The organism is Mycobacterium sp. 852014-52144_SCH5372336, assembly GCF_001665615.1.
Taxonomy (GTDB): Bacteria; Actinomycetota; Actinomycetes; order Mycobacteriales; family Mycobacteriaceae; genus Mycobacterium; species Mycobacterium neumannii_A.
In genome coordinates this window covers 57275-114945 of the sequence record NZ_LZSW01000053.1, presented here as the reverse complement: position 1 = coordinate 114945, position 57671 = coordinate 57275, and the positions used below count along the sequence as shown (strand labels likewise).

56 protein-coding genes and 1 tRNA gene (2 of these 57 running past the window's edge) are annotated in these 57671 nt (G+C 67.1%); 30 read left to right on the top strand and 27 right to left on the bottom strand.

Annotated elements, in window-relative coordinates:
- From A5759_RS16725 to A5759_RS16665, 13 genes are all read left to right on the top strand, one after another.
- On the top strand, window positions 1-365 hold the 3' portion of the coding sequence (locus tag A5759_RS16725) for an SRPBCC family protein (protein WP_068199539.1). It extends 1006 nt beyond the left edge of the window; only the last 365 of its 1371 coding nucleotides appear in the window; its start codon lies beyond the left edge, outside the window; it ends in the stop codon at window positions 363-365.
- A 3-nt stretch (window positions 366-368) separates the two neighbouring features.
- Window positions 369-2213, top strand: a complete 1845-nt coding sequence (locus tag A5759_RS16720; protein ID WP_068199538.1) for an NAD(P)/FAD-dependent oxidoreductase — start codon at window positions 369-371, stop codon at window positions 2211-2213.
- Window positions 2214-2275: 62 nt separating this feature from the next.
- Entirely contained in the window at window positions 2276-3223 is a 948-nt protein-coding gene (locus A5759_RS16715; RefSeq protein WP_068199537.1) for an SDR family NAD(P)-dependent oxidoreductase, read from the top strand.
- Window positions 3216-4442: a CaiB/BaiF CoA-transferase family protein gene (locus tag A5759_RS16710; protein ID WP_068199536.1), complete on the top strand. Its 1227-nt coding sequence runs from the start codon at window positions 3216-3218 to the stop codon at window positions 4440-4442. The genes A5759_RS16715 and A5759_RS16710 overlap by 8 nt, the downstream gene beginning before the upstream one ends.
- A 14-nt stretch (window positions 4443-4456) precedes the next feature.
- Complete coding sequence (locus tag A5759_RS16705) at window positions 4457-5596, top strand: acyl-CoA dehydrogenase family protein (protein WP_197506079.1); 1140 nt, start codon at window positions 4457-4459, stop codon at window positions 5594-5596.
- Window positions 5593-6510, top strand: coding sequence for an acyl-CoA dehydrogenase family protein (locus A5759_RS16700; RefSeq protein ID WP_068199534.1), 918 nt, complete (start codon window positions 5593-5595; stop codon window positions 6508-6510). Before A5759_RS16705 ends, A5759_RS16700 begins: the two co-directional genes overlap by 4 nt.
- On the top strand, window positions 6507-7433 hold the full coding sequence (locus A5759_RS16695; RefSeq protein ID WP_068199533.1) for a Gfo/Idh/MocA family protein: 927 nt from the start codon (window positions 6507-6509) through the stop codon (window positions 7431-7433). The genes A5759_RS16700 and A5759_RS16695 overlap by 4 nt, the downstream gene beginning before the upstream one ends.
- On the top strand, window positions 7430-8635 hold the full coding sequence (locus A5759_RS16690) for an acyl-CoA dehydrogenase family protein (protein WP_082962162.1): 1206 nt from the start codon (window positions 7430-7432) through the stop codon (window positions 8633-8635). The genes A5759_RS16695 and A5759_RS16690 overlap by 4 nt, the downstream gene beginning before the upstream one ends.
- Window positions 8635-9588: an acyl-CoA dehydrogenase family protein gene (locus tag A5759_RS16685; protein WP_068199529.1), complete on the top strand. Its 954-nt coding sequence runs from the start codon at window positions 8635-8637 to the stop codon at window positions 9586-9588. The genes A5759_RS16690 and A5759_RS16685 overlap by 1 nt, the downstream gene beginning before the upstream one ends.
- A 19-nt stretch (window positions 9589-9607) precedes the next feature.
- A complete protein-coding gene (locus tag A5759_RS16680) occupies window positions 9608-11323 on the top strand; it encodes a thiamine pyrophosphate-binding protein (RefSeq protein WP_068199527.1) in 1716 nt (571 codons plus the stop codon).
- A gap of 51 nt (window positions 11324-11374) precedes the next feature.
- Entirely contained in the window at window positions 11375-12811 is a 1437-nt protein-coding gene (locus A5759_RS16675) for an aldehyde dehydrogenase family protein (protein ID WP_068199524.1), read from the top strand.
- A 167-nt stretch (window positions 12812-12978) separates the two neighbouring features.
- Complete coding sequence (locus A5759_RS16670) at window positions 12979-13881, top strand: amidohydrolase family protein (RefSeq protein ID WP_068199522.1); 903 nt, start codon at window positions 12979-12981, stop codon at window positions 13879-13881.
- 71 nt (window positions 13882-13952) lie between these two features.
- Window positions 13953-14726, top strand: coding sequence for a VOC family protein (locus tag A5759_RS16665; RefSeq protein WP_068199520.1), 774 nt, complete (start codon window positions 13953-13955; stop codon window positions 14724-14726).
- Window positions 14727-14733: 7 nt separating this feature from the next.
- Here A5759_RS16665 and A5759_RS16660 read toward each other — a convergent pair whose 3' ends face one another.
- A complete protein-coding gene (locus A5759_RS16660) occupies window positions 14734-15312 on the bottom strand; it encodes an SDR family oxidoreductase (protein ID WP_068199518.1) in 579 nt (192 codons plus the stop codon).
- 119 nt (window positions 15313-15431) lie between these two features.
- On the opposite strand from A5759_RS16660, the gene A5759_RS16655 reads away from it, so the two are divergent.
- Window positions 15432-15797, top strand: coding sequence for an RNA-binding S4 domain-containing protein (locus A5759_RS16655; RefSeq protein ID WP_068199517.1), 366 nt, complete (start codon window positions 15432-15434; stop codon window positions 15795-15797).
- 2 nt (window positions 15798-15799) lie between these two features.
- Here the strand turns inward: A5759_RS16655 and A5759_RS16650 are convergent, their stop codons facing one another.
- A complete protein-coding gene (locus tag A5759_RS16650) occupies window positions 15800-16246 on the bottom strand; it encodes a cupin domain-containing protein (RefSeq protein WP_064418962.1) in 447 nt (148 codons plus the stop codon).
- Window positions 16247-16324: 78 nt separating this feature from the next.
- Here A5759_RS16650 and A5759_RS16645 point away from each other — a divergent pair, with 78 nt between their 5' ends.
- Together A5759_RS16645 and A5759_RS16640 are read left to right on the top strand one after the other, a co-directional pair.
- The gene (locus A5759_RS16645) at window positions 16325-16741 is read left to right on the top strand and encodes a hypothetical protein (protein WP_068199515.1); all 417 of its coding nucleotides are present in this window, start codon (window positions 16325-16327) and stop codon (window positions 16739-16741) included.
- Window positions 16742-16791: 50 nt separating this feature from the next.
- On the top strand, window positions 16792-17343 hold the full coding sequence (locus tag A5759_RS16640) for a GNAT family N-acetyltransferase (protein WP_231984673.1): 552 nt from the start codon (window positions 16792-16794) through the stop codon (window positions 17341-17343).
- A 67-nt stretch (window positions 17344-17410) separates the two neighbouring features.
- Here the strand turns inward: A5759_RS16640 and A5759_RS16635 are convergent, their stop codons facing one another.
- The 4 genes from A5759_RS16635 to A5759_RS16620 all read right to left on the bottom strand — a co-directional run bounded on the left by A5759_RS16635 (window position 17411) and on the right by A5759_RS16620 (window position 21690).
- Window positions 17411-17860, bottom strand: coding sequence for an Hsp20/alpha crystallin family protein (locus tag A5759_RS16635; RefSeq protein WP_064399443.1), 450 nt, complete (start codon window positions 17858-17860; stop codon window positions 17411-17413).
- A 109-nt stretch (window positions 17861-17969) separates the two neighbouring features.
- Entirely contained in the window at window positions 17970-18836 is an 867-nt protein-coding gene (locus A5759_RS16630) for a helix-turn-helix domain-containing protein (RefSeq protein ID WP_068199592.1), read from the bottom strand.
- 45 nt (window positions 18837-18881) lie between these two features.
- The gene (locus tag A5759_RS16625; protein WP_068199512.1) at window positions 18882-20489 is read right to left on the bottom strand and encodes a carotenoid oxygenase family protein; all 1608 of its coding nucleotides are present in this window, start codon (window positions 20487-20489) and stop codon (window positions 18882-18884) included.
- Between the two features lies 1 nt (window position 20490).
- Window positions 20491-21690, bottom strand: coding sequence for an acetyl-CoA acetyltransferase (locus tag A5759_RS16620; protein ID WP_068199591.1), 1200 nt, complete (start codon window positions 21688-21690; stop codon window positions 20491-20493).
- Window positions 21691-21905: 215 nt separating this feature from the next.
- On the opposite strand from A5759_RS16620, the gene A5759_RS16615 reads away from it, so the two are divergent.
- The 5 genes from A5759_RS16615 (at window position 21906) to A5759_RS16595 (ending at window position 27982) form a co-directional block, all read left to right on the top strand.
- The gene (locus A5759_RS16615; protein ID WP_068199511.1) at window positions 21906-22598 is read left to right on the top strand and encodes a GAF and ANTAR domain-containing protein; all 693 of its coding nucleotides are present in this window, start codon (window positions 21906-21908) and stop codon (window positions 22596-22598) included.
- A gap of 121 nt (window positions 22599-22719) precedes the next feature.
- Window positions 22720-23601, top strand: coding sequence for a universal stress protein (locus tag A5759_RS16610; RefSeq protein ID WP_068199509.1), 882 nt, complete (start codon window positions 22720-22722; stop codon window positions 23599-23601).
- Between the two features lie 78 nt (window positions 23602-23679).
- Entirely contained in the window at window positions 23680-24579 is a 900-nt protein-coding gene (locus tag A5759_RS16605) for a universal stress protein (protein ID WP_068199506.1), read from the top strand.
- 67 nt (window positions 24580-24646) lie between these two features.
- Entirely contained in the window at window positions 24647-26167 is a 1521-nt protein-coding gene (locus tag A5759_RS16600; RefSeq protein ID WP_068199588.1) for an AAA family ATPase, read from the top strand.
- Window positions 26168-26305: 138 nt separating this feature from the next.
- Entirely contained in the window at window positions 26306-27982 is a 1677-nt protein-coding gene (locus tag A5759_RS16595) for a GAF domain-containing sensor histidine kinase (protein WP_197506071.1), read from the top strand.
- 33 nt (window positions 27983-28015) lie between these two features.
- On the opposite strand, the gene A5759_RS16590 is transcribed toward A5759_RS16595, so the two are convergent.
- Window positions 28016-28091, bottom strand: a tRNA-Arg gene (locus tag A5759_RS16590).
- Between the two features lie 126 nt (window positions 28092-28217).
- On the opposite strand from A5759_RS16590, the gene A5759_RS16585 reads away from it, so the two are divergent.
- Window positions 28218-30185, top strand: coding sequence for an NAD(P)/FAD-dependent oxidoreductase (locus A5759_RS16585; protein ID WP_068199583.1), 1968 nt, complete (start codon window positions 28218-28220; stop codon window positions 30183-30185).
- Here the strand turns inward: A5759_RS16585 and A5759_RS16580 are convergent.
- Window positions 30182-31000, bottom strand: coding sequence for an LLM class F420-dependent oxidoreductase (locus A5759_RS16580; protein WP_068199504.1), 819 nt, complete (start codon window positions 30998-31000; stop codon window positions 30182-30184). The genes A5759_RS16585 and A5759_RS16580 overlap by 4 nt on opposite strands.
- Window positions 31001-31183: 183 nt before the next feature.
- On the opposite strand from A5759_RS16580, the gene A5759_RS16575 reads away from it, so the two are divergent.
- A complete protein-coding gene (locus A5759_RS16575) occupies window positions 31184-32284 on the top strand; it encodes a glutamate--cysteine ligase (protein ID WP_068199502.1) in 1101 nt (366 codons plus the stop codon).
- Window positions 32285-32372: 88 nt separating this feature from the next.
- Here the strand turns inward: A5759_RS16575 and A5759_RS16570 are convergent, their stop codons facing one another.
- From A5759_RS16570 to A5759_RS16505, 14 genes are all read right to left on the bottom strand, one after another.
- A complete protein-coding gene (locus A5759_RS16570) occupies window positions 32373-33095 on the bottom strand; it encodes an anti-sigma factor (RefSeq protein ID WP_068199501.1) in 723 nt (240 codons plus the stop codon).
- Window positions 33092-33673, bottom strand: a complete 582-nt coding sequence (locus tag A5759_RS16565; RefSeq protein ID WP_068199500.1) for a sigma-70 family RNA polymerase sigma factor — start codon at window positions 33671-33673, stop codon at window positions 33092-33094. The genes A5759_RS16570 and A5759_RS16565 overlap by 4 nt, the downstream gene beginning before the upstream one ends.
- Window positions 33670-34443: a DUF1365 domain-containing protein gene (locus A5759_RS16560; RefSeq protein WP_068199499.1), complete on the bottom strand. Its 774-nt coding sequence runs from the start codon at window positions 34441-34443 to the stop codon at window positions 33670-33672. The genes A5759_RS16565 and A5759_RS16560 overlap by 4 nt, the downstream gene beginning before the upstream one ends.
- Before the next feature lie 44 nt (window positions 34444-34487).
- The gene (locus A5759_RS16555; RefSeq protein ID WP_231984671.1) at window positions 34488-35573 is read right to left on the bottom strand and encodes a serine hydrolase; all 1086 of its coding nucleotides are present in this window, start codon (window positions 35571-35573) and stop codon (window positions 34488-34490) included.
- Window positions 35573-36634 (bottom strand): poly-gamma-glutamate hydrolase family protein, encoded by a 1062-nt coding sequence (locus A5759_RS16550; RefSeq protein WP_068199497.1) that lies wholly within the window; start codon window positions 36632-36634, stop codon window positions 35573-35575. The genes A5759_RS16555 and A5759_RS16550 overlap by 1 nt, the downstream gene beginning before the upstream one ends.
- Window positions 36634-37860: an Nramp family divalent metal transporter gene (locus tag A5759_RS16545; RefSeq protein ID WP_068199495.1), complete on the bottom strand. Its 1227-nt coding sequence runs from the start codon at window positions 37858-37860 to the stop codon at window positions 36634-36636. Before A5759_RS16545 ends, A5759_RS16550 begins: the two co-directional genes overlap by 1 nt.
- 76 nt (window positions 37861-37936) lie before the next feature.
- Complete coding sequence (locus A5759_RS16540; RefSeq protein WP_068199493.1) at window positions 37937-38170, bottom strand: hypothetical protein; 234 nt, start codon at window positions 38168-38170, stop codon at window positions 37937-37939.
- Between the two features lie 89 nt (window positions 38171-38259).
- Entirely contained in the window at window positions 38260-38535 is a 276-nt protein-coding gene (locus A5759_RS16535) for a hypothetical protein (protein ID WP_068199491.1), read from the bottom strand.
- Window positions 38536-38568: 33 nt separating this feature from the next.
- Window positions 38569-39645: a diacylglycerol kinase gene (locus A5759_RS16530; RefSeq protein WP_068199489.1), complete on the bottom strand. Its 1077-nt coding sequence runs from the start codon at window positions 39643-39645 to the stop codon at window positions 38569-38571.
- A gap of 10 nt (window positions 39646-39655) precedes the next feature.
- Entirely contained in the window at window positions 39656-40447 is a 792-nt protein-coding gene (locus tag A5759_RS16525; RefSeq protein WP_066840848.1) for an SDR family oxidoreductase, read from the bottom strand.
- A 185-nt stretch (window positions 40448-40632) separates the two neighbouring features.
- Window positions 40633-41595, bottom strand: coding sequence for a Ku protein (locus tag A5759_RS16520; protein ID WP_068199487.1), 963 nt, complete (start codon window positions 41593-41595; stop codon window positions 40633-40635).
- Window positions 41595-42536, bottom strand: a complete 942-nt coding sequence (locus A5759_RS16515; protein ID WP_068199484.1) for a carbohydrate kinase — start codon at window positions 42534-42536, stop codon at window positions 41595-41597. Before A5759_RS16515 ends, A5759_RS16520 begins: the two co-directional genes overlap by 1 nt.
- Window positions 42533-43954: a mannitol dehydrogenase family protein gene (locus A5759_RS16510; protein ID WP_068199482.1), complete on the bottom strand. Its 1422-nt coding sequence runs from the start codon at window positions 43952-43954 to the stop codon at window positions 42533-42535. Before A5759_RS16510 ends, A5759_RS16515 begins: the two co-directional genes overlap by 4 nt.
- A complete protein-coding gene (locus A5759_RS16505) occupies window positions 43951-44952 on the bottom strand; it encodes an NAD(P)-dependent alcohol dehydrogenase (RefSeq protein WP_068199480.1) in 1002 nt (333 codons plus the stop codon). The genes A5759_RS16510 and A5759_RS16505 overlap by 4 nt, the downstream gene beginning before the upstream one ends.
- Before the next feature lie 106 nt (window positions 44953-45058).
- Here A5759_RS16505 and A5759_RS16500 point away from each other — a divergent pair, with 106 nt between their 5' ends.
- Genes A5759_RS16500 through A5759_RS16480 form a run of 5 tightly spaced genes read left to right on the top strand, consistent with a single transcriptional unit; the run spans window position 45059 to window position 50404 of the window.
- Complete coding sequence (locus A5759_RS16500; protein WP_082962159.1) at window positions 45059-46063, top strand: sugar-binding transcriptional regulator; 1005 nt, start codon at window positions 45059-45061, stop codon at window positions 46061-46063.
- Window positions 46064-46088: 25 nt separating this feature from the next.
- Window positions 46089-47441, top strand: a complete 1353-nt coding sequence (locus A5759_RS16495) for a sugar ABC transporter substrate-binding protein (RefSeq protein WP_156616955.1) — start codon at window positions 46089-46091, stop codon at window positions 47439-47441.
- Window positions 47441-48415, top strand: a complete 975-nt coding sequence (locus A5759_RS16490) for a carbohydrate ABC transporter permease (protein WP_068199478.1) — start codon at window positions 47441-47443, stop codon at window positions 48413-48415. The genes A5759_RS16495 and A5759_RS16490 overlap by 1 nt, the downstream gene beginning before the upstream one ends.
- 1 nt (window position 48416) lies before the next feature.
- Complete coding sequence (locus A5759_RS16485; protein WP_068199476.1) at window positions 48417-49286, top strand: carbohydrate ABC transporter permease; 870 nt, start codon at window positions 48417-48419, stop codon at window positions 49284-49286.
- A gap of 38 nt (window positions 49287-49324) precedes the next feature.
- The gene (locus tag A5759_RS16480) at window positions 49325-50404 is read left to right on the top strand and encodes an ABC transporter ATP-binding protein (protein WP_064418986.1); all 1080 of its coding nucleotides are present in this window, start codon (window positions 49325-49327) and stop codon (window positions 50402-50404) included.
- A 50-nt stretch (window positions 50405-50454) separates the two neighbouring features.
- On the opposite strand, the gene A5759_RS16475 is transcribed toward A5759_RS16480, so the two are convergent.
- Both A5759_RS16475 and A5759_RS16470 read right to left on the bottom strand, forming a co-directional pair.
- Complete coding sequence (locus A5759_RS16475; protein ID WP_068199474.1) at window positions 50455-51321, bottom strand: hypothetical protein; 867 nt, start codon at window positions 51319-51321, stop codon at window positions 50455-50457.
- A gap of 115 nt (window positions 51322-51436) precedes the next feature.
- Window positions 51437-51664 (bottom strand): hypothetical protein, encoded by a 228-nt coding sequence (locus tag A5759_RS16470; protein WP_068199472.1) that lies wholly within the window; start codon window positions 51662-51664, stop codon window positions 51437-51439.
- 34 nt (window positions 51665-51698) lie between these two features.
- Between A5759_RS16470 and A5759_RS16465 the strand changes: the two genes are divergently transcribed.
- Window positions 51699-53975 carry an ATP-dependent DNA ligase gene (locus tag A5759_RS16465; protein ID WP_068199471.1) on the top strand — a complete coding sequence of 759 codons (2277 nt, stop codon included), beginning with the start codon at window positions 51699-51701 and terminating at the stop codon, window positions 53973-53975.
- 9 nt (window positions 53976-53984) lie between these two features.
- On the opposite strand, the gene A5759_RS16460 is transcribed toward A5759_RS16465, so the two are convergent.
- The 3 genes from A5759_RS16460 to A5759_RS16450 all read right to left on the bottom strand — a co-directional run bounded on the left by A5759_RS16460 (window position 53985) and on the right by A5759_RS16450 (window position 55932).
- Window positions 53985-54677 (bottom strand): DUF1326 domain-containing protein, encoded by a 693-nt coding sequence (locus A5759_RS16460; RefSeq protein WP_068199470.1) that lies wholly within the window; start codon window positions 54675-54677, stop codon window positions 53985-53987.
- A 119-nt stretch (window positions 54678-54796) separates the two neighbouring features.
- Complete coding sequence (gene rnhA, locus A5759_RS16455; RefSeq protein ID WP_068199469.1) at window positions 54797-55249, bottom strand: ribonuclease HI; 453 nt, start codon at window positions 55247-55249, stop codon at window positions 54797-54799.
- A 35-nt stretch (window positions 55250-55284) separates the two neighbouring features.
- Window positions 55285-55932, bottom strand: a complete 648-nt coding sequence (locus A5759_RS16450; protein WP_068199467.1) for a glyoxalase — start codon at window positions 55930-55932, stop codon at window positions 55285-55287.
- Between the two features lie 196 nt (window positions 55933-56128).
- On the opposite strand from A5759_RS16450, the gene A5759_RS16445 reads away from it, so the two are divergent.
- Window positions 56129-57671, top strand: the 5' portion of a protein-coding gene (locus A5759_RS16445; RefSeq protein ID WP_068199466.1) for a serine/threonine-protein kinase. It continues 1457 nt past the right edge of the window; only the first 1543 of its 3000 coding nucleotides appear in the window; it begins with the start codon at window positions 56129-56131; its stop codon lies off the right edge, out of view.

Sequence of the window (57671 nt, the reverse complement as noted above, 5' to 3'; positions counted from 1 at the left end):
CGGGCACGGCGTGGCAGATCTTCCCCAACTTCCAGGTCGGCCAGGGCCTGACGACCGCGCTGTGCTACGGCGCCCGGCCGCATCCGAGCTACGACCCGAACAAGTGCATCTTCGAGGTGGCGACGTTGGAGCTGTTCCCGAAGGGTCAAGAGCCGCAGACGCATTGGGAGTACACGCCAAAGGACAGCCCGAACTGGCTGTCGGTGCTTCCCCAGGATTTCTCGAACATGGCCGCGGTGCAGCAGGGCATGAAGTCGCTGGGCTTCCCCGGCACCAGGCCCAACCCGTACCGCGAACGCAGCACCGTGAACCTGCACTATCAGTTGTCCAAGTACATGGGCACCGGCGAACCGAAAGAGCTCTGAACTATGACAATGTCCGACACCTGCGGACCCACGGAGACCCCCGACGACATCGACATCGATGCGCTGCGGGAGAAGTATGCCCAGGAGCGGGCGAAAAGGCTTCGGCCCGAGGGCTCCAAGCAGTACGTGGAGTTGACCGACGACTTCGCCGGCTACTACGAGACCGACCCGTACACCCCGGTCGCGCCGCGCGACCCAATCGTCGAGGACATCGACGTCGCGGTGCTGGGCGGCGGATTCGGCGGGCTGCTGTCGGCGGCGCATCTGAAGAAGGCCGGGGTCGAGGACGTCCGGATCATCGAGTTGGGCGGCGACTTCGGTGGGGTCTGGTACTGGAACCGGTATCCGGGCATCCAGTGCGACAACGAGTCTTATTGCTACATCCCGCTTCTGGAAGAGCTCGACTACATCCCGAGCAAGAAGTTCGCCGACGGACCCGAGATCTACGAGCACTGCAGGCGCATCGGTAAGCACTTCGGCCTCTACGACTCGGCGATCTTCTCCACCCAGGTGCGCGATATGCGCTGGGACGAGGAGATCAACAGGTGGCGCATCGCCACCAACCGCGGCGACGACATCCGCGCGCGGTTCGTGGTGCTGGCGTCCGGGCCGTTCCACCGGCCGAAGCTGCCGGGCATCCCGGGCATGAAGGATTTCAAGGGACACAGCTTCCACTCGTCGCGTTGGGATTATGACTACACCGGCGGCGACTACACCGGCGGCATGGACAAGCTCGCCGACAAGCGTGTCGCGATCATCGGCACCGGCGCCACCAGCATTCAGGTGGTGCCGTTCCTGGCCCGAGATGCCAAGCACCTGTATGTCGTTCAGCGCACCCCGTCGACGGTCGACGCGCGCAACAACACCCCGACCAACCCCGACTGGGTGAAGACGCTGCAGCCCGGCTGGCAGAAGGAACGCCAGCGCAACTTCCACTCGTGGACGTTCGAGGGGATGGCGCCCGGGCAGCCGGATCTGGTGTGCGACTTCTGGACCGAACTCGGCCGCAACACCGCCGCGCGGGTGCTCTCGCTCGAGGACCCGTCGACGCTGACGCCCGAGCAGTTCATGGCGATCCGCGAGGAAGAGGACTACAAGATCATGGAGCGGCTGCGCCGCCGGATCGCCGAGACCGTCGACGACCCCGACACGGCCGAGGCGCTCAAGCCGTACTACCGCTTCCTGTGCAAGCGTCCGCTGTCCAACGACGACTACCTGCCCACCTTCAACCGGCCCAACGTGACGCTGATCGATGTGTCCGACACCAAGGGGGTCGAGCGGATCACCGAGAAGGGCTTCGTCGCCAACGGCCAGGAGTACGAGGTCGACTGCATCATCTACGCCAGCGGCTTCGAGATCACCACAGAGATCAGCAGGCGCTACTCGATCGACGCGATCGAAGGCCGCGACGGGCTGTCGCTTTACGACTATTGGCACGACGGCTACAAGACGCTGCACGGCATGACCAGCCGCGGCTTCCCGAACCAGTTCTTCACCGGCTTCACCCAGGTCGGCATCTCGGCCAACATCGCGGCCAACTACGAACTGCAGGGTGAGCACATCGCCTACATCGTCGCCGAGGCGTTGAAGCGGGGCGCAACGGTCGTCGAGCCGACCGACCACGCGCAGGAGCAGTGGTGCCAGACCATCCGCGAATCCGCGGTGGACAACTCGGCTTTCGACGCATCCTGCACTCCGGGTTACTACAACAACGAGGGCGGCGGTGGCGGTGAGGGCATCCGCTCACACCTCGGCGAGCCCTACGGCCCGGGCTTCTACGCGTTCGGCGATCTGCTCAAAGAGTGGCGCGACAAGGGCGACCTCGATGGCCTGGTACTCGAGAACTAGCGATTTGTGTGCGTTCGGGAGCGGTGAGCGCTCCTCATCGCACACAGATCGCAGGTACGCCGATGGGTGAGTTGCGCTACGACGGTCAGGTGGCCGTCGTGACCGGCGGCGGCAGGGGGCTGGGCCGCGAGTACGCCATGCTGCTCGCCCAGCGCGGCGCCAAGGTCGTCGTCAACGATCCGGGCGGCAGCCTGACCGGTGACGACTACGATCCCGTCCACCCGCCGTCTGAGGCGCCCGGCCCCGCCGAAGAGGTAGTGCGCGAGATCACCGCTGCCGGAGGCGAAGCCATCGCGAACACCGATTCGGTGGCCACCCCGGCCGGCGGCAAGGCGATCGTGCAATCGGCTCTCGAGCGCTACGGGCGCCTCGACGTCCTGATCCACAACGCGGGCATCGTGCGCCGAGCCCCACTCGCAGAGATGACGTACGACGACTTCGAGGCGGTGCTCGACGTCCACCTCCGCGGCGCGTTTCACGTGGTGCGCCCGGCGTTCCCGTCGATGTGCGACGCCGGCTACGGCCGCATCGTGCTGACGTCCTCGATCGGTGGCCTGTACGGCAATCACGGCGTCGCCAACTACGCGGTGGCCAAGGCGGGCGTGATCGGACTGTCCAACGTGGCGGCCATGGAGGGCGCCGCGCACGGCGTCAAGAGCAACGTGATCGTGCCCGCCGCGGTGACACGGATGGCCGAGGGCATCGACACGTCGGCGTACCCGCCGATGGGCGCGGAGTTGGTCGCACCGGCGGTGGGATGGCTGGCACACGAATCATGTTCGATCACCGGCGAAGCGCTGATCGCGCTGGCCGGCCGGATCGCGCGGGCGATGCTCGCGGAGACCCCCGGTGTCTACCGGCCGTCGTGGTCGATCGAGGAGGTCGGCGCGCAGATCGCCGCGATCCGCGACATGTCCGAACCCGTGGTGTTCCCCGTGGTGCCCGACGGGCACAACGACCACATCAAGTACAGCTTCGCCATGGCGCAGAAGGGCGGTGTCCATGCCTAGCGGGCCGCTGACCGGCGTGCGCGTCGTCGACCTCACCGCGATGGTGATGGGGCCGTATTGCACCCAGATCATGGCGGATATGGGCGCCGACGTCATCAAAATCGAACCGCCGCAGGGTGATAACACCCGCTTCATCTCGGTGGGCCCCTCACCGGGGATGAGTGGGGTGTTCGTCAACGTCAACCGCGGTAAGCGCAGCGTGGTGCTGGACCTGCAGACCGAGCCCGGGAAGGCGGCGATGCGGGCGCTCATCGAGCGCTCCGACGTGTTCATCCACTCCATGCGCGCCAAGGCGGTCGCCAAGCTGGGCTTCGGCTACGACGACGTCGCGGCCGTCAACCCCGCGATCATCTACACCAACTGCTACGGCTACGGCCGCCGGGGGCCTGACCGCGACCGTCCCGCCTACGACGACACCATCCAGGCCGAGGCCGGATTGCCCGCGGTACAACAGCAATTGACCGGTGAGGCCGACTTCGTCGGCACGATCATGGCCGACAAGGTCGGCGGCCTGACGGCCCTCTACGCGACGATGATGGCGTTGTTTCATCGTGAGCGGACCGGGGAGGGGCAAGAGGTCGAGGTCGCCATGTTCGAGACGATGGCGTCGTTCATGCTGGTCGAACATGCCAACGGCGCCATGTTCGACCCCCCACTGGGGCCCGCGGTGTATCCGCGCACGGTCGCGCCCAACCGCAGGCCGTACCGCACCAGCGACGGCTACATCGCCGCGTTGATCTACAACGACAAACACTGGAACGCGTTCATCAGCGCGGTGAGTCCGGCGTGGAACGACGAGTCTTACGCCACCCTCGAGAAGCGTGCCCACAACATCGATGTCGTCTACGGGCTGCTCGCCGAGACCATGAAGGAGCGCACCACGGCCGAATGGCTGGACCTGTTCCGGAAGCTCGAGATTCCCGCCGCGCCGCTGAACACCCCCGACGCGCTGTTCGACAACGAACACCTGAACGCGGTCGGGCTCTTCGAGACCGTCGAGACCGCGGACGGACCGGTGCGCTTTCCTGGTGTGCCGACGTGGTTCTCGCGCACACCCGGCAAGGTCGCGGGCCCCGCCCCGACGCTGGGCGCCGACACCGACGCGGTGTTAGACGAGTTGGGTCTCACCGCGCTCGGCTCCGTCGAGACTGCGGTTTCTGACGGAAACGGCGCGGATCTCGTCAAAAACCGTAGTGTCGGCGCAGCGGAGCGGGGGTAGGCGTGGATTTCGCGATGGGCGCCAAGGCCGCCGAGTTACGCGGCGAACTGCGTGCGTTGGTCAAAGAGCATGTGCCCGAGGACTATCTGGGTGCGTTCACCGACGACCCCGCCGATCTCGAGGTCGCTCAACGGTTCTGCCGCATGCTGGCCGAACGCGAACTGCTCTGCCTGTCCTGGCCGAAGGAGTTCGGCGGTGGTGGGGCGTCGGTCTGGGAACAGACAGTTGTCCGCGAGGAGATGTGGGCGCATCACGAACCGCGCGGCGCCCAGTACATGGGGGTCAACTGGGTCGGCCCGATCATCATGCGCCACGGCACCGAGGAGCAGCAGCGCAAACACCTACCGCCGATCGCGCGCGGTGAGGTGATCTGGTGCCAGGGCTTCTCCGAACCGGAGGCCGGCTCCGATCTCGCGTCGCTGCGCACGACCGCCCGTCCCGACGGTGATGGCTGGCTGGTCAGCGGGCAGAAGATCTGGACGTCGTACGCGACGATGGCGCAGTGGTGCTTCCTGCTGGCCAGGACGTCACGCGGTGAGAAGAAGCAGCAGGGCCTCACGATTTTCCTTGTCCCGATGGATGATCCGGCGATCCAGGTCCGGCCGATCCGCTGCATGATGGGTCCGCACCACCTCAACGAGGTGTTCTTCGACGACTTGCGTGTCACCGAGGCCGACGTGCTCGGGACGGTCGATGCCGGCTGGTCGGTGGTGCAGGACGTGATGGCCTTCGAACGCGTCGGCATTGCCCGCTACGCACGCTGCGAACGACTGCTCGCCGCCGCGCCGACGGTGCTCGGCGACCGGTGGGACGACCTTCCGGGAGAGTTGCGCGGCCGCTGGATCCGCATGCTGACCCACTGCCGGCGGGCCCGGCTGATGGCCTACCGCGTGGTGTCCCTGCAGAGCAGCGGACGCATTCAACCGGGTGACGCCGCGGCCTACCGGATCGCGGTCACCAAGCTCGACCAGGACAGCGCCGAGGTGCTGATGGACATCGCGGCCGAGGTATCCCACGACGACCCGCGGGCCGCCTGGTTCCTCGGCGAGGTCGAGGATCACTGGAAGTACTCGCAGGCCTCGACGGTGTCGTCGGGAAGCATTGAGATGCAACGGATCCTGCTGTCGCGCGCAATGCTGGCGGTGGCGCGGTGAATCTCGACCTGTCCGAGGATGCCCAGGAGTACGGCCGCCAAGCGCTGCGCGCATTCGAGGCCGCCGGGGGCGATGAACTGGTCCAGCAGGCCGAAGCCAAACCCGAGGCGCGGGAGTCGTTGGTCGGGCCGAGCCTCGCGGGGATCGGCGCATGGGACCTCGACGCCCGCACCGACGCCGACGGCCTGGAGGCGGCCGCGGCGCTGTGCCGCAGCGCGGGATACTGGGCGCTGCCGTATCCGGTCGTCGAACGACTGGCCGCCCCGACCGACCTCGACACCGACGGCCTGATCGTGGTGGCCGGCAACCGGCCCGCCGCAGCCATGGGTGGACTCGAGAGTCGTTGGACCACAGTCACCTTGGATGGCACCCGCAGCATCGTGACCGGGATGGGGCCCGTCGGGCCGGGCTTCGTCTCCGAACTGCAGACGACTGTCATAGACGACCAAGGCGCCGCCGATGTCGCGCTCGGGCTGGTGCTGGGGTGCTGGACACTGCTCGGCATGCTCGACCGGGCGATCGAACTGACCGTCGCGCACATCACCCTGCGCAAGCAGTTCGGGCAGACGCTGTCGTCGTTCCAGGGCGTGCAGTTCCAGCTGACCGACGCAGAAGTCGAGCGCAGCGGACTGGACATTCTCGCCAAGTACGCGCTGTGGAGCATCGCCGCTGACCGTCCTGAGGCGCTCACCGACGCACTCGCGTTGCGGTTGTCGGCGCTCGAGGCGGCCGAGGTGGTGTTCCGCGTCTGCCACCAGCTGCACGGCGCGGTCGGCTTCTGCGACGAGACCACCCTGTCGTGGCTGTCGCGCTACAGCCAACCGCTGCGGCGGCTTCCGCTCGGGCTGTCCGCAACCCGGGATGCCTTGACCCGCACCGCAGGCCGCGGGGGACTGACGGGGCTGTACGCATGAGGGTCGCGGTGATCGGCACCGGTTTCGGCAAGCACGCGGCGGCTCCCGCGTACACCGAAGCCGGCTTCGACGTCGAGGTCGTAAGCCCCCGCGACGACGCCGCGGTCAAGGCCGCGCTGGCTTCGGATGTCGACCTGATCTCCGTGCACTCCCCGCCGTTCCTGCACATCGAGCACGTCACCGGCGCGCTCGAGCACGGGCATGCGGTGGTATGCGACAAGCCGTTCGGCCGCAACGCCGACGAGGCGGCCCAGATGCGCGACATGGCCCACGATGCAGGTGTGCTGCACTTCCTCAACTTCGAATTCCGGTTCAACGAGTCGTGGGCGCGGCTCAAGGAACTGGCCGACAGCGGGGCGATCGGCGCGCCCCGGCACCTGCACTGGACGTTCTTCGGAAGCGGGCTGCGCGGCCGCAAGTTCGGCTGGATCAACGACCGCGACCTCGGCGGCGGCTGGATCGGTGCCTACGGCTCGCATCTGATCGACTTCACTCAGTGGCTCTTCGGCAGCGAGATCACCGACTGCGGCGGCGTCACCCGCATCGACGGATCGGCCGAACAGGCCACCGCCGAGGACGCGTACGCGGCGTGGTTCGCAATGGCCAACGGCTGCACCGCTACTCACGACACCGGCTTCGCGGCCGCCGTCCCTTCACCGCCGTCGGTCACGCTGCTGGGCAGCGAGGCCACCATCGAACTGGCGGCCGACACCACGCTTGTCGTTCGTCGACAAGGCGCCGATCCCGAGACCACGGATTTCGCACCGCCGCCGCGGCGCTCACCCCCGCCCGCGCTGTCGACGTTCTTCGGACACGTCGCCGATGCGCTGCGCACCGGTACGCAGATCACCCCGTCTTTCGACGACGGTCTGGCCGTCGCGCGCGCCATGGACCACCTGCGGGCCAGGGCGGTGCGGCTATGAGCGCCGAATCTGAAGGTATGCGTCAAGAATCGTCCGCAAGTCGAGCATTAGTTCAGTTTCGGCACCAGGTGCGGCAATGGTGTGTCGAGCACATCCCCACGGATTGGCGCGAAACCCAGACCGGCGCAAGCGATGAGCAGTTCGTGGCCTTCCAGAAGCAGTGGTTCGCCGAACTGCACAGCGCCGGCTACGCCGTCCCGCACTGGCCCGCCGAGTGGGGCGGTGGCATGTCGGTGGCCGAGCAGGTGGTGCTGTACCAGGAACTGGCTGCCCACGACGCGCCGCGGCTGGTTCTCGCGTTCGTCGGCATCCACCATGCCGCGTCGACGCTGCTGGTCGCCGGCACCGAGGAGCAGAGGCGACGGCACCTGCCAGCGATCCTCGACGGCGAGATCTGGGTGCAGGGCTTCTCCGAACCCGAGGCAGGATCCGACCTGGCCAGCCTGCGCACCACCGCGCGCAAAGACGGCGACTCCTACATCGCCAACGGACAGAAGCTGTGGGCCAGCGGAGGCAAACACGCCGACTGGTGCCTGCTGCTGGCCCGCACCGACCCGGATGCGCCGAAACGCAAGGGCATCTCGTACTTCCTGCTCGACATGACGACACCCGGCATCGAGGTCCGGCCCGTCCGCAATGCGATCGGCGACTCCCACTTCTGTGAGATCTTCCTCAACGACGTGTCGATCCCCGCGACCAACCTGATCGGTGTGGAGAACGATGGCTGGAGGGTCGCGCAGGCGACCCTCGGCGCCGAGCGCGGCATGACGATGCTGGAACTCGCCGAGCGCCTCGGCAACGCCGGCTTCCGATGGCTGGTGCGCAGCGCGCCGACCGACGATCCGACCGTCGCCGACCGGCTGGCGCAGTTCGAAACCGAGATCGCGGGGCTGCGGGCACTGTGCCGAAAGGTGGTCGAGGATAACGAGAACGGTACCGCCGGCCCGGCCGACGCCTCGATCGTCAAGCTGTTCTACAGCGAGCTTCTGCAGCGCATGACCGACTTCGGTGCCGAGATCGGTGGGTTGGCCGCCCACACCGAGCTCGCCAAGCCGGCCTCCAGCGGCTGGGAGTCCGGTGCGTGGGTGCTCGACTTCATCGGATCGTGGGAATGGACGATCCCCGGCGGCGCGAGCGAGATTCAGCGCACGATCATCGGCGAACGCGGTCTGGGCCTGCCGCGAGAACCGAGTGCCGTCTGATGACCGACTTCACCGAATTCCACGACGAACTACGCTCCGTGGCAGGCGATCTGCTCGCGAAGGACCGCAGCGTCGAATGGTCCACGTTGGTCGAAGCCGGTTGGGTCGGGCTCGAGGTGCCCGAACAGCTCGGCGGGGCGGGTGCGTCGTTCGCCGAAGTCGCGGTCATCTGCGAAGAGATCGGCCGCACCGCCAGCGCCACCGACTTCCTCGGCAGCGCGGTGCTGGCCGTCGGAGCGCTGAACGCGGTGCAGCCCAGCGATGCCCGCGACACGTTGCTCACCGAACTGGCCAGCGGTGCGACGCGGGTCGTCGTCGCGCTGGAACCGTACGACTTCGTGCCCGACGCCGAAGGCGCGGACCGCATCCTGATCGTCACCGACCGCGGCATCGCCGTGTCCGAGCAGCGGGCCACGCCTCGGCCCGTCGTCGACGAGACGCGCAACCTCGCCGCGATCGACCCGGACGCTGCGATCGCCGAAACCCTGCCGTTCACCGACGATCCCGCGGTCGCGGTGCAGCGGTTACACGACCGGGCCGCGGCGGCGATCGCCTGCGACAGCCTCGGCCTGAGCGAGGCCATGCTCGCCGCGACCGTCGGATATGTGAAGGTGCGTCACCAATTCGGCAGGGCGATCGGCTCGTTCCAGGCCGTCAAACACGCCTGCGCCGACATGCTCGTCAGCATCTCCGTGTCGCGCCAACTCGTCGATGCCGCGGTCCGCGCCGTCGCCGAGGACGCGCCGGATGCCGGGGTCGCCGTCTCGATGGCCAAGTCGTACACGTGCGCGGCGGCCGTCGACATCGCCGGCAAGGCCATGCAATTGCACGGCGGCATCGGATACACGTGGGAGAGCGGTATCCACGTCTACCTGAAGCGCGCCACCCTCAACCGATCACTGTTCGGCTCTCCGTCAGCACACCGAAAACGACTAGCGCAACGCTATCTGTAGAGAAATCAAGGAGTTTCCCGTGGGTGTACCCGTATACAAGCGCATACTCGACCTCTTCGAGGCCGAGGGCGTCAACACGCTGTTCGGCATTCCCGATCCCAATTTCGTGCACATGTTCACCGAGGCCGACGCGCGCGGCTGGTCGGTGGTCGCGCCGCACCACGAGCTGAGCGCCGGGTTCATGGCCGAGGCGGCGTCGCGGATGACGGGCACGCCGGGGCTGTGCATCGGAACCCTCGGACCGGGCATGGCCAACATCGCGGGTGCGATCCAGTGCGCGCTTGTCGAGAACTCACCGGTCATCTTCCTCGGCGGCCAGCGGGCCCGCATCACCGAACGGCGGGTGCGGCGCGGGCGCATCCAGTTCGTCCAGCAGGAGGACCTGTTCAAGAACTCGGTCAAGTTCAGCAGCTCGATCGAGTACGCCGACCAGACCGACGAGATCATCCGCGAAGCCATCCGCCAGTCCATGTCGGGCACCCCCGGCCCCTGCTACATCGAGTATCCGTCCCACGTCATCCTCGAAGAGCTCGACGTGCCGGATCCGTTGCCGCCGCACCGTTATCGGCTCGTCAACCAAGGTGCGGGTGAACGTGAGGTCGCCGAGGCGGTCAGACTGATCCGCGAGGCGAAGAGCCCAGTCCTGTTGGTGGGTCACGGAGTTCACACCTCGCGCACCCAGGAGCAGGTCAGGGAGTTGGCCGAGCTGATGGCCTGCCCGGTAATCCAGACGTCGGGCGGGACCTCGTTTATCCCCGGCCTCCAGGACCGCACCTTCCCGTACCTGTTCTCTCCTGCGGCGAACGAGGCCGTCGAGACGTCCGATCTATGCGTGGCGCTGGGAACCGAGCTCGGCGAACCCATGCACTACGGCAGGACCCAGCACTGGGCGGGCAACGATGCCAACCGCAAATGGGTTCTCGTGGAACAGGATCCGACCGCAATCGGGGTGAACCGGCCGATCGATGTGCCGCTGGTGGGCGATCTTCGCGGCGTGGTGCCGCAACTGGTCGCGGCGCTGCGCGACACCCCGCGTACCCCGTCGGCCGACTTCGAGGCCCTGATCAAGGCCGACGCCGCCGAGATCGCCCGAGTGGCCGCCGAAGCGCCGAGTGGTCGCGCGCCGATCCACCCGGCCCGCTACGTCGTCGAGGCCACTAAGGCCTTCGACGAATGCACCGAGGACGGCATCCTGGTCCGCGACGGTGGCGCCACGGTGATCTTCCAGTGGACGTACTCGCAGACCAAGCCGCGAGACGTGATCTGGAATCAGAACTTCGGTCATCTGGGCACCGGTCTGCCGTATGCGGTCGGCGCGTCGGTCGCCGAGGGCCGCAAGCGTCCAGTCATGCTGCTCACCAGCGATTCGGCGTTCCTGTTCCACATCGCCGAGCTCGAGACCGCGGTCCGGGAGAACGTGCCGCTGGTCTGTGTCGTCGGTGTGGACCACCAATGGGGCCTGGAGGTGGGCGTCTACAAGCGCACGTTCGAGCAGCCGTCCCCGCAGCCGGGTGTGCACTGGAGCAAGGACGTCCGGCTCGACAAGGTCGCCGAGGGTTTCGGGTGCCACGGCGAGTACGTCGAAAAGGACGACGAGATCGGCCCGGCGATCAAGCGGGCGTTCGCCAGCGGCAAGACCGCCGTCGTCCACGTCTGCATCGACCCGAAAGCCAACTCCGAGGAGATGCCGAAGTACGACCGATTCCGCACCTGGTATGCAGAAGGCACCCAGTAGCGCCCGCGGTCGAACCGCGAATAGGGTCAAGTTCTAGGGAAGAGTGGAGACATGCGCGAGTATCTCAAGTTCTACATCGACGGCCAGTGGGTCGACCCGATCCGGCCCAACACCCTCGAGGTCGACAACCCGACCACCGAGGAGGCCTCCGGCAAGATCGCGATTGGTTCCGCTGCCGACGTCGACGTGGCCGTGCAGGCCGCCCGCCGAGCCTTCGCCACCTGGTCGCAGACCAGCCGCGACGAGCGCCTCGAGTTGCTGCAGGCGATCATGGGCGAGTACCAGAAGCGAGCCGGTGACCTCGCCGACGCGGTCAACGAGGAGATGGGCGCCCCGGCGTCGCTGGCGGCAGGCCCCCAGGTCAATCTCGGACTCGGTCACCTCGCCACGGCGATCGACGTGCTGAAGAACTTCGAGTTCGAGGAGCAGCACGGGGCCACGCTGGTGGTCAAGGAGCCGATCGGGGTGTGCGGGTTGATCACCCCGTGGAACTGGCCGATCAACCAGATCGCCTGCAAGGTGTTCCCCGCGCTGGCGACGGGCTGCACGATGGTGCTCAAACCGTCGGAGGTCGCACCGTATTCGGGCCAGATCTTCACCGAGATCCTCGACTCGGCAGGCGTTCCCGCCGGGGTGTACAACATGGTGTTCGGCGACGGGCCGGGCGTCGGGGCGGCGTTGTCGGCCCATCCCGACATCGACATGGTGTCGTTCACCGGGTCGACGCGGGCCGGCGTCGACGTCGCCAAGAACGCCGCGCTGACCGTCAAACGCGTCACCCAGGAACTCGGCGGCAAGAGCCCGAACATCGTGCTCGACGACGACGACTTCGCCAAGAGCGTGACCGCGGGTGTCTCGGTGATGATGATGAACAGCGGTCAGAGCTGCAACGCGCCGTCGCGCATGTTGGTGCCGAACTCCCGCATGGACGAGGCGATCGAGATCGCCCGCGAGGTCGCCGGCGGAGTCAAGGTCGGCGATCCCGACGAGAAGACCGCGATCGGGCCCGTCGCGTCTAAGGCGCAGTTCGACAAGATCCAGGGCCTGATCCAGACGGGCATCGACGAGGGCGCGACCGTCGCCATCGGCGGCACCGGTCGACCGGAGGGTCTGAGCAAGGGCTACTACGTGAAGCCGACGGTGTTCGCCAACGTCACCAATGACATGACGATCGCCCGCGAGGAGATCTTCGGTCCGGTGCTGTGCATCCTCGGCTACGACGACCTCGACCAGGCGCTCGAGATCGCCAACGACACCGAATACGGTCTGGCGGGCTATGTTTCGGGTGCCGACCTGGACAAGGCCCGCGCGGTGGCGCGGCGGATCCGGGCCGGCTCGGTCGCGATCAACCACGGCTTCGACATGGCCGCTCCGTTCGGTGGTTACAAACGCAGCGGTAACGGACGCGAGTGGGGACACTTCGCGTTCGACGAGTTCCTGGAGATCAAGGCCGCGCTGGGCTACGCGCCGGAGGCGGCAGCCGGATAACCGTCCGGTCCACCTTCGCCGATTGTGCGGTTCGCGACGGATTTCGCCCGATTTCCGTCGTCAACCGCACTATCGGCGCAGATCATGGCTTGAGCAGCGACCGCCGTGCCTGGTGACCTCCGCGGGCGAACGTTTCGAAGAGGTTCAGCGCATATATCGTCACGTGGGTGACGGTACGCGGCGAGAAGTACGAATACGGCGTCGATTTCGACCGCATCGCGGCGATCGACATCCACACCCACGTCGAGATCGACTGCCACGGCCACAAGGCCTACGTCGAAGAGCTCGTGGAGGCGACCGAGAAGTACTTCAAGATGCCACCGGGCGCGACGGCAGGCGTCGACGCGGTCGCCGACCTGTACCGGCAGCACAACACCGCCGCCGTCGTGTTCACCATCGACGCGCGCACGGCGATGCGCCACGTACCGAACTCGATCGAGGACCTCGTCGCCGGTGCTACGCGCAACAACGACGTGCTGATCCCGTTCGGCAGCGTCGACCCGTGGCACGAGCGCCGGGCGGTGCACCGGGTCCACGAACTCGTCCGCGACTACGGGGTCAAGGGCTTCAAGTTCCATCCGAGCATGCAGGCGTTCGAGCCCAACGATCGTCGCTTCTATCCGATCTACGAGGCGATCACCGAGGCCGGGCTGCCCGCGTTGTTCCACACCGGGCAGACGGGGATGGGGTCGGGGCTGCCGGGTGGGCACCGCATCAAGCTGCGCTACTCCGATCCGATGCTGCTCGATGACGTCGCCGCCGACTTCCCGGATCTGACGATCGTGATGGCCCACCCCGCGGTGCCGTGGGTCGACTCGCAGATCGCGATCGCCACACACAAGGCCAACGTGTACGTCGACCTGTCCGGGTGGAGCCCGAAGTACTTCCCGCCGCAGCTGGTCCGCGCCATGAGCAGACAGCTGCGCACCAAAGTCCTGTTCGGCACCGACTTCCCCTACATCCAGATCGACCGGTGGCGCGCCGACTTCGACACCCTCGACATCGACCCGGCGGTGCAGGCGCTGATCTACAAGGAGAACGCGCTGCGCGTCCTGGGTATCGCGCGCTGACGGCGCGATGAGTTTTCGCGGGGGCGGCGGTCTGCATCGGTGACTGACCACTCACCCAGAAGGAGACCGCCGTGCCCGTCCGCAATTCCGCCCCCGTTGGCGCCCCGACCTGGATCGACCTGGCGTCCTCGGACGTCGAACGCTCGCAGTCCTTCTACGGCGAGGTGTTCGGCTGGACGTTCGAGTCATCGGGCCCCGACTACGGCGGCTACGTGACCGCCTCCCGCGACGGCAGGCCGGTCGCCGGCCTGATGTTCAACGACCCGCAGTGGAACAGCCCGGACGGATGGACCACCTACTTCCACACCACCGACGCCAAAGCCACCCTCGACGCCGCGGTCGCCGCGGGTGCGAACTCATGCGGAGCACCCGTGATGGAGATCAAGGACAAGGGCTGGATGGGCATGCTGTCCGACCCCAGCGGCGCGTTCGTCGGGCTGTGGCAGCCGGACGGACACCGAGGATTCGAGGTCGTCAACGAACACGGCGCGCCGGTGTACTTCCAGTGGACCGGGCGCGACTACGCCACGTCGCAGCAGTTCTACCGCGACCTGTTCGGCTGGCAGATCGAGACCGTGTCCGACACCGACGAATTCCGCTACAGCACGGCCAACTTCGACGGTGAGGCGCTGCTCGGACTGATGGACGGCAGCGCCTTCCTTCCGGAAGGGGAGCCGTCGAACTGGAACTTCTTCCTGGGCGCCGACGACGTCGACAAGACCGTGCAGTTGGTCCTCGACAACGGCGGCAGCGTGATCCGCGGCGCCGAAGACACGCCCTACGGGCGGTTGGCCGCGGTGGCCGACTGCACCGGGGCGGCCTTCAACCTGTCGTCGCTGCAGTAGGCGATCGTCAGGCCGTCATCAGGTAGTCGGTCCTGCCAACGAAGACGATGCTCGCCGGGTTCGGCGTGGTGGCCGCGTCGACGACAGCGTCGGCGAAGGTCATGTGGCTCATGTCGCCGGACACCACCGTGAGTTGCACGCCGGCCTGGCGGAACTCCGAACGCCTTGTCAGCAGGGCTGTTTCGCCGGCCCGCATGCTCGCCGCGACGGCCGTGTAACCCTTGGGCACCGCCTTGTCGGGGAAGAAGTGGGCCTGGTGACTGGTGACGAAGACGATCCGTCCGCCGACGGGCATCAGCGGCAGGGCCGCCAGGGCGAGCCGGCGTTGGGCGTCGCGGTTGAGGCGCATCGCGCACTCGGGATCAGCGCCGGTGTCCAGCGCATCCGACGAGTTGAGGATCAAGGTGTCCAACCGACCGAAACGCGACGCGATGCCGTCGATCACCTCCGCGGATTCGACCTCGTCGGAGATGTCGCGCGTCACGACGACGTGGGTGTCCACGCTGCCGAGCTGGCGCGCGACCCGCGCGCCGAGGCCCCTCGAGCCTCCGGTGACCAGGACGATTCGTTCGGGTTGGCGATCCATGTCGGGCTCCTTCCGTCGCTGCGCGCCCGCGTGGCCCCAACCGTACACCTATTTCTAAGAAAAATAAGGTCTATCTAAGGTCACAATAAGGTAGCCGTCGGAGGGTTCATGATGGTGGCGTGGAGTCGACCCGCATAGACAGGTGGTTGTGGTCGGTCCGGTTGGCCAAGACCAGGCCCGATGCCGCCGAGGCATGCCGGGGCGGGCACGTTCGGATCAACGGGCGGCCCGCCAAGCCGGCCACCCCGGTATCGCCCGGCGACGAGGTGCGGGCCCGCATCGGGCAGACCACTCGAGTCGTCGAGGTGCTGCGGGTGATCCAGAAGCGGGTCGGCGCGGCCGACGCGTCGACGTGTTATCTCGACCGGACACCCAAGCCTGCGGTCACCGAAACGGTGCAGTTCGCCGCCCGCGACCGCGGTGCGGGCAGACCGACCAAGCGGGACCGCCGGATGCTGGACAGGCTGCGTGCGGGCCGGCTGTGACTTCAGGCCGTCGGCGCTGCCAGTTCGAAGTCGGCAAAGTCGAATCCCGGCACCACCACACAGCTGACCAGGCTCGGCTCGTCGTCGCGGGGTCGGGCGCGCTGCCAGTGGCCCGGCGGCACGACGAACTGGGGCTGCTCGCCTGCGAGAATGTCGACACCCAGAAGATGCGTTGTGGCACTGCTTTGTTCGGGCCCGGCCTCGAGCAGTAGCGGGCTGCCCGCGTGGAACAGCCACAGCTCGGCACTGCGCACGGTGTGCCAGGCGGACTGCTGACCGGGCATCAGCAGGAAGAGGATCGCCGTACCCGCGCTGCGCGGGCCGGTGTAGTCGGGCGGCAGCGCGGACTGCGGCACGGTCAGGTCGCTGCGCCACGTCTCCCTGTACCAGCCGCCCTCCGGATGCGGGGACAGGTCGAGGCGCTGGGCCCATTCCGGAAGATCGGTCATTCCAGTACCTGCCTTTTCGGTGTCGGACACTCCAGACTAGAGACCGGTGCCCTGCGATCCAGCCGATAGGCTCGTGTCATGTCGCGAGTGCGCCCCGGATGGCTGGTCGCCTTGTGCGGGGCGATCGTCTCGGTGAGCGCCTGGCTGCCGTGGCTGACCGCCAACGGCGGCCGGGTCAGCGCGATCGGCGGCATCTTCGGCGACCTGCCCGCGCCGAAGCCCGGATTCGGGGTGGGCCAGTTGATCGTGCTGCTGGCGTCGTTGCTGATCGTCGCCGGTGCGATGTCGGCCAGGGGGTTCTCGGCTCGCATCGCATCGACTGCGGCGTTGGCGATTTCGGTGCTTCTGGTGGTCCTGTCCCTCTGGTACTACCGGCTATACGTGTACTCACCGGTGTCCGCCGGCTACGGGCTCTACCTCGGCGCCGGCATCGCCGTGGTCGCGGTGGTCTTGTCGGTGTGGGCGATGGTGGCCTCGTGGGCAACGGTCTCGTAGGCGGCGCGCCCGGGTTCGTCGAACCTGTTGTTCTGACCGGGGACCGATGGGTGACGTTGGAACCGCTGCGCCATGAACACATTTCGGAGATCGTGGCCGTCGCGTCCGACGGTGAACTCGGGCGGCTGTGGTTCACCGCGGCGCCCGCACCCGACGCCGTCGAGCGGTGGGTGGACGCCAGGCTGGCGGTGCAGGCGCCCGAGAGCGGGTTGACCTTCGTGGTGCGCCGCCACGACGGAACACTGGTCGGGTCGTCGAGCTACATGAATGTCGACGGCGTCAACCGGCGACTCGAGATCGGCAACACCTGGTACGTGGCGGCCGCACGGCGCAGCGGCGTCAACTCCGAGACCAAGCTGTTGCTGCTCGGCCACGCATTCGACGAGTTGGGTTGCATCGCAGTCGAGTTCCGCACACACTTCTTCAACGCGGCCAGCCGAGAAGCGATCGAGCGCCTCGGCGCCAAGCTGGACGGGATCCTGCGCAGCCACCAGGTGCTGCCCGACGGGTCGCGCCGCGACACCGTGGTCTATTCGATCCTCGACATCGAATGGCCCGCCGTGCGCAACAACCTGCGGTACCGGTTGAGCCGTCACGCGTGACGCGCGTAGGCACGCCGAACTGCGGCCAGATCGCAGTCGATCTGACCGCAGTTGCGGCTAGGCGCGGTTACCCGGCTTCGACGGTCGTGGTTTCGATCGACTTCTGACCGCCGCCGTGGGCGACGTCGATCTTGCGCGGCTTGGCGCGTTCGGCCATCGGGATGGTCACGGACAGCACGCCGTTCTCGTAGGTTGCCGAAATCTTCGACGCGTCAACACCTTCGCCGAGGGACAGCTGCCTGCGGTAAGTGCCGAAGAACCGCTCGTTGGCCAGCCACTGCACACCGTCGTCCGACCGTGCGGTGCGGTGTGCCGAGATTGTCAACGTGCCGTTGTCGACGTTGACATCCACTGAGCCGGGATCCACGCCGGGCAGATCGGCGGTCAGCAGATAGTGGTCGTCGACCTTGCACAGGTCCATCGGCATGAACCGGGGGGAACGATTTGATCCGGTCTGGTTCGTCAGAAGACCCCGGGTCAGAGCATCAAGTTCGGTGAACGGATCAAAGCGAAGCACAGCAATTCACCTCCTATGTCACTCAGGGCCCGCCACCCTGGCGGGCAGCCAAATCACTGTGCGCACCTGCGATGTTAGCACTCGCCACCAGAGAGTGCTAGAAGTTTTTTTACGAGATTTCGACGGCTGATACCTGCGCGCCGGCCAGCGGCCGACGGCATCGGTCGCATGCGAAGACGGCGGTGAATCGCTGCCCGCAGGCGGTGTGCGTCAGCAGGACCGCGGGGCCGTCGGGGTCGGTGAACCAGCGCTGGGCCCACTGCAGAGCGGAGATCAGGATCGGGAACAGGGCGCGGCCCTTGTCGGTCAGTTCGTACCGGTCGCCGACGTCGGCGAGCACCCCGTTGGCGGTGAACGTGGTCAGCCGGTCGGCAATCGATCCGGGGGGCGCTCCGAGTTGAGCCTGGAAGTCGGTGAACCGCCGGACGCCGACGAATGCTGCCACCAGCAGCGCGAAGCCCCAGCGGTTTCCCATGATGCTCATTGTCTGCGGGAACAGACCCGCGGCCGTGTGCTGATCGGCCTCCGAGCGCCTGCGCGTCGCGGTGGCCGAGGGCACCGACCGCTCCCACGACCCACTCGGACCCCATTGGGGGACAACGTCTTTGTCGCCAGCACTCTCGCCGCACGAACGGCACGTCACCATCGGTGTGAAATCGGCGCCGCATGCGGCATGGCGCATGGCGGGCAGCGGCTCGGCGTGGTCGGGGACCCAGCGGCGCTCCCACTCCCAAATCGACAGCAGCACCGGCCACAGTGACCGGCCGCGCGGCGTGCCGATGTACTGGAAACGCTGTGGCCCTTCCTGGTATTGGCGACGCTCGAGCAGTCCCGCGGCGGTCAGCGTTCGGAGTCGGGTTGTCAGCACATTGTTGGAGATCGGCAGGCGGGACTTGAAGTCACCGAAACGGGTCGCCCCCAGCAGCGACTGCTGCATGACGAGCAGAGTCCACTCGTCGCCGAGCAAGCCGAGCATGCGGGCGACGGCGTTCGGCTCGGGCACGGACTCGGTCGGGGCCACCTACAGGCCGACGGCCTCGGCCGCCGAATCGGTTTCCCGCCAGCTCCGCAGTTCCGATCCCGGAGCCCACGTCGAGTGTGTCCCGCTGGAGATGCGTTCCGGTAGAGCCAGTTTGCACACCGGGCCGTCGTCGACCCGGGCCGCGTCGAACACCAGGCAGTAGGAGGCGTCGGCGTTCATGTCGGTGGTGAGCGTGACGAGGTAGCCGTCGTCTTCGGCGGTGCCGTCGATTCTCGGAGCCGGGACGGCGACATTCGACCTCGGAGCCGGGACGGCGACATTCGACCTCGGAGCCGGGACGGCGACATTCGACCTGGGTGCCATCGCGGTCTCGCTGCCGTACACACCGTCGGGGAGGCTGAACCGCTGTTCGGTGCCGGTGCGCAGATCGTGTTTGACCAAGCCGTCGAACAGGAACCAGCCCGGCTTACCGGTGGCCGCGTACGTGTAGCGGTAGGGGAGCCCGGCGTAACCGCTGTTGATCGTGCCGAATTCGGTGATGGAGTCGGTCAGCTGCTCCTCGGTGGTCTGCCCGGTGACGAGGTTGAATCGCCAGCGGTGCAGCCGGGTCTGCAGCCGGTCCAACGCCAGGAACCGAAACGCCCGCTGCCACTTGTCACCTGCCCTCGTGTCGACCGGGGACGGGTCGCCTTCGAAGAAGCCGTCGAGGACGATTTCATCACCGTCCTCGTAGGCGTTGGTGAAGTGCAGCACAAACGTCGGGTCGGCCTCGAACCATCGGATGTCGGCGGGTCCGCCGCGGCGGGGGACCACGGCGAACCGCGACGGCATGTCGGGGTGAAAGCCCGGCAAGTGGATCCCGGCTTCGAGCAGCGTGGGATCCCAGAACATCGGAAAGTCGTTGAGGATCGCGTAGTTCTCGGTGAACGCCATGTCGTGCGGCAGGCGCGGGCCGGGAAGCGGGACATCGGTGAGGTGGACGAGGTTGCCTCCGTCGTCGACGACGCCGTAGCGCAGGTACGGGTCCTGCTTGCTGTAGGAGAAGAACAGCAGCTCGCCGGTGCGGTCGTCGACCTTCGGGTGTGCCGAAACGCCCCAGTCCGCGGGGAACCTCCCGTGCCAGTCCTCCTTGCCGAGGGTGTCGCCGGAGAACGGGTCGACGCGGTACAGGTCGCCGCACTGATAGTGGCTGGTGAGCGCGACACCGCGATGGACGATGACGTCGGTGCTCGACGCGTCCTTCATCAAAGTCCGTGCACCCCAGCCGTGATCACGCTTAGCCAGTTCGATCGGCTCGGCCAGCCCAGGCCACAGCGGACCACCGGCATCGTATTCGGCGAGCAGGCCGTCGGTGCGGACAAAGCGGTTGCGGTAGAACGCCTTTCCGTCGCGGAACCCGACGACGTGCACCATTCCGTCACCGTCGAAGGGGTGGTAGAACTTCAGCGCCGGGTGCAGCGGATTCTCGGTGTTGCGCAGGTAGACGCCGTCCAGGTCGGACGGGATCTCGCCCTCGACCACCGCGAGATCGTCGGCGTCCCATTCGGTGTTCTGGGGACGCCACGGTCCGGTGCGGTACGGGTGGTCGTCGTCGTCCGGCAGCGTCGACAGGTACTTGCCGACGATCTCCACGTTCGCGCTACCCATGTCAGGCCTTTCCGACGATGAAGCTGACGGTGGTGGCGGTGCTACCGCCGAAGTTCAAGGTGCCGAACGTCATTGCGCCCTCGACCTGGTAGTCGCCGGCGCCGCCGCTGACCTGCTTGGCCGCATCGAGCAGCATCCGCACCCCGGAGGCGCCGACTGGATGGCCGCCACCGATCAAGCCGCCGCTGGGGTTGATCGGCAGCCGTCCGCCGATCTCGATCTCGCCGTTCTCGATGGCCTTCCACGATTCGCCCGGCCCGGTGATACCGAGGTGATCGATCGCGAGGTACTCGCTGGGGGTGAAACAGTCGTGGACCTCGAACCCGTCGACGTCGTCGAGCGTGACGCCTGCGCGATCGAAGGCGTCGAGCACCACACCTCGGACATGCGGCAGCACGTACGGATCGTCGGCGGCACGGTCGAGTTTCTGCTGCAGGCCCAACCCCACCGTCCGGTGGCCCCAGCCGGCGATCCGGCCGAGCGGACGCAAGCCCGGATGGTCGCGAAGGAACTCGCCGGTGGCCAGGACGACGCCGGCGCCGCCGTCGGTCATCTGGCTGCAATCGAATCGGCGCAACCGTCCCTCCACGACGGGGTTGGTGGCGTCGTCGTCGGTCAGCGGATCCGGCACGTTCCATCCGCGAGTCTGCGCTTTCGGGTTCGCGCGCGCGTTGGTGAAGTTCAGTGCCGCGATGGCGCGCAGGTGCGATTCGTCGATGCCGTAGCGCCGGTCGTATTCGGCGGCCACCTGGTCGAACATGTGAGGCCACATGAACGTCGCATCAGCGCCCTCGTGACCGGTCCACGCGGCGGCGCCGAGGTGCCGGGCGCCGGCATCCCCTGTGACCGTTTTCTCCAGCTCGACACCGAGCACCAGCGCCGACCGGTAGGCCCCCGACCGCAGATCCGCGATGGCAGACAGTGCTGCGACGCTGCCCGACGCACAGGCGGCTTCGTGCCGTGTCGCCGGTTTGCCCCACAACCCGTCGTGCACCGATGCGGGCATCGCCCCCAGATGCCCCTGGAACGCGAAGAGTTCGCCGAACGCGTTGCCGACGTGCACCACCTCGACATCGCGGGCGTCGACCTTGGCCGCCGCCAGCGTCGACTCGACAACTTCGCTGCTCAAGTCCGCGAAATCCCTGCCCTCACGCGTGAGATTTCTCGCGAAGTCGCTCTGATAGCCGCCGAGGATCCACACATCGGGTGCGCGCACAACCGGACACGTTACTACAGCTAAGAGAGCGACTCTGCGCGAACGGCCACAGAGGTCGGCCCCGTCGGCTGCTGTCTTAACCGACGAGACCTCAGCGCGAGAAACGGTCGACCGTCACCCGAGCTTGTCCAGGACATGCCCAATGACCCGAGCCGCAAACAATCGTGTAGCCAGGCGGCCGATAGGGAAGACTTCTCAGCATGACCCCGTCCTCCCGCACCCAGGACCTGGCCGAGCGAATGGCCGAGTTGGCGCGGGCTTCCGCCCCGCCGAGCACGGTCGACGACGTGCTGAAAGACGTCACCGAGACCGCGCGTGAGCTGATTCCGGGCGCGGACACCGTAGGTGTGCTCTTGATCGGCAGGGGAGGAAAGTTCGAATCGCTCGCGGGGACGTCGGAGCTGCCTCACACGCTGGACGAAATCCAGATGCAGTTCAGCGAGGGTCCCTGCGTGGAGGCCGCGCTGGACGAGTCGATTCTTCGGACCGATGACTTCCGCGTAGAGGACCGCTGGCCGCTGTATTCGGCCGCCGCGGTAGAGCACGGTGTGCTCAGCGGACTGTCGATCAAGCTGTACACGGCCGATCGCACCGCCGGAGCGCTGAACATGTTCAGCTTCAAAGCGCGCGCTTTCGACGCTGACGACGAGATGATCGGCACAGTTCTGGCCGCGCACGCCGCCGCAGCGCTCCTCGCCAGTCGGGAGGGCGAGCAGCTGAAGTCGGCGATGGCCACCAGGGATCGCATCGGCCAGGCCAAGGGCATCATCATGGAGCGATACGGCGTGGACGAGGTGCGTGCGTTCGAGATGCTCAAACAGCTCTCCCAGGACAGCAACGTCAAACTCGCGGACGTCGCGCAGCGCGTCATCGAAACGCGCAGCGGTATCTGAACCTGCTAGCGGCCCTACAGGATCTTTCGTCGACGGCTGGTGACTTTCGACTCTTCGGTTCGCGCGCCGCACCGCCGAGCATTGTGGGCGGGGCGTAATCAACGCCGACCAGGAGGGTCAGATGAGCGCAACCGCAGCGACGCCGGGCGCGCGTGGCGTCGTGGTCGGGGTGGACGGATCGCCGGCCTCCCGAGTGGCGACTGACTGGGCGGCCCGCGACGCAGCGTTGCGCGGTGTGCCCTTGACCGTCGTCCATGTACTGCCCTCGAACACGAACGGCGCGTTGATGGACCTGCCGATGTCGGGTCAGTTCGCCGCCGAGCGGGAACGCCGTGGGAAGGCCGTGATCGAGGACGCTCTCGGGCTCGTTCGTGATGCCATCGGCGCCACACCCGACATCGACGTCGACCCTCGCATTCTCACTGGCGCCACCGTTTCCGAGCTGATCGATATGTCCGAAGGCGCCGAGCTAATGGTCATCGGCTGCCGCGGCCTGGGAGGTGTCAAAGGTCTGCTTCTCGGCTCGGTCAGCTCGGGGCTTGTGCACCACGCGCACTGCCCGGTCGCGGTGATCCACGACGAGGACCCGTTGATGGATCATCCGGCGACGGCCCCCGTGGCGGTCGGCATCGACGGCTCACCCGCCTCGGAGTTGGCGACCGAGATCGCCTTCGACGAGGCCGATCGTCGCAGGGTGGGGCTGCTCGCCGTTCACACATGGACGGGCACCGGAGATTTCGGCGTCCGAGACGGCGGTGCACGGGCGGATGAGGAGCTCGCGCAGCGCCTTGCCGGCTGGACCGAGCGCTATCCCGATGTCGTTGTTCAGCGCATCGTCGGCCCCGGCAATCCGGCGCGCCGGTTGCTCGAGGAATCCGAACGGGCCCAGCTTCTCGTGGTGGGCAGCCGGGGCCTCGGCGGGTTCGCCGGCATGTTGCTCGGATCGGTGAGCTCGGCCGTCGCGCAGGCTTCACGTATGCCGGTCATCATCGCCCGGCGCTGAAGTCAGGGACTTTCGCCTCTACGCCGGGCACGCGACACCGGTCATCATCACTTCAGGAGCGAACGAACCTCGAAGGTGATGACAGGAGTCACGATGCGCACCGGTGCGGTTGTGGTCGGCGTGGATGGCAGCGATGGCGCGATCAACGCGGCGCGATGGGCGGCAGCGGTCGCAGCGAGGTACGAGACGTCGTTGCACATCGTGCATGCGCTACCGGACGCCGGGCACAACCTGACGGACGCTGTCGCCGCGATGCGAGCGGCCGTCCTCGAGCACCAGCGCGAGAGTGCCGATGCCATACTGCGCCGAGCAGAGGAGACCGTGCGCTCACAGAACCACGAACTCGAGGTGTCGACTCTGTCGACCGATGTTCCGGTCGCCGACGTTCTGGTGCAACTGGGCAAGACCGCACGGATGATCGTGGTGGGAAACGATGAAGTCACCGCTGCGGGCGCGCTTTTGCTGGGCTCGACGACACTGGCGGTGGCGACGCGCGCGGACTGCCCCGTTGTCGCTTGGCGAGGATCGAACGTCGTGCCGACGGATGATCCGGTAGTCGTCGGGGTGGACGGGACACCGTCGTCTCTGGCCGCTCTGGAGAACGCGTTCGAGTTCGCCGAACGGTTCAACGCGAAGTTGGCGGCCGTACGGTCGTGGTCGTCGCCGCTGCGCGCGGTGGCCGCGCGACTGCCTCTGCTGATCGACTGGGATGCACTCGAGACGGCGGAGTGGGCGCACCTGACGAATGATGTCGACCGATACAACCGGCGCTACACACAGGTGTCCGCTCCGTGCTACGTCGAGAACGCGAAACCCGCTGTAGCACTGATGGATCGGTGTAACGCCGACGGCGCGCAGCTGCTAGTGGTGGGAAGCTACGGGAAGACTGTGCTCACCAGCGCCATCCTGGGCTCGACCGCGTTGAATCTGTTGCAACACGCCACCGTTCCGGTCATGGTCTGCCGACCGCGTCGATGATGCGCCAGCTGCGGTGAAGGGCCTTCCGACCCTGTTGCCGAGAGCGTGGCTGAGAGAGGATGTGGGTATGACGACCGCATCGGTTACCGCCAGCATTTGCCGAGACCCGTTCATTTTCAACGGGAATCTCCACGCCGAGATCCATGAGACCCATACGGGTCTGGTTGCTCTCATCGCGGACCGGGCGTATAAGACGAAGAAGGCGATCGTCACGGACTTCCTGGACTTCAGCACCCGCGAGCGTCGCGAGCAGACGTGTCAACGCGAAGTGGAACTGAATCGCAGGTTGGCGCCGGACAGCTATTTCGGCGTGGGTCACTTCGCCTCCCCGGGTGAACCTCCCGAACCGGTCATCGTGATGCGTCGCTACCCGGAATCGGCGCGGCTTGCCGCGCTGGTACGCAACGGTGATCCCGTCGACGGATGCCTCACCGCCATCGCAGACCGGTTGGCGCGGTTCCACCGAAACGCGCTACGCGGCCCACAGATTGACGAACAGGCGACGGCTGCCGTGATTTCCGAGCGGTGGCACCAGAATCTCGGTGAACTGGAGCGATATGTCGACAGCGTCCTCCCCGGGGCGACGCTGCGCGAGGTCACACGCCTGGCCGACCGGTACCTGGCCGGCCGTGACCAGTTGTTCACGCAGCGGGTCGCTTCGGGGCGCGTCGTCGACGGTCACGGGGATCTGCAGACACAGGACATCTTCTGCATGCCTGACGGTCCGGTGCTGCTGGACTGCCTCGAGTTCGACGATCGACTGCGCTGCGTCGACGGTGTCGACGACGCCGCCTTCCTCGCGATGGACCTGGAGTTCCTCGGACGAAAGGACCTCGCTGATCGCTTCTTCGACGAGTACCTCCGGCGGGCCGACGATCCCGCACCGCGGTCCTTGAGGGATTTCAGCGTCGCGTACCGCGCCGTGGTCCGGGCGAAGGTGGACTGCATCCGCGTCGATCAAGGGCACCCGGAAGCGGTGGCTGACGCGATACGCCATCTCGACATCGCCCTGACCCACCTGCGGTCGTGCACCGTCGGGTTGGTCATCGTCGGCGGCGGCCCGGGGACCGGCAAGACCACCGTCGCGCACGGATTGGCCGAACGGGTGAACGCCCGGGTCATTTCTACCGATGAGGTGCGGCGCGAGCTACAACGGTCGGGAGTCATCGCGGGCCGGGCGGGAGAATTGGGTGTGGGACTGTATGCACCCGAGAACGTGCGCGCGGTCTACGACGAGGTGCTGCGTCGAGCCCGCGCTCTGCTGTCCGCAGGTGAGACCGTCGTGCTCGACGGCACCTGGCGCGATACGCAGGAGCAGGAGAGAGCGTATCGACTGGCTGCCGAAACCTTTTCGGCCGTGGTCAATTTCGTCTGTTCGCTGTCGTCAGCGGAAGCCGCTGAACGAGTGGTGGCCAGAGGGCCGTCGAGTTCGGACGCGACACCACAGATCGCCGTTGTTCTCGGTGGCGACGCGGTCCCCGATGGAGCCCACCGACTCGACACCGCCCGTCCGCTCGCGGACTCGGTGGACGAGGCGCACCGGGTACTTCGTCAGGTTGTCGATGACGGTCTCGCTGACGCCGCGTGACGCCCAGAATCGGCCGGCCGATCCCTTCTACGGACCGGGGCGACGCGTAACATCGGCCCCGACGGTTGGTGGTGAGTCGATGAGGATCGGGACGGCAGAGCGGTGACGGACAGAGCGCGATCCGGGGACGACGCAAGGATGCGATCGCTTCGGGACACGTTGTCGCAGTTGCGGCTTCGCGAGCTGCTGTTTGAGGTCCAGGATCGCATCGAAGAGATCGTCGAGGGACGGGACCGGTTCGACGGACTGCTCGAGGCGATGCTCGTCGTCACCTCAGGACTCGAACTAGACGAAACCCTTCGCACCATCGTGCGAACGGCCATCGATCTGGTCGATGCGCAGTACGGGGCGTTGGGCGTCCGCGGTCGAGGCCACGAACTCGTCGAATTCGTCTACGACGGAATCGACGACGCGGCGGCCCGAGCGATCGGCCATCTGCCGGAAGGGCGGGGGGTCCTCGGCCTGCTCCTCGACGACCCGAAGCCGATCAGGGTCGACAACATCGCGTATCACACTGCGTCCGTTGGGTTTCCACCGAACCATCCGCCGATGGTCACCTTCCTCGGCGTACCGGTCCGAATCCGCGACGAGGTGTTCGGCAACCTCTATCTGACCGAGAAGGCCGGTGGTCAGCCGTTCAGCGAGGACGACGAGGTCCTCGTGCAGGCGCTCGCGGCGGCCGCGGGCATCGCGATCGATAACGCGCGGCTCTACCAACAGGCCAAGCACCGGCAGTCGTGGATCGAGGCCACCCGCGACATCGGCACCGAACTCCTGTCGGGAACCGAACCGGTGAAGGTGTTCCGGCAGGTCGCCGACAAGTCACGTCAGCTCAGCGGGGCCGGCCTCACCGCGGTGTTCGTTCCGACCGACCGCGACGTGCTGCCCTCGGAGGCGACCGAACTCGTCGTCGCCGCCACCGCGGGCGACGTTCCCGCATTGGGTGTGGACGCGGTTCCCGTCGCGGACAGCCCGATCGGCCAGGCGTTCACGCAACGTACGCCGATGCGGTTCGACGGACTCGGGCTCGGCGTGGATGGGGGCCAGACGGGTCCCGCGCTGTTGCTACCGCTACGCGCGGGCGACGCCGTCGCCGGTGTGCTGGTTGCGCTTCGACCGGTCGGCGCGTCGCCGTTCACCGACGAGAACATGGACATGATGGCGGCTTTCGCCGACCAGGCGGCGCTGGCGTGGCAGTTGGCCAGCACCCAGCGCCGGATGCGAGAGCTCGATGTCCTGACCGATCGCGATCGCATCGCCCGCGACTTGCACGATCACGTCATCCAGCGGTTGTTCGCTGTCGGCCTGGCATTGCAGGGGACGATCCCACGGGCGCGCACGCCGGAGGTGCAGGAGCGGCTCACCGGATGCGTCGACGACCTTCAAGAGGTCATCCAGGAGATCCGCACCGCGATCTTCGACCTGCACCATGCGCAGCCGGGCGTCACGCTGAGGCAGCGGCTCGACGAGGCGATCGATCAGTTCGCCGATCCGGATATGCGCACCACAACGAGATTCTCGGGTCCGCTGTCGGTCGTCAGCGACAAACTGGCCGAGCACGCGGAAGCGGTGGTGCGCGAGGCGGTCAGCAACGCCGTGCGGCACGCGAACGCCAGTTCGTTGCAGATCGGCGTGACCGTCGGAGACGACCTGCGTATCGAGGTCGTCGACAACGGGTGTGGCATCCCCGCCGACGTGACACCGAGCGGGTTGGCCAACCTCCGCGCCCGCGCCGACGAAGTGGGTGGCCAGTTCTCCGTCGAGGGTGCCCCGCACGGCGGAACCACCCTGACGTGGTGCGCCCCGCTCACCTGAAGCTGAAAACACCGCCTGAGCTGCGAAAACACGTGGTGCCCCCGGCAGGATTCGAACCTGCGACACCGGCTTTAGGAGAGCCGTGCTCTATCCCCTGAGCTACGAGGGCGGACCGCTGGGAGCTTACCGGTTGGCCGGCCGCTGCGAATCAAACGTCACTGCCGGAGGCCCCCGTCGATTACGCTACTTTAAGTTCCGTAATTGGATGCGGCCGTCGCGGTCAGGAGGAGATGTCGTGCGCAGTCGCTACGCCGGCACGCCGTTCACAACGCCCACCGACGAAATCCAGCGGGCGCTCGAGGACGTCAGCGTCCCGACGCTGTTACTCAGCCTCGTGCACATCACTGGCGACACCCGCTTCATCCGCGACTACGCCCAGGCCGGGTTGTTCCTCAACGAGGTGCAGGGCTTCATGTCCGAAGAGGACAAGGCTCGGGCCAGGGCCGAGGCGCTGGAGGTGATCACGGCCTACCGTGACCGCGGCTGCCCCGAACCCGCACCGCTGGACGCGTCCGTCGTCAAGCAGATGATGGATTGGGCCGCATGCGAACCCGTCGGCGAGGAGTATTTGCCGCTGCTGACCGAGGAACTCGACCTCGACGGCGTTGACCCCCGCAAGCCCGAATCCATCGATCCAGACGCGGCGGCAACGCTTCCCGTACTCGTCATCGGCTGTGGCGAGTCCGGGCTGCTCGCCGCCATCCGGCTCAAGCAGGCCGGTCTGCCGTTCACGGTGGTGGAGAAGAACGCAGGCCCCGGCGGAACCTGGTGGGAGAACAGCTATCCGGGCGCCCGCGTCGACGTGGCCAACCACTTCTACTGCTACAGCTTCGAACCCAGCAACAAGTGGAGCCACTACTTCGCCGAGCAGCCCGAGCTGCGTCAGTACTTCGTCGACGTGATGGACAAACACGGCATCGGCGAGCACGTGCGGTGGGAGACCGAGGTGGTCTCGGCCGAATGGGATGACGACTCGGGGACCTGGTCGGTCGCGGTGCGCGCGAAGAACGGCCGGGTTTCCAGAATCTCCGTGCGTGCGATCATCAGCGCGGTCGGCCAACTCAACCGGCCTCAGATCCCCGATATCGAAGGGGCTGACACGTTCGCCGGACCGGCCTTTCACTCCGCGGCGTGGAACCACGGCGTCGATGTCACCGGCCGCCGTGTCGCGCTGATCGGCGCGGGCGCGAGCGGTTTCCAGATCGCGCCCGCGATCGCCGACCGGGTCGAGCATCTCGACGTCTACCAGCGCACCGCCCAGTGGATGTTCCCGAACCCGATGTACCACAACGAAGTTGGCGACGGCACCCGCTGGGCGATGGAACACCTGCCGTTCTACAGCCGCTGGTACCGGTTCCTGCTGCTGTGGCCGGGCGCCGACAAGGGCTTGGACGCCGCACGTGTGGATCCCGCCTACGAGCAAGGCGATTACGCGGTCAGCGACATGAACGCCGCCGCGCGGATGATGTTCACCGACTGGATCACCACCCAGGTCGAGGGTGACGAAGAACTGCTCGCCAAGGTTCTGCCCGACTATCCCGCGACGGGTAAGCGCACGCTGCAGGATGACGGCACCTGGTTGCGAACTCTTCGCCGGGACAACGTCGACTTGGTCCGCACGCCGATCGAGCGGATCACGCCGACGGGTGTGGTGACCGCCGACGGCCAGGAACGGCACGCCGATATCATCGTGTACGCCACCGGTTTTCGCGCCACCGAGGTGCTGTGGCCGCTGCGGATCACCGGCCGCGACGGCGACGGCAATCCGATCGACCTGCGCGACGTCTGGGGCGACCGGCCGTACGCGTACCGAGGGATCATGGTTCCGGGCTTCCCGAACTTCTTCCTCACCTACGGCCCCGGCACGCATCTGGCACACGGCGGCAGCCTCATCTTCAACTCCGAATTGCAGATGCGCTATATCGGCCAGTGTCTGCGCGCCCTGGCCGACGGGCTGCACTCGATCGAGCCGAAGGCCGACGCCACCGACGACTGGCGTCGCCGGTCACAGGAGGCGATCAAGATGACGGTCTGGTCGCACCCGTCGATCGAGCATTCCTACTTCAAGAACGCCCGCGGTGAGATCCACACCGTCAGCCCGTGGAAGCTCTACGAATACCACGACGCGGTGCGCGAACCGGAGTGGTCGGACTTCGTGCTGCGGTCGGTTGAATCCGTTGTCGCACAAGCGCGAAACTCTTAAAGCTCGGCGATCACCTTCGCGAACGGCTCGGCGTGCAGCTGCTGGACGGTGATGTAGCTGATGCCGTACGTCTCGCGGTAGCCGCGCAGCGTGTCGGCGATCTCGCTCGTCGACCCCGACAACACCGCGGGCGTAGCCAGCAGCTCCTCTTCTGACAAGTGGGGGAGGAACCGGCTCGTGATCGACAGGTCGGGCCTGCCGGAATCGTCGGTCGGCATGGCGGTGACGGCGATGTTGAGCTCGAGGTCGTCGAACCGGTCACCGGCCGCTTGGCGCAGGAACGCGATGCGGTCGGCGAGCGGATCGGACGTCGCGGTGATCGGGGCGCCGCCGGTCAGCCCGATGATGTCGGCGCGCTGAGCAGCCAGCGTCAGCAGCTTGTCGCCGTTGCCCGCGATGAGGATCGGCACATCGGGCGCGTGCTCGTTCATGTGCTCGGTCACGTGGCGCAGCCAGTCCACTCGTTGACCGGCCGAGGGATACGGCAGCTCGGCCTGTTCGAACTCCACCTTGACATAGCCGGCGCCGAGCCCGAGGTCGAACCGCCCGCCGCTGAGGTCCCGCAGCGTGGTCACCTCCCGCGCGAGCAGCGCGGGCCGGTAGAAGCCGGCATTGAGCACGAACGTGCCCACGCGGAGCCGTTCGGTCGCCATCGCCATCGCCGTCATCATCGGGAACGGCGCGGTCGTGTAGAGGTGGTCGGCGACGTGGACGATGTCGTAGCCCATGTCCTCGGCGCGGCGCGCCCAGTCCTGCACCGACTTCTGACGGCGCGCGGCCTGCAGACCGACGCCGAACCGGAAGGGTTTGGTCACGGATCGATCGTAGGAGGGTCGCAGGTCGACAAAGGATGTTTGGCGCGCAGAAGCTTCGGGCAATACATCTGCCGCCGACTTCGAATCATCGGAGTCCCCGGACCTGAAGGATTTATTGCCCCGATCCGGCCCGTCGTGAATCATCCGACGGGCCGGATCAATATTTCGGCAACGAGTTGACCCATGGCCACGCATCCCACGATCGGCGTCGAAGAAGAGTTCCTGCTCGTTGACCCCGCGAGCGGGGAACCTGTCGCGCTCAACGAGGCCGTCGCCCGCGAGGCGGTAAAGCGCGGTGTGAAGCTGCAACTCGAACTGACCACCTGCCAGGTCGAAACCACCAGCGAGGTGGTCTCCTCTTCCCGCGAACTACGCGACCAGCTGCTGCGGCTGCGCCGACTCTCCGCCGAGGCCGCGGACGCGGCCGGGGCGCAACTGCTGGCGGTCGGGCTGCCGCCCACGCTTCCGCAGGAGTTCCCGATCACCGACACTCCGCGGTACCGGGAGATCGGCGAGAAGTTCGGGATGATCGCGCACGAGCAGGGCATCTGCGGCTGCCACGTGCACGTGGCGGTGCCCAGCCGCGAAGCCGCGATCCGGGTCAGCAACCGGCTGCGGCCCTGGTTGCCCAGCCTGCTGGCGCTGAGCGCGAACTCCGCGATCTACCGCAACTCCGACACCGGCTACGCCAGCTGGCGCAGTGTGCTGTGGGCGCGGTGGCCCAGCGCGGGCCCGCCGCCGCACTTCGACTCCGTCGACGAGTACGACGCCGTCGTGCAGATGATGCAACAGGCGGGCGCGATGCGCGATGACGGCATGGTCTATTGGGATGTGCGGCCGTCGAAGAACTTCCCGACGATCGAAGTGCGCGTCGCCGACGTGCCCGCGACGGCGGCCGAGACCGTCCTGCTGGCCGCGTTGACCCGGGCCGCGGTGATGACGGCGTTGGAGGACGAGCGGCGCGGCGAGCCGACACCGCCGCTCGCCGCGCATGCGCTCAAGGCGGCGTACTGGAAGTCCGCGCGCGACGGCCTCGACGGCGATGCGGTCGACCTGCTGGAAAGCCATCAGCGGGTGCCCGCGCGAGAGCTGCTGGACCGGCTCGTCGAGCATGTACGGCCCGCGCTCGAAGCCGTGGGCGACTACGACCTGGTGTTCGACGAGTTGCGCCGCGTCGCCGAACAGGGCAACGGCGCCATCCGGCAGCGGCGGGCGTGGCAGCGCCGCCGGGACGTGGGCGACGTCGTGGCCGAGGCGGCCGAGGCGACGCTGGCGGGAGCGTAGGCCGACGGGCCTTGGCTACGCCGAAATCTGCACCAGGGCTGTGCTTCCGCGGAAATCACGACCGTCTCGCAGAAATCGGTACAGATATCTAGGCCAGAGGTAGCTCGGCGAACGGTGCGCTGGTCGGCTCCGCCGAACCGCCGGGCGGTTCGATGGTGAAGGCCAGAGTGCTCGAGTCGCCGATGTCGGGCAGCACGGCCGTCGTCGACGGCGCCACCGACTGCGGGTCCATGGTGCCCGCGGGATGCGGACCCTCCGCGTCGACCAGCCACATCTGGTAGACAGTGCCGGGTTGCGGCGGGGTGACGTTGTTCATCACCAGCACCCCGGCATCCTTCTCGCGCGAGAACACCACCGTCGCGGTGCCCCCGCCCGGAATCTCCCCCGAGACGGTGCGCACGTCGGGCGCGGCGAACACCTGCTCGGCGGTAGAGGGTTTGTCGGCCGGTCGCAGCGCCAAACCGACGCCCAGGGCGCCCGCGCCGACCACGACAACAGCGGCAGCGGCCAGCGCGGTCTTCTGCCAACGCGTCGGCCGCGGCCGCAACTGGCGTACCGGTTCCGCTCGCTCGCCGCCGATCTCGGCCAGCAGACGCTCGCGCAGATGCGGAGGCGGTTCGGCGGCGGTGGCGGCCGACACGACCGCCATGGCCTCCCGGACATTGCGCACTTCGTCGGCGAAGGCCTGCGCGACGGCGGGGGGTGCGGCCGCGACGCGGCGGTCGACTTCCTCGCGTTCGGAATCCGAGATCGCGTTCAGGGCGTAGGGCGCCGCGAGTGCGCCGAGGTCGCTATCCATGGGCTCGGTCATGCCATCCCCAAGCACTTGCGGAGACCGCGGAGGCCGTCGCGCATCCGCGATTTGATGGTGGCGAGGTTCGCCGACAACCGTTCGGAGACCTGGGCGTAGGTCAGCCCGTCGTAGTAGGCCAGCTGGATGCACTCCCGCTGTACATCCGTCAGCGATCCCAGGCAGTTGGCGACCTGGCGGCGCTCGTCGCGCATGATCACCGAGTCGGCGACGTGATCGGAGGGCAGTTCGACGGTGGCCGCGCCGTAGCGGTCCTCCCGCTGCGTCGCGGCCTGTTCGGACCGCACCCGGTCGACCGCCCGGCGGTGCGCGAGGGTCATCAGCCACGCGAGCGGGGAACCCGCCGAAGGGTCGTAGGTTCGCGCGGTGCGCCACACCTGCAGGTAGACGTCCTGCGTGGTCTCCTCGCTGTACCCCGGGTCGCGCAGTACCCGGGTCACCAGGCCGAACACCCGCGCACGGGTGCGGTCGTAGAAGGTGGCGAAGGCCTCGACGTTCTCCTCGGCAACCTGGCGAAGCAGCTCGTCGAGGTCCGTGGTCACCAGCGGTAGCCTAGCCACCCGCGTGTGCACCGTCATGAATATCGCGATCTGGCCGTGTTACCGACGAAAGCCGCTGTCGGAGCGACAGTTTCGCCGACCGCTTCGGCGCCGCGCACCAGAGGGACACGCCGCAGCCACAGCGTGAGGTGCTGGAGCCGATACTCCAGCGCCGTCATCAACGGCGCCAGCGGGGCCTTCGCCTGCATCAGCAGCACCTCGGCGACACCCGCGCGCCTGCGTGCGCCACGCACCGTGGCGATGAACGCCGGGCCGTTGCCGCGGTGCAGCGATACGGTCACGTTCACCTCGTCGCCAGGGTGCGGCGCGCGCACCAGGTAGTGACCGTCGGTGCCGTTGAACGGCGACACCCGCAGCCTCTTCGGCGCCATCGACGTCCCGTCCGGGCTCGGCGGCAGCAGATACGCGTGCCGTTCACCGCGGTGGTTGTGCATCTCCATGACGATGAGGCGCACGACGCCCGCCGTGTCATGGCACCAGTACAGCGTCACCGGGTTGAACGCGTAGCCGGCCACCCGCGCCTGCAGCAGCGCGGTGACCCGCCCGCCGCCCAGGTCGACACCGCGGTCAGACAGGAACGCGTCGATGCGCTGGCGCAGCGAGTCACCCGGGGCGCCGTGGAGGTGGTCGCGGGCGTCGAAGCGCGCGAAGGGCCGCAGCCACCAAGGGGCCCGCGGAAGCCGGTCGACGTCGACCAGCCAGCTGTAACCGTGATGCTCGAAATGGTGGTACACCGGCGCACGACGCAGGTGCGGCGTCCGGGTGCGGTACAGGTAGGAACCATCCACATGGAGGTATTCGGAGCCGCCCGCGCGACGGATGGGTGCTCAGGTCAGGCGGGACAATAGAGCGCCGTCAGCACATCTCCGCGCGGATCCTCGGCGGGCGCCGTCGACTCCGGCGACTGCGTCAGCGTCACCGAGATGGCAGGCCCGTCGAAGGTCTTGACCGCGAAACTGTGATACCCCGCGATGTCGCCGCCGTGGCCCCACGCGTTCACCCCGCACGGCAATGACACGCGCCCGAGGCCCAATCCGTACTCGAGAAGTCCCTCGGTATCCGGCATGGGAACGGTCCGCATCATCTCGTCGAGCTGAGGGCGGGGCACCACCCGCCCGTCGAGCAGCGCGGTGATGAACGCCGTCGTGTCCTCGTCGGTCGATACCAGGCCGCCCGCGGTCCACGCCGCGGAGGCGTTGAAGTCGGTGACGTCGGTGCGTCTGCCGTCGACCACTTCGTAGCCGTGGGCGAACGGCACCCGCAGCCCGTTCTCGCCCGGCGCGGGGAAGTACGTGTCGAACAGCCCCAGTGGCGCGATGATTCGCGCGGTGATCTCGTCGGCCGCCGGTCTCCCGGTCACCCTCTCGATCAGCAGGCCGGCGACGATGTAGTTGGTGTTGGTGTACTTCATCGTCGCGCCGGGGGCGAACTGCGCGGGCCGAGCCAGCGCCCTGTCGAGCAGTTGATCGCCGCTCACGGGTTCATCCGGGATCTCGGTCAGGTCGTCGAAGTATTCCGGCAGGCCGCTCTGGTGGCGCAACAGCTGGCGCACGGTGATCGCCGTGGCATCGATGTTCTCGCCCCGGATGCGGCCGGGCAGGTACGTCTCGATCGATGTGTCGAGCCCGACCCTGCCGTCGGCCACCAGCTGCAGAACCGTCGCGGCCACAAAGGTTTTCGTGATGCTACCGACACGCACGTGGGTGTTCGGTGCGAATCCGGCTCCGGTGTCGAGGTCGGAGTGCCCGGCGGAGTACCGGGTGAGGTGTGGCCCATCGCGGATCACGACGATCCCGCCGGCGAGTCCTTCCTCCGCGACGGCACGCTCGAGGGTCGCGTCGACGGCGGCGGGCTGGGCATGAACCGGTGCGGCGGTCAGCACAAGGAGAAGCAGGGCCGCGATGGTTGGGATACGCACTAGGCCGAGCGTAGTTCCCAGGAATGCGCGGTGGCGACGAGCCCTTGGATCAACGCGGAGGTCGCCGGTGTGAGCCCGTCGTCGCCGGGTAGTTGGCTGCGCGGGCTGATGCCGCGCACCCGCGGTGTGAGCTCGAGTTGCGCGCCGCCTGCGCGGACGCGGTTGACGGGGTTGTCTTGGTGCAGCCCGCGCAGTTCGCGCGGGATCGCGTCGAGGTCGGTGATGACTTGGTAGCCAGGCACTTCGACGTGTTCGGCGAGGTGCTCGGCTAGTGCGCGGTTGCGCCCGCCCGCGAGCAACTGGGTGCTGCGACCGACGCGGCCGTACCCGTGCAGTGACACCGCGACGTCGACGTGGTCGAGGAATTCCGCGAGGCGTTCGGACTCCTGCGCCCGGTACAGCGCCGAGGGCAGATGGTGCGGATAGTGGTCGGGGTGGCGCACCGTGTACACCGAGGCGCCCGCGGCGTCGGCGGCGCGTTCGGCGATTACGTCGGTCATCTGCTCGAGGCCGCCGCCGTGGATGGCCAGAAAACCGAAGCGGGACCGCAAGATCCGCTCCTCGACGATGCCCGGCTGCGCCAGGAGCTCCGAAAGCGACTGTGGGGCAGGGATATCGGATCGGTCAGAGCGCACGGACCAATGCGCCGGATCCCACCGCTTGAGGAAGTCGACCCAGCGGCTTGGCAGGCCGTGGTGCAGGGCGCCGTCGATGATGCGCTCGAGGTAGCCGGGCCGTGGCGGACCCGGTTCGACGCGGTGGTCGATGTACACCCACGCCTCGGCGGGCCCCTCGTCGGTGTGCACGGTGAGCCGGTCGCGGCGGTAACGCACCGGAACACCTTCGGCGCTGTCGAGCACCGCCAGATCGCGGTCGTTGAGCTGCCACAGCACACCGTGCACTTCGGAGCCGTGGAACGGTTCGACCGTGGCGACGCCGCGCTCGTTGATCAGCCAGTCGTGGTCGGACAGCATCGCCGGGCGTGGGTGCGCCGCGTTGGGGCACCGCAACGCCATCTGGTGGACGTTGAGGTTCGAGCCGTAGGCGAAGTAGGTGTGCATCAACCCGTCAGCGTCAGATAAATCAACACCACGTTCAAAAGAGTAATCAGGCCCGCGATGACCCACCCGATAGCCGTCGTCACCCGATGGTTGACGTCGGCGCCCATCAGGGCGCGGTCGCTGGTCAGCCGCACGAGCGGAATCAGCGCAAACGGTATCCCGAAGGACAGCACCACCTGCGACAACACCAGCGCACGGCTGGGATCCAGGCCGATCGCCAACACCGCGAGCGCGGGCAGCAGCGTGATGAGGCGGCGCAGCGCCAGCGGAATGGAGCGGTGCAGCAGGCCCTGCATGATCATCGCGCCGGCGTACGCGCCGACCGACGACGACGCCAACCCCGAGGCGAGCAGGCCGATCGCGAACAACAGCGCGATCGTCGGCCCCAGGGTCTCGCCGACGGCGGCGTGCGCACCCTCGATCGAGTCGGTGTTTTCCTGACCCCGCAGGTTCGTCGCGGCGACCAACACCATCGACAGGTTGACCGCGCCGGCGATCACCATCGCGATGCCGACGTCCCAGCGCGTGACCCGCAGCAGCATCCGCCGCATCGGCCCGGGGTCGGGATGGCCGTGGCGGTCCCGGGCCAGGCCCGAGTGCAGGTACACCGCGTGCGGCATCACGGTCGCGCCCAGCATCGCCGCCGCGATCAGCACGCTCTCGGTGCCGGCGAACTTCGGCACTAACCCCGTCGCCGCCTCGTCGAGCGGTGGGGGAGCGACGAACAGGCTGGCGAGGAAGCCGACCGCGATGACGGCCAGCAGTCCGGTGATGACGCGTTCGAACGAGTTCTGGCCGTGGCGGTCCTTGACCATCAGCAACACCATCGAGACGACGCCGGTGATGATGCCGCCGGTCAGCAGCGGTAGGTCGAACAGCAGGTACAGCGCGATCGCGCCACCGACGACCTCGGCGAGATCGGTTGCCATCGCGACCAATTCGGCCTGCATCCAGTAGGTCAGCCGGGTGCGGCGGCGCATCCGATTACCGACCGCCTCCGGCAGCGACATGCCGGTCACCAAGCCGAGCTTGGCCGAGAGGTACTGCACGATGCAGGCCATCGCGTTGGCCGCCACGATCACCCAGATCAGCAGGAAACCGAATTGGGCACCGGCGCTGACATTGGCGGCGACGTTGCCGGGGTCGACGTAGGCGATGGCCGCCACGAACGCCGGTCCGAGCAGCAGCCAGCTCGGGCGCGCCTTCACCTCGGTGCTCTGGGCCACCCCACCCTCTTTCTATCCGGGGTTGCGAATAGAAAAGTTAGGGTAACCGAAACCTGGGCCTCGGTGGTGGGTGGGGTTATTTGTGCCCGCCGCCGAGCCCGATGACGAGGCCGCCGCCCCATGGCCAGCCCCAGTACGGGCTGGTCTGCACCGACGGTGACGTGACGATCTGTGAACTTCCGTTGGTCTGACACTGCGTGGTGTTGGGGGCGATGTTGGTGCACTGGGGCGCGGCACCGGCGACGGGTGCTAACGCGCCGATGACGCCGACCGCGAGAGCCGCTGTGAGATAACGAAATCGGGCCTTCATGGTTGGCCTCCTCGGCCTGGGGCACTTCTGGTCAGCGACTGCGCATACGGCGAGCGCTGCGAAAAACGTTGAGCGTCAATCCCGAACGGTCACGGGAAGAAGAAGCCGTCGCCCTCCCACATGCTTCCCCATGGGCCGACGTACTCCTGCTGAGCGGGCGTAGCGTCAATCGAAACGTTGCCCGGAGTCGCGCATTCAGTGGTGGACCCGCCGATGGCCTGCGCGCCGCCGGTGTCGACGCACTGCGGCAAGGTCGGGTTCGGGTTCGGAGCCGGTTCGGCGGCGGCAGGCGAGGCCGCCGCGAGTGCCGCAGCGATGCCGCCGGCAGCGATCAGCGGTGCGAGATAACGAAGGGTGGTCCGCATAGGCACGTCCTCGATTCTGATCGACCCCCGGCTTCAACGCACAGCGTACAACCCTTTTCCGGTGATCAGCGGCAAGTCGAGTGTGGTGCGGATGCCCGGCGGCGCGGCCACGACCGCGGGGATCGCGTTGACGACACGGGCGGCCGTCGCGACGAGTCCGGCGTGGTTGTGGTCACCGTTCGGGCTGCTCAGGCAGAGGTCGATGGTGTACGACGGTTCGCCGGTGATCTCGATGCGGTACGAGCCACCCTCCTGAGCGGGCTGCGGCCAGTCCGGGTGCAGGTCATCGCGCAACCGGGTGACGTGTTCGAGCACGACGGCGACCTTGCCGTCCTTGATGCCCTGGACCTCGAAGCGCAGCGCCGCCGCGGTGCCCTTGGCGATGTGGCCCGCTGCGATGTCGAAATCCTCGGGAGCCGGTTCGCGCACATAGGTTTCGGACACCTTGTCGAGTTCGATGCCGAGCCCCGCGGCCAGCTGTCTCACCACCGATCCCCAGGCCAAGCTCAGGACGCCGGGCTGCAACAGCATCGGGATCTCGTCGAGCGGCTTGCCGAAGCCCATCACGTCGAACATCACCGTGGCGCTGTCGTAGGTGTCGTAGTTAATGATCTCCATGCACCGAATCTGCTCGATGCTCTGACAGGTTCCGGCGAGCGCGAGCGGTAGCAGGTCGTTGGCGAAGCCGGGGTCGATGCCGTTGACGAAGACACTCGATCCGCCCGTCTGGGTGGCTTCCTCGATCGGCTTGACGAGTTCGTCGGGCAGTACCTCCCATGGGTACTGCAGGAAGACCGCGCTGCTGCCGACGACGTTGACGCCTGCGGCCAGAATGCGGCGGTAGTCCTCGAGCGCCTCGGGCAGCCGGTTGTCGGCCATCGCGGTGTAGACCACGCAGTCGGGTCGGGTCGCCAGCACCGCATCGAGGTCGGTCGTGGCGGTGATGCCGGTCGAAACCTGCAGTCCGGCAAGCTCACCCGCGTCCTTGCCGGCCTTGGTTTCCGACGACACCCAGACAGCGGTGAGCTCGTACTGCGGATCGTTGATGAGCTGGGTCAGCGCGTGCCTGCCGACGTTGCCGGTGCCGACCGCGGCCACTTTGATCGTCATGGAGGTCCTCTCACAGGTCCGGAATGGGCATGTCGAGATTGGGCACCGTCAAACCGCCGTCGACCTCCAGCGTCTTACCGGTCAGGTAGCTGCCAGCGGGCGAGGCCAGGTACACCGCGGCGGCGGCGATGTCCTGCGGATCGCCGAGTCGGCGCATCGGAGTTGCTTGCTCCATGGGCTTGCGGAGGTCGTCGTTGGAGGCCACGATGTCGAGCGCCGATGTGAGGATCGACCCCGGCGCGATCGCGTTGACCCGGATCCGCGGGCACAGGTCGAGCGCGGCCAGGCGGGTGTAGTGGGCGAGTGCGGCCTTGGCCGTTCCGTAGGCCGCGAAACCCCGGCCGGCCAGCCGGCCCATCGTGGAGGTGATGTTGATGATGCTGCCGCCGCCGGAGTGCTCGAGCATCAGCGGAACCGCCGCGGTGGTGAGCGCGTGCGCGGTGGTCACGTTGAAGGTGAACGCGTCGCGCAGGTCCTTGGTCGAGGTGTTCAGTAGCGCGTTCGGCATGGTGCCGCCGACGTTGTTGACGACGACGTCTAGTTTTCCGAACGCCTCGATCGCGGCACCGGCCAACGTGGCGGTGTCGGCGGGGTGGGCCAGGTCGGCGACCACGACGTGCGCCCTGCGGCCCACGCCCTTGATCTGCTCGGCGACTTCCTCGAGTTGCGACTGTGTGCGTGACGCGATCACCACGTCTGCACCGGCTTCGGCGAATGCCAACGCCATCGCGGCGCCCAGGCCGCGACCGGCGCCCGTGACCACCGCGACCTGATCGTCGAGCCGGAATCTGTCAAGAATCACGTTTCCGAATCCTTCCCTCGCCGGGCGAACCGTAACAGGACACGACGATGCGCGTGAGGGCTTTTTGAAACACGTTCTAATTGCCGCGAGACGTACACCAGGGTCGTGCTTGGACCGGATAGCACGGCCCTGGTGTACGTCTCGCGAACCAGTAGTTCTACGACGCCCCGAGTCCTGGCGGGCTGCTACTTCTTCGACGCGGCGGTCTTCTTGGCCGTCGACTTCTTGGCTGTCGACTTCTTCGCGGCCTTCCTGGCGGGTGTCTTCTTCGCCGCGGTCTTCTTGGCGGCGCTCTTCTTCGCGGGCGCCTTCTTGGCCGGCTTGTCGTCGTCGGAACCCTTTGACCTGCCGCGACCTTCGCGTCGCGCCTTCACGCTGGCTTCGAGTTTGGCCAGCAGATCGGAGACATCCTCGGTCTCGTCGAGTTCCTGCGGCTGCTCCTCGGTGGTGAATGCTTCGCCGCCTTCGAGTTTCGCCTGGATCAGCTCACGCAGGTGTTCCTGGTACTCGTCGTGGTAGCGGTCGGGATTGAAGTCGTCGGTCATCGAGTCGACGACCTGGGTGGCCATCTTCAGCTCGGCCGGCTTGATGTCGACTTCCTTGTCCAGCACCGGGAAGTCGGGATCGCGGATCTCGTCGGGCCACAACAGCGTCTGGATCACCATGACGTCGCGCTTGCTGAAGTCCTGAACCCGAAGCGCCGCGAGTCGCGTCTTGTTACGCAACGCGAAGTGCACGATCGCGACCCGGTCGGTCTCCTTGAGCGTCTTGGTCAACAGCACATACGACTTCGACGACTTGCCCTCGGGCTCGAGGAAGTAGCTGCGGTCATACATCATCGGATCGATGTCGGAGGCGGGAACGAATTCCAGCACCTCGATCTCGCGGCTGCGTTCCTCGGGCAGCGTGGCGATGTCCTCGTCGGTGATGATCACCGTCTGGCCGTCGTCGGATTCGTACGCCCGGGCGATGTCGCGATACTCGACTTCTTCACCGTCGATCTCGCAGACACGTTTGTATCGGATGCGCCCGTTGTCCTTCGCGTGCACCTGGTGGAACTTCACGTCGTGGTCCTGCTGCGCGCTGTAGACCTTGACCGGCACGTTCACCAGGCCGAACGCGATCGAACCCTTCCATATGGAACGCATCAACCCAGTATGGCTGATTCCAGCGCCGCATCGCGGCTACCGCGTTCGGGCAGGTCGGCGCCGGCGCGGGCGACCGTCAGCGCCGACGACATCGCGGCCGTGCGCAGGACACGCGTCAGGTCGGCCGCACTGATTCGCGCCAGGTCACGCCGCCGCTGAGCGCCCAGTAGCCCCAACGTCCACAGCGCATCGATCAGACCGCTCAGGTACGCATCACCGGCGCCCACGGTGTCGACGACGTCGACCTCGAACGCCGGCACTCGCGCCAGGCCCTGCGCGCACAGCGCGAACGACCCCTGCCCGCCCATCGTGACCGCGACGATCGACGGGCCCAGCGACAACCACGTCTCCGCGATCTGCTCGGGGGCGCGGCCCGGGTCGAGCCACCGCAAGTCCTCGTCGCTGGCCTTCACCACGTCGCAGCGCTCGATGAGGCGGTCGATGCGGGTGCGCGCGGCATCGGCGTCCTCGATCAGCGCGGGCCGCACATTCGGATCGAACGTCACGGTGGCCGACGGGTGATACGTGTCGACCAGTGCGGCGGTGGCACGGCAGCCGGGCTCGAGCACCGCCGCGATCGAACCGGTGTGCACCACCAGCGGGGGACCCACCTCGGGCGTTCCGGTCAGTTGCCATTCGATGTCGAACTCGTACTGCGCCGAACCCTGCTCGTCGAGCGTGGCCAACGCGGTCGGCGTCCTCGCCGCGGCCGTACTTCCCGAGACGAGTTGCACCCCGGATGCTTCGGCATGGTCGACGATGCGCCGTCCGCGTTGGTCGTCGCCGATGTGCGTCAGGAAGTCGACGCCGCGGCCCAGCCGGCCCAGCCCGACCGCCACGTTGAGTGGACTGCCGCCGACGTGTTCACCGGTGACCTCGCCGCCACACTCGACGATGTCGATCAACGCCTCGCCGATCACCAGCGCACGGTCCGCGCTCATGGTTCGTTCCCGTGCATCAACGCTTCCAGCGTTGCCCGCGCGCCGTCGCGGTGCAGCGAGTTCAGCGCCCAGACGTATGCGTCGACAAATCGCTGGTCGGAGGCGAGATCGCCGAAGAGGTCGGTGTGTTCGATGAATGCGGTCGGGTTGTCGCGCTGAGCCTTGGCCAGCGGCACCAGGACGTCGGCGAGCTGGTCCTGCACGTCGATCGGCTGCCCCTGCTCGTCGACCCCTTCGGCGTAGCGCGCCCAACTGGCGACCGTCGCGGCCGACAACCGGATCGGCGCGCCCGTTCGGAGGTTCTCGCGGACGACGGGCAGCAGCCACTTCGGAATGCGGTCCGATGAGCCGTAACACAGCCGGGCGATGGTGTCCTTGACGCCCGGGTTGGCGAACCGCTCGATCAGCGTGCGCTTGTAGTCGGGCAGATCGATGCCGGGCACGGGTTTGAGCGTCGGTGTGGCCTCGTCGTCCATGTACGCCAACAAAAAGTCGGCGAACAGCGGGTCGCCTGCGGCGTCGTGCACCAACCGGTAACCGGCGAGATACCCGAAATAGCAGAGGCTTTGGTGGCCGGCGTTGAGCAGACGCAGCTTCATCAGCTCGTACGGGGTGACGTCGTCGACCATCAGCACGTCCACGTCTTCCAGCGGTGGTCGCCCGTCGGCGAAGTCGTCCTCGAGCACCCACGCCGTGAAGGGTTCGGCCACCACCGGCCATTGGTCATCGATACCGAATTCGGTTGCCACGACGTCGATCACGTCGGGTGTGGTGACCGGTGTGATGCGGTCCACCATCGAGTTGGGGAACGTGGTGTGCGCGCCGATCCACTCGCCGAGGCCGGGATGCACCCGCTCGGCGTAGGTGGTGAACGCATGGCGGGCGACGTCGCCGTTGCCCTCGATGTTGTCGCACGACACGATCGTCGGGGAGGTGATGCCGCGGTCGCGCCTGCGCGCCAGCGCCTCGGCCACCAGACCGAAGACGTTCACGCCCTCACCGAGGTTGTCGATGTTGTAGCCGCCCTCGGTGATGGTCAGCGAGACGATCCGCGTGCTCGGCGCGGCCAACAGTTCGATCACCGACTCTGGGTCGTCGGGCGCGTAGCGATAGTCGACGATCGAACCGATCACCCGCGCCTCGCGGGTACCGTCGGGCTTCTCCAGCAGCAGGGTGTACAGGCCGTCCTGGGCGGCCATCACATCGGCCATCCTGCGGTCGGCAGGCATCACGCCGACGCCGGCGATGCCCCACTCCTTGGCCAGCCCCTTCTCCAGGAGTCGGTCGACGTACATCGCTTGATGCGCCCGGTGAAAGCCGCCGACTCCGAAATGCACTATGCCGACCGATATCTGGGATCGATCGTAGGTCGGCTTGTCGGTGGAAAGCTGTGCGAGCGTGGAGTTGTCGAGTTTCATGACACCGACACCACCGACTTCACGCTACCCGGCGTGCGGTCGGAGTCGAGGGCTTCGGCGGTGCGCTCCAAGGGGAAGCGGGCGGTCACCATCGCGTCGAGATCGACCTGGCCGGACTCGACGAGCGCAATCGCCGTCGGCCAGGTGTTGGCGTAGCGGAAGACGCCCGTCAACACCAGCTCACGGTTCTGGATAACCTGCGTCGGCAGCTCCATCGACTCCGCACCCGAGCCGACCAACACCACCCGCCCGGCGGGTCGCACCGCGCGAATGCCGTCGGCCACGGCCGTCGGCGCGCCCGAGGCGTCGATGTATCCGTCCACCCCGAAATCGCCTATCGGCTGGGTCGTCGGGTCCAGAACCTCCGTGGCCCCGAACGAGATCGCCCGTTGCCGACGGGCCTCGTCGGGATCGCTGACGATGATGTCCGTCGCGCCGTAGGCCCGCGCGAGTTGGATCACCACGATGCCGATCGGGCCCGCGCCGGTGACCAACACCCGCGACCGTCCGTCGACACCCGCCTTGCGGACGGCGGCGATGCCGACGGAGAGCGGCTCGCACAACGCCGCCGCTTCATCGGAGATCGAGTCCGGCACGCGGTGGGCGAACTCCGCGCCGATGGTCACGTACTCACAGAGCGCCCCGTCGACGGGCGGGGTCGCGAAGAACCGCATGTGCGGGCACAGGTTGTAGTGCCCGCGGCGGGTTTCGTCGCTGTCGGGGTCGGGGCGCTGCGGTTCGATCGACACCCGTTCGCCGATGCGCGACGGGTCGACGTTGTCGCCGACGTCGACGATCGTGCCCGCGGCCTCGTGGCCGAGGATCAACGGCGCCTCGACGACGAATCCGCCCACTCGCCCGTGCCGGTAATAGTGCGTGTCCGATCCGCAGACTCCCACCGACGAGACCCGTATCAGCACGTCACCGGGGTCTGGCCGGGGCACAGGGCGCTCCTGCATTTCGATCCGCCCGGGTTCGACGAGCACGGCCGCCCGCATCCGGCTGTCCGGTGAGAGTGTTGTGTGCGTCACATCACCATGTTAACGTGATGAGCATCTAATCGCACCCCTGAGCAAATGCTCACAGTCCGAGGAGGGCAGGGCGGTGACCGCACCAACGTCGACCGGTGACCTCGCCGGGGCTGCGGTGCCGACACAGGACGTCCGCCTGGCCCTGCGCGCGGCGACGATGTACTACCTCGACGGATTGACCCAGGCCGAGATCGCCGCCCGCTTGGGTGTCTCGCGCCCGACTGCGGGTCGATTGATCGCGCGCGCAAAGGCCCGGGGTCTGGTGCGCATCGAGATCGCCGTGCCCGCCGGGCTGAGTGAGAACCTGCACGCCGAGGAGGAGCGAGAACTCGAGCGGCGCTACGGGCTGACGGAGGTGGTGGTCGCCGGCCACGGCGTCGACATCGGCGCACCCGGTCGGCCCGTCGCATACGCCAGTGTTGGCCGGGCTGCGGCAGCGCTGCTGATGCGGCGTCTCACACCCGACGACGTCCTCGGGTTCACCTGGGGGCCTGAGCAGGTCGCGGTGGCCAACGCGTTGGTTCCCGGCGTGGCGAGCTGCCGCGCGGTGGTGCAGCTCGACGGCGCCATGTCGACCGCGGCGTATCAGACCGGTACCGAGTTCATCTTGAGCCGCTGCGGGGAAGCGTTGCGCGCGAGCACGTTACGACTGCCCGCACCCCTGTATGCCGACCCGTCGACGGTGGCGTCGATGCGCAGCGATTCGGTGATCTCCCGCGCGTTGGAGGCAGGACGGCACGCGGACATGATGCTCTTCGGTGTCGGCGCGGTATCGACGTCGACCACGCTGTTCGAAGGCAGCTTCCTCGACACCCGCATGCTCGACGAGTTGGAGTTGCTCGGCGCGGTGGGTGAGATCGGCGGCCGGTTCTTCGACGCGGCCGGCGTCCCCGTCGACACCGAACTCCAGCAGCGCGCGGTGTCCGTGCCGCTCGAGGACATCCGCAACTGCGAGAAGACGCTGCTGATCTCCAGCGGCGCCGCGAAGTACGACGCCACTCTGGCCGTCCTGCGGGGCAGGTTGGCCCGGCTGTTGGTGTGTGACATCGATTGTGCGCGTTGGTTGTTGGCGCAGTGAGGAGATGACGCAGGTGAGACCGACAATGATGAAGCGGTTCGCGGCGGTGGCCGCGGCGTCCGGGGTCGTACTGGCCTCCGGGTGTTCGGGAGCAGGCAGCCTGGGCGCCTCGGACAACCAGGTCACCATCGCCATGGTGTCGAACTCGCAGATGACCGACGCCAGGGATCTGTCGTCGGAGTTCGAGGCGGCCAACCCCGGCACGAAGCTGAAGTTCGTCACGCTCTCGGAGAACCAGGCCCGCGCCAAGATCACCATGTCGACCGCGATGGGCGGAAGCGAGTTCGACGTCGTGATGATCAGCAACTTCGAGACCCCGCAGTGGGCGAAGGACGGCTGGCTGCAGAACCTCTCCGAATACGCCTCGCAGACACCGGGGTACGACGAGGAGGACTTCATCTCGTCGCTGCGCGAGTCGCTGTCGTATGACGGCGACATGTACGCCGTCCCGTTCTACGGTGAGTCGTCGTTTCTGATGTACCGCAAGGACCTGTTCGAACAGGCCGGGATCGAGGTCGACCAGTCACCGGACTACCAGCCGACCTGGCAGCAGGTCGCGCAGTGGGCCGACACCCTGAAGTCTGGTGACCGCGCGGGAATCTGCCTTCGCGGAAAGCCGGGATGGGGTGAGGTGCTCGCGCCGCTGAACACCGTGATCAACACGTTCGGCGGGCGGTGGTTCGACGAGCAGTGGAACGCACAGCTCAACAGCCCCGAGGTGCGCAAGGCGGTCAACTTCTACGTCGACCTGGTCAAGCGCTCCGGAGAACTGGGCGCCGCCTCCACCGGTTTCCAGGAGTGCGCGAACCTGTTCGGCCAGGGCCAGACCGCCATGTGGTACGACGCCACGTCGGCGGTATCGGTCCTCGAAGATCCGCAGGAATACCCGGAACTGGTCGGCAAGATCGGATATCTGCCCGCGCCCATCGCCGAGAAGCAGAACTCCGGGTGGCTCTACACCTGGGCGCTGGGGATCCCGAAATCGGCCAAGAATCCCGACGGCGCATGGAAGTTCATCTCATGGATGACGAGCAAGGACTACATGAAACTGGTGGGGGAGAAGCTCGGCTGGGCGAGGGTCCCACCGGGCAGCCGGACATCCACTTACACCGAACTGCCGGAGTACGAGAATATCTCGCGATCCTACGGACCGTTGACGTTGCGGTCGATCCAGAACGCCAACCCGAACAAGCCTACCGTGCAACCGGTTCCGTACACCGGAATCCAGTTCGTCGCGATACCTGAGTTCCAGGATCTGGGCACCAGGGTCAGCCAACAGATCAGCGCCGCCATCGCCGGTCAGAAGACGGTCAACGAGGCGCTCGACCAAGCGCAGCAGTACGCCGAGGTCGTCGGCAAGACATATCAGGAGAAGTGATGACCGTAACCGCCGATACCACGGCCGGCGCCAGCGAAAACTCGGTGGCAGAACGGGTTCGCAGGATCCGGGAGGCCAAGGACACCGGGGTGAGCCGCGCCGAAGCCTGGCGCAGGCGGGGCCCGCTGTTGCCGGCGCTGATTTTCATGATCGTCGTCACGCAGGTTCCGTTCCTGTTCACCCTCTACTACTCGACGCTGTCGTGGAACCTGGTTCGCCCCGGATCACGTGAGTTCATCGGGTTGCAGAACTACGTCACGGTGGCCAAGGACAGTCAGTTCTGGACCGTCGCGCTCAACACCGTGGTGTTGATCGTCGGGGTGGTGCTGATCTCCGCGTTCTTCGGTCTGCTCCTGGCATTGCTGCTCGACCGAGCGTTCCTGGGCCGCGGGATCGTGCGGACGTTGCTGATCACGCCATTCCTCGTCACACCCGTTGCAGCCGCGCTGATCTGGAAGACGACGATCCTCGACCCGAACAACGGCATCCTGAACTGGCTGCTGTCGCTGGTCGGGATCGACCGGATGGACTGGATCGGGCAGTTTCCGCTGGCGATGGTGATGGTGATGCTGATCTGGCAGTGGACGCCGTTCATGATGCTGCTGATCCTCGCCGGTCTCCAGTCGATGCCGCGCGACATCCTGGAGGCCGGCCGAGTCGACGGTGCGAACGCCTTTCAGCTCTTCCGGGAGTTGACGCTTCCGCACCTTCGGCGATTCATCGAGTTGGGAGTCGTGCTCGGGGCGATCTTCCTGGTCAACACGTTTGATGCCATCTACATGATGACGCAGGGCGGGCCGGGCATCGCGAGCGCGAACCTGCCGTTCTACATCTATCAGCGCGCGTTCCTCGGCTTCGACATCGGCCAGGCGGCGGCCATGGGAGTGGTGGTGGTCGTCTTCACGATCATCATCGCCAGCTTCGCGCTGCGATTGATCTTCAAGTCGTTCACCGGGAAGGAAGAGGCGGCCTGAGATGACTATCACGGTCGAGAAAACCGCAGCCACACCGCAACCCGTGGCGAAGAGAAAGAAGAAGTCCCGCACGTTCAGTCCGTGGGGGCTGGTGGCGTGGCTGGTCGGGATCGGGTTCTTCTTCCCGGTCTTCTGGATGGTGTTGACGTCGTTCAAGCAGGAGGCCGATGCCGCCACCAGCCCGCCGAAGCTGTTCTTCTCCCCGACGCTGGATCAGTATTCTGCCGTCTTCGACCAGGGCATCGGGCCCGCCATGCTGAATTCGCTGTTCGCGACCGGGATTTCGACGCTGCTCGTGCTCGCGCTTGGAGTCCCTGCCGCATTCGCGTTGTCGCTGCGGCCGGTCCGCAAGACCCAGGATGCGCTGTTCTTCTTCATGAGCACCAAGATGCTGCCCGTCGTCGCGGTGATCCTGCCGCTGTATGTGATCGTGTCCAATATCGGTCTACTGGACAACATCTGGGCGTTGATCGTGCTCTACACGGCGATGAACCTGCCGATCGCGGTGTGGATGATGCGGTCGTTCTTCCTCGAGGTGCCCGGCGAACTGTTGGAGGCGGCCAGCCTGGACGGCGCCAGCCTGTGGCGCTCGGTGCGCGAGGTGATCCTGCCCCTGGTGTCGCCGGGTATCGCTGCGACGGCGTTGATCTGCGTGATCTTCGCCTGGAACGAGTTCTTCTTCGCGGTGAACCTGACCGCGGTGAACGCCCAGACCATGCCCGTGTACCTCGTCGGCTTCATCGCCGGAGAGGGTCAGTACTGGGCCGTGTTGTCGGCGGCCGCGACCATGGCCGCGCTGCCGGTGATCCTGTGCGGATGGATCGCCCAGAACAAGCTGGTGCGCGGACTGTCGTTCGGCGCGATCAAGTAACCCGTCGGACCCCGATCACGAGAGACACGGAGATACCAATGGCCACAATCACTTACCGCAACGCCTCCTGCGTCTACGAAGGCTCGGACAAGCTCGCGGTCGATTCGCTCGACCTCGACATCTCCGACGGCGAATTCGTCGTGCTGGTCGGGCCGTCCGGGTCGGGCAAGAGCACCGCCCTGCGCATGCTGGCCGGGCTGGAGGACATCGACGAGGGCACGATCGAGATCGGCGGCAGGGACATGACCGGTGTGCCGTCCAAGGACCGCGACATCGCGATGGTGTTCCAGAACTACGCGCTGTACCCGAACAAGACCGTCGCCGAGAACATGGGTTTCGCGCTGAAACTGCGTGGGGTCTCGCGCGACGAGCGGCGCAAGAAGGTCGAAGAGGCGGCCAAGATCCTGGACCTCACGGAGTTCCTCGACCGCAAGCCCGCCAAGCTGTCCGGTGGGCAGCGGCAGCGCGTCGCGATGGGCCGCGCCATCGTGCGCGAGCCGCAGGTGTTCTGCATGGACGAGCCGCTGTCGAACCTCGACGCGAAGCTGCGCGTGCAGACCCGCACCCAGATCGCCGCGCTGCAGCGACGGCTCGGCACCACGACGGTCTACGTCACCCACGACCAGATCGAGGCCATGACGATGGGAGACAGGGTCGCGGTCCTGCGGTTCGGCAAACTGCAGCAGTTCGCCGCCCCGAACGAACTCTACGACAGGCCGGCCAACGCGTTCGTCGCCGGTTTCATCGGCTCACCCGCCATGAATCTGGTGACGCTGCCGATCGCGCCCGACGGTGTCCGCATCGGCGACACGACGCTGCCTCTCGAACGCGAGCGACTTTCGAAGTTGAGCGACGCGGGCCTCTCGGAGGTCACGCTCGGCATCCGGCCCGAACAACTGGAGCTCACCGACTCCGGCGGGGTGGAAGTCGTCGTCGACCTGGTCGAGGACCTCGGCAGCGAGGCCTACCTCTACACACACGCGGGTTCGGGAGTCGAGCTGGTCGCACGCTGCAATCCGCGCACGGCGCCCAAACTCGCCGAGACGGTGCGGCTGCGCAGGCATCCGGAAGGGTCCGTGCACCTGTTCCACCCGGAGACCGGCGAACGCATCGACTGATTGCGGCTTCCAGCGCCGCCGAATTCTGCACCAGGGTTGCGATTTTCGCCTCACCGCGACCCTCCTGCAGATTTCGGCGGGGTCCAACCGCGGCGGGTGAACGCGTCGAAGACGCGATGCAAGATGTATCGCCGGCTGTGTTCCTTGAGCACATGGATGTCGATCCAGCCTTGGCGATCGACGAACGCGGCACGACCCACGTCATACACGTATTGCCGTCGGTTCTCGCTGTGGTGAACTCCGTCGTAGTCCAGACCGACCATCGGCTCGTCGTACCCCATGTCGAGAAACGCCTCCTGGTACCCGTCGCTAAGCCTGATCTGCGTCCGCGGGGTGGGCAGTCCGGCGTCGATGAGCAACAGACGAAGGCGGGTCTCTTCGGGCGATTGCGCGCCTGCGTCCATCAAGCAGAGCGCCGTCCGGGCACGACGAACTCCGCGTGCGCCCCGATATCGATCGCTCAGCGCCAAGGCATCATCGGCGGACACCCCCATGGCGACGGCCAGGGCGTCCAGATGCGCGACGGCCTTGTCGCGCGGAAGGTGGCGAGCCAGATCCCACGCGGTCCGAGCGGGGGTCGTCACGGGAATCTCCCCGAAGTAGGTGATCTCGTCGGGTGCCAAGCGTTCTTCGTGGACGATGACGCCTTCGCGCGGGCGGGTGTGAGCGGTGATCACCTCGATCGGGGTCGACGCATCCACCCACTTTGCGCCGTGGAACGCTGCCGCGGCCCGCCCCGCGATCACGCCTCTGCGACCGGTCCACAACCAGGCCGCAACGGCATTGGAGTGGATATTGCGTTCAGCGTCGTTTGGGCGGTAGACCCGCGGCAGGACGGCGGAGTGGTTCCAGCGCAGTTGCCCTCGCGTGAGTCGGCCATCGCTGATCGCCTCGCTGCCCAGAAACGGTTGCCACATGACCGGATCGTGGACGGGACGGCCGACAGAACGCGTACCCCGTCGTCCATTTCTGCGGCAGGGCTGTGGATAACGCGAAATCGCGACCCTGGCGCAGAAATCGGCGGCGTTGCCGCTAGTCGACGACCGCCGCGTTCCCCGGGTCAAGGCCGCTGGGCAGATTCGGGTCGAGGCCACTGGGCGAGTGGGTGAACTCCTGATGTGCCATCGGCCGGCAGTTATTGTCCATCGGCGTCTGATCGCCCGAGCAGTAGGGCACGAGGTCCTGCGGATCCGCCGCGGCGTGCGGTGCCGCCAGCAGGGCAGCCACCGCGACCAGCACCGCCGCGAAGATTCTCGCCACGGATCCAACGTAGCAGCGGGTATACGTTCACACTGTGGATCGATTCGGCCGGGTGAAGCTGACCAACCCGGACAAGGTGCTGTACCCGGCGACGGGCACCACCAAAGCGGAGGTGTTCGACTATTACGTCGGCATCGCCGAGGCGATGATCCCGCATATCGCGGGCCGCGCCGTGACCCGCAAGCGCTGGCCCAACGGTGTCGAGGAGCCGTCGTTCTTCGAAAAGCAACTCGCCTCGTCGGCGCCGGACTGGTTGGACCGCGCGTCGGTCACGCATCGCTCGGGGACGACGACCTATCCGCTGATCGACACCGCCGAGGGTCTGGCGTGGATCGCGCAGCAGGCATCGCTCGAAGTGCACGTCCCGCAGTGGCGGTTCGTCAGCGAGGACGACGGGCCACCGACGCCCGGCCCCGCGACCCGCATCGTCTTCGACCTCGACCCCGGCGAGGGGGTGTCCTTCCGCCAGCTCTGCGAGGTCGCCCATGAGGTGCGCGACCTCATCACCGACATCGGGTTGACCACATTCCCGCTCACCAGCGGTAGCAAGGGGGTGCACCTGTACGTCCCGCTCGAGGAACCGATCAGTTCGCAGGGTGCATCGGTTCTCGCGCGGCGGGTCGCGCAACAGCTCGAGAAGACGATGCCCAAACGCGTGACCGCGACGATGACCAAGAGCGTGCGCACCGGCAAGGTTTTCGTCGACTGGAGCCAGAACAACGGCGCCAAGACCACGATAGCGCCGTATTCGCTTCGCGGACGCGAACATCCGACGGTCGCCGCACCACGCACCTGGGACGAGATCGAGGATCCGAAGTTGCGGCACCTCAACTTCGACGAGGTGCTCGACCGGGTGCAGGAGATGGGCGACCTGCTCGCACCGCTCGACGAGGCGGTACCGGTACCGGACCGCCTGACCACCTATCGCAGCATGCGCGACGCGTCGAAAACCCCTGAGCCGGTGCCGAACAAGCCGCCGAAGACGGGGAACAACGACAAGTTCGTCATCCAGGAACACCACGCCCGACGGCTGCACTACGACCTGAGGCTCGAACGCGACGGCGTGCTGGTGAGCTGGGCGGTTCCGAAGAACCTGCCCGACACCCCGTCGGTCAACCACCTCGCCGTCCACACCGAGGACCACCCGTTGGAGTACCTCACCTTCCACGGCGAGATCCCCAAGGGCGAGTACGGCGGCGGCAAGATGATCATCTGGGACACCGGCACTTATGAGGCCGAGAAGTTCAACGACGTACCACCCGACAGCGCCGCGGAGGGCGGCGAGGTCATCATCAACCTGCGCGGCAAGAAGATCGACGGCCGCTATGCGCTGATCCAGACCGACGGCAAGAACTGGCTCGCGCACCGCATGAAGGACCAGAAGCGCCCGCAAGCAGGTGATCTCGCGCCGATGCTGTCAACGGAAGGCTCGGTCGCCAAGCTCAAGGCGAGCCAGTGGGCGTTCGAGGGTAAGTGGGACGGCTACCGCGTGATCATCGACGCGGATCGGGGCAGGCTCACGGTGCGCTCCCGGCGTGGCCGAGACGTCACCGCCGAGTTTCCCCAATTCGAGGCGGTGGCAGCCGATCTCGCCGATCATCACGTCATCATCGACGGTGAGGCGGTCGCGCTCGACGAGTCCGGCGTGCCGAGCTTCTCCGAGATGCAGAACCGTGCCCGATCGACCCGCGTGGAGTTCTGGGCATTCGACATCCTGCACCTCGACGGCCGCTCCCTGTTGCGCGCCAAGTACTCCGACCGTCGCAAGATACTCGAGGCGCTGGCCGAGGGCGGCGGCCTGATCGTGCCGGATCCGTTGCCCGGCGACGGCCCCGAGGCGATGGAGTACGCCCGCAAGAAGCGGTGGGAGGGCGTGGTCGCGAAGAAACGCGACTCGACCTACCAGCCGGGGCGGCGGTCGTCGTCGTGGATCAAGGACAAGGTCTGGAACACACAGGAAGTCGTGATCGCCGGCTGGCGACAGGGGGAGGGCGGACGTTCGAGCGGGATCGGCTCGCTGATGCTCGGGATCCCGGCCGACGGGGGCCTGGAATTCGTGGGCCGCGTCGGAACCGGTTTCACGGACAAGGCGCTCGCCGAACTCAAAAAGACCCTCAAACCGCTGGAGACCGACGAGAGCCCGTTCAACGAACGGCTGCCGCGCCAGGACGCCAAGGGTGTGACGTTCGTGCGACCCGAACTCGTCGGGGAGGTCCGCTACAGCGAACGCACCTCGGATAACCGTCTGCGCCAACCGAGTTGGCGCGGGTTACGACCCGACAAGGAGCCCGGCGAGGTCACCTGGGAGTAACCCACCTGGTCAGGCGTGGCAATCGCACGTCGGTACACCCCGCGCGGAGGAGTGGCCGTCGTCGTTCGGCCGCCAGTCGAAGGGGAAGTGTTTGCTCGACCCGCCGCGGTACTCATGCGACCAGTCGAACCCGACTGCCTCGTCCTTCTGTACGACGCCCCACGTCGCGACCTGTCCGGGTCCGACCTCGGCACCCGGGGCATTTGTCGTGGTGACGCGCCGGTTCGGATCGGACGTGGGGCCGGTCAGCGCGGCAATGCGCACGTCGACCCTTCCGGGGATCTCGGCACGCCAGTGCGCGAGGTCGTCGGCGATGTCGAAGATGATTGGCGCGTAATCGATTCCGCGTGGATCCTCGATGAGAGAGGCAAACTCGGCAGGCCAGCCGCCTTCCTTCCCCGTGAAGATGCGCTCGGGGGCTTCGCGTTGGGCGTCGTCGGCCTGATCGTCGATGTAGAACATCAGGCGCATCTTGGCGTCCGGGTCTCCGATCCACATGTTGCCCGTGAACTCCCCGAGCGAGACGACGTTCAAGCCTGCGAGGTCAACATCGCCGAAGTGGCCCTCGCGCACGTGCCAGACGAGGGTAAACAGGCACTCGCCATGCGTCGGCGCCTGTGCGAAGCTGCACGGGCAGGGCAGCTTGCAGCTGCACACATCGAACCAGTCACCTTGCAGGTGCCAGTGGGTGGTTACGCTCATGTCGGACCTCCCTCATATACCCCTCGGGGGTAGGGGGATGACCGAACGGTAGCGCGATCCATGTAAAGATGCAAGTACCCCCCGGGGGTATATGGTGCGGCGACAGCTCGAGCAGCGTGTCAGTGCGCGGCCAGAAGCGCTTCCTGTATTCCCCGCGTCGCCAACTGGTCGGCCAACTCGTTGTCGGCGACCCCTGAGTGGCCCTTCACCCAGAACCACTCGACTTGGTGTGGCGCGCAAGCCAATTGCAGCCTCATCCAGAGGTCGACGTTCTTCACCGGCTGCTTCGCGGCGGTCAGCCAGCCGTTGCGTTCCCAGCCGAGCACCCACTTGGTGATTCCGTTACGGACATAGGTGCTGTCGGTGTACAGGTGCACCACGACGGGCCGCGTCAACGCCTCCAGCGCCATGATCGGCGCGGTGAGCTCCATCCGGTTGTTGCTCGTCTGCGCCTCGCCGCCGTACATCTCCCGCACGTGCGAACGCTGACGCAGCACCGCGCCCCAACCGCCGGGACCCGGATTGGGCCTGCAGCCGCCGTCGGTGTATATGACGACCGGGTCCTGGCTCACCCGACGAGGATAAGCGTCGAGCCCGAGACGTCGACTCAGCGACGCGCGGACGGCGAGATCAACGCCGTCCGGACCGACATCCCGAACGCCTGATGGCGCAGCGTGGTGATCCGGCGCCCAGGCTGTACCGCGTCCTTGACCGGTCCCGTGCGCCCCCCGAAGAACGCCGCGGTCGCGTCGATGTCGGCGACGACGTAGGTGATCCCCCACAGTGTCGACGGCGCTTCGCTTGTGGTGCCGGGTGAGCCGACGACCTCGACGATCACCTCGCCGAACCGGAAGAAGATCTGGCGAATCGACCGGCCGCCCAGCTCGCCGTCGCGTTCTCGTCGCGGGGCCACACCGATCGCGGTGAGCGCCTGAACGGTCCGATCGAGATCGGGTGACAGCAGCACGACGTGGTCGATGGCGGCCACGCCGTTCGGGTGCTCAGCGGGCGTCGCCCCGGCGGCGCTGGACCTCGAGGTCGGGATGCCGTCGACGTCGGAGAGCACGGCGTCCGGCGGCAGGCCGCACAACGACCACCCGACGATGCCGCGACCGCGCTCGGAGCCGACAAGCCGGATGCGGACGCCGCCGACCCGGCAGACCACGTCGTCGTCGATCGTGAAACCGGCCCGCCCCCATGCGTCCGCCGGATCGGCGACCTCGATCTCGTCGATCCTGACGGCGGCTGATGTCACCGCTCGAGTATGGCCTTCGCCCCGGCCTCGGAGCGACGCCGCGCGACGTAGTTCACCCACCGCAATCCGCGCGGTGTTTGCCGCCCGTACCCCGCAGTATGGACGTCCTCCGGAACTGCGGAATCGCGCGTCCGACGCGCGCTTGCTCGGTACGTTGAGAGCGAACGATCTGCAGTTCACCGGAGGGCGGTGGCACATGGCTGGGGGAATGGCGAATGAGTTAGCGGCCGCCGGATTCACCGACGCGGTCGAGATCGGCCGAGGTGGCGGCGGCGTCGTCTACCGCTGCTATCAACAGTCGTTGGCGCGGAGCGTCGCGATCAAGGTGCTCGCGTCCGATCTCGACGACGACGACCGGGAACGCTTCCTGCGCGAGGGCTACGCCATGGGTGCGCTCTCCGGGCACCCGAACATCGTGAACATCCTGCAGGTCGGCGTGACCGAGAGCAACCGGCCGTTCATCGTGATGCCGTACCACCGCGAGGGATCGCTCGCGGAGCGGTTGCGGCGCGAGGGCCGCATCGCCTGGCCCGAGGCCCTGCGCATCGGTGTGAAGCTCTGCGGCGCACTGGAAACCGCGCACCGGACCGGAACCCTGCACCGCGACATCAAACCCGCCAACGTGCTCTTCAACGATTACGGCGAACCACAGCTGAGCGACTTCGGGACCGCCCGCATCGCCGGCGGGTACAAGACGGTCACCGGCTTCTTCACCGGCACGCTGTCCTACACCGCCCCAGAGGTTCTCGAGGGCAACCCGCCGACCGTCGAGGCCGACGTCTACTCGCTCGGCGCCTCGATCTATGCGCTGATCGCGGGCAAGCCGCCGCACGAGCGCAAGAACGACGAGGATCTCATCGCGCACTACCTGCGCATCACCTCGACGCCCATACCGGACCTGCGTCCCCAGGGCATCCCCGCCGACGTGTGCGCCGTGGTGGAGAAGGCGATGGCCCGCGAGCCCGCCGACCGCTACGCGTCCGCTGCGGACTTCGGTCACGAACTGCAGTTGGCGCAGCGGAACAACGGGTTGACGGCCGACGTGATGGCGCTCGGCGAGCCGAGCGCCCCACCGGAGCAGCCGGAAGGCACGCAGGCGGTGCCGATCTCGGAGCTCGTCGAGCCGTCCGTATCCGCGCAACCCGAGCCGCTGCCCCCGCCGCGGCGGCCCGCCCGGTCCGGCGAACCCGCCGGGCCCGTGCCCGAGCCGGGGATGTTCGCCCACACCGCGTCCATCAGTCAGACAAGTCTCCCCTGGCAGGCCCCGCCCGGGGTCCGGCCCGAGTCAGCGGAGGCCGCTTCGCCGAGACGGCGGAACCGTAAACGGGTCCTGATCGTCTCGGGCGCGATCGTGGGGGTACTGCTGCTGGTGGTCAGCGGAGTCTTCGTGATCGCCTGGACGCGCGACTCCGGTGGCGACCAAACCGCTGCTCCCGCACCGCAGGTCGCCGAGGCACAACCGGCCTGGCGGCCGATCGCCGACGCGCGCGTCGCCCGCGACGCGGTCGCCGCCACCCAGGCCGACGGCACCATCTGGGTCTTCGGCGGCCTCGGCGCCGATGGCCGCGTCAGCGGCAGGCACGAGGGCTACGACCCCGCGATCGACAGCTGGAAAAGTGGCGAGGACCTGCCCGTCCCCGTGCAGCGCGCGATGGCGGTGACATGGCGGGAGAACCCGGTCGTGCTCGGCGGATGGCGCGCGGAAGGGGCCGACGCGAAAATCGCGACCGATCGGGTGT

Bases quoted from the DNA above. Each gene is read 5' to 3' on its own strand.
- A5759_RS16720 (WP_068199538.1), top strand. From the start codon at position 369: ATGACAATGTCCGACACCTGCGGACCCACGGAGACCCCCGACGACATC.
- A5759_RS16715 (WP_068199537.1), top strand. From the start codon at position 2,276: ATGGGTGAGTTGCGCTACGACGGTCAGGTGGCCGTCGTGACCGGCGGC.
- A5759_RS16710 (WP_068199536.1), top strand. From the start codon at position 3,216: ATGCCTAGCGGGCCGCTGACCGGCGTGCGCGTCGTCGACCTCACCGCG.
- A5759_RS16705 (WP_197506079.1), top strand. From the start codon at position 4,457: ATGGGCGCCAAGGCCGCCGAGTTACGCGGCGAACTGCGTGCGTTGGTC.
- A5759_RS16695 (WP_068199533.1), top strand. From the start codon at position 6,507: ATGAGGGTCGCGGTGATCGGCACCGGTTTCGGCAAGCACGCGGCGGCT.
- A5759_RS16690 (WP_082962162.1), top strand. From the start codon at position 7,430: ATGAGCGCCGAATCTGAAGGTATGCGTCAAGAATCGTCCGCAAGTCGA.
- A5759_RS16685 (WP_068199529.1), top strand. From the start codon at position 8,635: ATGACCGACTTCACCGAATTCCACGACGAACTACGCTCCGTGGCAGGC.
- A5759_RS16675 (WP_068199524.1), top strand. From the start codon at position 11,375: ATGCGCGAGTATCTCAAGTTCTACATCGACGGCCAGTGGGTCGACCCG.
- A5759_RS16660 (WP_068199518.1), bottom strand. From the start codon at position 15,312: ATGGATCGCCAACCCGAACGAATCGTCCTGGTCACCGGAGGCTCGAGG.
- A5759_RS16650 (WP_064418962.1), bottom strand. From the start codon at position 16,246: ATGACCGATCTTCCGGAATGGGCCCAGCGCCTCGACCTGTCCCCGCAT.
- A5759_RS16645 (WP_068199515.1), top strand. From the start codon at position 16,325: ATGTCGCGAGTGCGCCCCGGATGGCTGGTCGCCTTGTGCGGGGCGATC.
- A5759_RS16630 (WP_068199592.1), bottom strand. From the start codon at position 18,836: ATGCTCGGCTTGCTCGGCGACGAGTGGACTCTGCTCGTCATGCAGCAG.
- A5759_RS16625 (WP_068199512.1), bottom strand. From the start codon at position 20,489: ATGGGTAGCGCGAACGTGGAGATCGTCGGCAAGTACCTGTCGACGCTG.
- A5759_RS16615 (WP_068199511.1), top strand. From the start codon at position 21,906: ATGACCCCGTCCTCCCGCACCCAGGACCTGGCCGAGCGAATGGCCGAG.
- A5759_RS16610 (WP_068199509.1), top strand. From the start codon at position 22,720: ATGAGCGCAACCGCAGCGACGCCGGGCGCGCGTGGCGTCGTGGTCGGG.
- A5759_RS16605 (WP_068199506.1), top strand. From the start codon at position 23,680: ATGACAGGAGTCACGATGCGCACCGGTGCGGTTGTGGTCGGCGTGGAT.
- A5759_RS16600 (WP_068199588.1), top strand. From the start codon at position 24,647: ATGACGACCGCATCGGTTACCGCCAGCATTTGCCGAGACCCGTTCATT.
- A5759_RS16595 (WP_197506071.1), top strand. From the start codon at position 26,306: ATGCGATCGCTTCGGGACACGTTGTCGCAGTTGCGGCTTCGCGAGCTG.
- A5759_RS16575 (WP_068199502.1), top strand. From the start codon at position 31,184: ATGGCCACGCATCCCACGATCGGCGTCGAAGAAGAGTTCCTGCTCGTT.
- A5759_RS16570 (WP_068199501.1), bottom strand. From the start codon at position 33,095: ATGACCGAGCCCATGGATAGCGACCTCGGCGCACTCGCGGCGCCCTAC.
- A5759_RS16565 (WP_068199500.1), bottom strand. From the start codon at position 33,673: ATGACGGTGCACACGCGGGTGGCTAGGCTACCGCTGGTGACCACGGAC.
- A5759_RS16550 (WP_068199497.1), bottom strand. From the start codon at position 36,634: ATGCACACCTACTTCGCCTACGGCTCGAACCTCAACGTCCACCAGATG.
- A5759_RS16540 (WP_068199493.1), bottom strand. From the start codon at position 38,170: ATGAAGGCCCGATTTCGTTATCTCACAGCGGCTCTCGCGGTCGGCGTC.
- A5759_RS16535 (WP_068199491.1), bottom strand. From the start codon at position 38,535: ATGCGGACCACCCTTCGTTATCTCGCACCGCTGATCGCTGCCGGCGGC.
- A5759_RS16530 (WP_068199489.1), bottom strand. From the start codon at position 39,645: ATGACGATCAAAGTGGCCGCGGTCGGCACCGGCAACGTCGGCAGGCAC.
- A5759_RS16520 (WP_068199487.1), bottom strand. From the start codon at position 41,595: ATGCGTTCCATATGGAAGGGTTCGATCGCGTTCGGCCTGGTGAACGTG.
- A5759_RS16515 (WP_068199484.1), bottom strand. From the start codon at position 42,536: ATGAGCGCGGACCGTGCGCTGGTGATCGGCGAGGCGTTGATCGACATC.
- A5759_RS16510 (WP_068199482.1), bottom strand. From the start codon at position 43,954: ATGAAACTCGACAACTCCACGCTCGCACAGCTTTCCACCGACAAGCCG.
- A5759_RS16505 (WP_068199480.1), bottom strand. From the start codon at position 44,952: ATGCGGGCGGCCGTGCTCGTCGAACCCGGGCGGATCGAAATGCAGGAG.
- A5759_RS16495 (WP_156616955.1), top strand. From the start codon at position 46,089: ATGATGAAGCGGTTCGCGGCGGTGGCCGCGGCGTCCGGGGTCGTACTG.
- A5759_RS16490 (WP_068199478.1), top strand. From the start codon at position 47,441: ATGACCGTAACCGCCGATACCACGGCCGGCGCCAGCGAAAACTCGGTG.
- A5759_RS16485 (WP_068199476.1), top strand. From the start codon at position 48,417: ATGACTATCACGGTCGAGAAAACCGCAGCCACACCGCAACCCGTGGCG.
- A5759_RS16480 (WP_064418986.1), top strand. From the start codon at position 49,325: ATGGCCACAATCACTTACCGCAACGCCTCCTGCGTCTACGAAGGCTCG.
- A5759_RS16475 (WP_068199474.1), bottom strand. From the start codon at position 51,321: ATGTGGCAACCGTTTCTGGGCAGCGAGGCGATCAGCGATGGCCGACTC.
- A5759_RS16460 (WP_068199470.1), bottom strand. From the start codon at position 54,677: ATGAGCGTAACCACCCACTGGCACCTGCAAGGTGACTGGTTCGATGTG.